We start from the raw sequence: 56,024 nt of genomic DNA on the forward strand, positions 1-56,024 counted from the left end.
CAGCCTGGCCCGCTCCTGGGGCGAGCCCAGATCGGCGGTCACCGTCTGGTGGCGCTCGGAATGGGGCAGCTCCTTGCGCAGGCGCTCCAGGGCGCTGGCCCGGCGTCCGTGCAGCAGCAGGTGCGCCCCCTGGGCCGCCAGCTCCATGGCCAGGGCTTCCCCTATGCCGCCGCTGGCGCCGGTGAGCAGTATGCGTTTCCCTTCAAGCTTCATTGGCAGGATCCCGTGAGCTGATGGAGCATGTCGCCATAGAGGCGGTAGACCACCCTGGCCGAGTGAATGATGGCGGCCTGATCGGCGGCGTCTTCCACCCGGTTCATCAGGGATTCGAAGAACTTGAGGTGCTCCTGATCCAGGGCGCCGTGGGAGCTCAGGTAGCTCATCGCCTGGGGCGGTAGGCCCAGACCGCGCTTGAGCTGGTCCGCCACCGTCAGGGCGATGGCGACGCTGGTGCCTTCCAGCACCTGTACCATGCCGAAGAACCCCATGGGGTTGCCGCGCTGGATCTGGTCGTAGAGGAAGGCCACCATCAGCTCGATGGGAAGACCCGGCTGGCCGTGGCGCACCGCCTCGGCGTCACCGCCGCAGGCGCGGATGTCGTTCAGGATCCACTCCTGGTGGCCGTACTCCTCGTCTATGTACTCCCGGATGGCGCCGCGCACCCACTCATACTCCTGTCCCAGCTTGCCGCCGGTGGCCATCAGCAGCGGCACAGTGTGGCGCACGTGGTAGTAAGCCTGTGCTAGAAAGGCGAGGTAGGTCTCCCGGCTGATGTCGCCGCGGCGGCAGGCCTCGATGATGGGGGCATTGAACAGGTGCTCGCGCTCGGCGGCGGTGGCGTGTTGCAGGGTCTGGTAGAAGCTCATGAGGTCTCTCCTGTGAGGCCTTGGGTCAGGCATTGGTCGATCTGCCGGGAAAAGTGGTGATAAATCTCGTTGCGACGGGGGCGGCCGTTGGCCGTCAGCAGGCCGGGGTGCTGATCCAGCGCCACCGGCAGCCAGTGATGGATGCGGGCGTAATCGGGCAGATGCTGGTTGAGCCGGGCAATCTGCTCGGGTAATTGGGACTGGCTGCCCGGCAGCGGCTGGATCAGGGCGACGTTGGCGGGCTGGCCGTCACCGAAGATCACGATGCGGGCGATGGCCGGGCAGATCTGGGCCTGGGATTCCACCCACTCCGGCGAAAAGTTGCGGCCAAAGGCGGTGATCTGGACGTTCTTCTTGCGCCCCGTGATGTGCAGGTAGCCCTCATCATCCAGGTGACCCAGATCCCCGGTGGCGATGGCCGGGATGGCGGGTGCCTCTTCCCCCAGATAGCCGAGCATGGCGCTGCCGCTCACCATGACTTCGCCGTCGGCGGCGATCGTCACCTGGCAGTGGGGCAGGGGGCGGCCGACGCTGCCCGGACGGTCGGCGTCCGGGCCGTTGAGCGCCACCACAGAGCCGCACTCCGACAGGCCATAGCCCTCATAGACAGGGAGCCCCAGGGCGCGGGCATGGGCGATGAGCTCGGGGGCGACCTTGCCGCCACCCACGGCGACGAAGCGCAGCCCCTTGAGCCGTTCGGCCAGGGCAGGGGTGTTGGCGCACAGCGCCAGCAGCAGGCGCAGCAGCTCGGGCACCAGCACCAGGCTGTGGCTGGGCCAGCGTGCCAGGGCCTGGCCCAGCATGGCCGGGTCCAGGGTGCTGGAGCCGGTGAAGCCGAGCTCGCCGAGGGAGGGGATGCGGCTGCAGGCGCCGGTGAGCAGCGGCACGTACAGACCGGTCAGATTCTCGAGCAGGGTGGCCAGGGGCAGCAGGGTCAGGTGCTGTTCGACCCCGGCCGGTGCGACTCGCAGGGCCAGGGATTCGCAGACCGCCGTCAGCTGGGCAAGGGAGAGGCAGACCCCTTTGGGCTGGCCCGTGGTGCCCGAGGTATAGGTGATCTTGGCGGTGCCAGCCGGCAGCTCGGGCAGGCTGGCGGGGGTACGGCGCCACAGGGGCAGCACCTGTTCATCGGCGGCGCCCGTCATCAGCAAGAGGGGGGCGGCGGCCTGCCAGCCCTCATGCTCGGGGCCCACCAGGGCATCGGCACCGCTGCTCTCCAGCAGCCATGCCTGCTGGGCCGGGCTGAAGAAGTGGGGCACGGGAATGACCACTATGCCGGCCCGGGTGCAGGCGAGATCGATCAGCGCCCAGGGCAGGCCATTGTCGAGCTGCAGGGCCAGGCGGCGAATGCCGGCTTGCTGCAAGCGGTCGGCCAGGCGCTGGATCTGCTGCCACAGGCTCTGGTAATCCAGCTCTCCCTGGCTGCCTTGCAGTGCCGGCTGTCGCGGCGTCAGGCTGGCATGGCGAGCGATGGCGTCGAACAGGCTCATTGGGCACACCTCTTGTCATGGCCGGCATGGTTAAAAAGCATGGGCATGGGCCCCAGCAGGTTGAGCAGCAGGCTGCTCTGGGCGAGCACCTCGCGCCCCTGGTTGATGTCCCCCGCCATCACTTTGGGCTGGCAGCGGTAGTATTCCCCCCAGGCGCTGGCGTCTTCCCCCACCTGATGGGCCTGGGCAGGGGCCAGCTCTACCGGGTTGAGGCGCAGCCGGGCAAAGCTGTTACGCAGTTTGGCGGTGCCGGTGAACACCACGTAGTCGAGGGCGTTGTCACACAAGAGTCGGCACAGGGCCGCGAACATCAGACGGGCATTGCCCGGTTCGCTGCAGGCGAGGTTGCCCACTTCGATGATGCGGCTGCGGGCCGGACGTACCCCGAGGCGGGTTTCGATGGCGGCCTCGATGGGCTGCTCCAGATACTGCTCCAGATAGAGGGGCTGCTCGCCCTCGCCGTTGCAGGCCTGGTTGAGGCCACAGGCGCCGACCAGCACCCCATCGGCCCGGTAGAGCCCGAGCAGGCAGGGAAGGAAATGGGGGATGCGGGCGTTGAATTCGAGGGTGTAGGCGGCCTGGATATAGGCTTGCAGCGCCATGACCTGCTGCGGGGACTGTGCCAGCAGCAATCGGTAGGGGGCTTGGATCTCTATGGTCATGGTTGGCTCCTTCTCTTGGGATGGCTTGAGAGTAAAAGGGCAAACTTAAGAAACCCTTAAGGAGTAAAAAAAGTTGTCAGCAAGGCGACGGGCAGGCAATCTGCGCGGCTGTCACCCAGGAGGATCCCTCATGTCATCAAGCGCCAGCTGCCCCCTCTGCTCGGCTCGCCACAGCTACCCCCTGCCGGTGGCGGGCAAGCGCTATCACCGTTGTCTGGACTGCGAGCTGGTCTGGCTGGATGAGGCGGATCATCTGGACGAGGCGGCCGAGAAGGCGGTCTATGACGGGCACGACAACCGGGTGGACGATCCCCGTTATCGCGGCTTTCTGATGCGCGCCTTCGGCGAGGTGCTCTCCCGGGTGAGCCCTCCTGCCAGCGGCCTCGATTTCGGCTGTGGCCCAGGTCCTGCCCTCATCGCCATGGGGCGGGAATCGGGCTTTGATATGGCGGGTTACGACAAGTTCTATGCCGACCAGCCCGAGCTGCTGACGCGGCAGTATGACTTCATCACCAGCACCGAGGTGATAGAGCACATCGCCACCCCGCGCGCCGTGCTGGACGGGCTCTGGGGCTGCCTCAAACCCGGCGGCGTGCTGGTGCTGCAGACCCAGCGGGTGCTCAGCGACGAGCGCTTCAAGAGCTGGCGCTACCGTCACGATCCGACCCACATCGTCTTCTTTGCCGAGGCCTCGTTCCGCGCCCTGGCTGCCCGCTGGCAGGCGCAGCTCGAGTTTCCCCACGCCGATGTGGCGGTATTGTGTAAACCTTGATGCGGAGCCTCAGAGGAAAAAATCCGCCCCAATAACAAGGGCCAGCCGGTTTGCACCGGCTGGCCCTTGTTATTGGAGTTATCGGGGGGCTCAGGCCGCCAGACGGGTCAGCACCTTCACCAGCAGTTCGATGCGCGGCGCAATACTGGTCAGATCCAGATACTCCTCATCACTGTGGAAACCTGCGCCGATGGGGCCCAGACCATCCAGGGTCGGGATGCCGAGGGAGGCGGTCAGGTTGGCATCCGAGCCGCCACCGACTGCTTGCCAGCTAATTGGCAGCCCCAGTTCGGCGCCACACTCCTCCACCAGCTTCATCAGTGCCTGGGTACCCTCTGAGGGCACCATGGCTGGCTTGTGTGCCTCACGGGTCAGTTGGATGGTGACGCCATCAACATGAGGACGTTCGCCAAGGGTAAGCAGTTGATCGTCGATTTGGTGGTACTCCTGGTTGTCCCAGAAGCGCACATCTACCAGGGCGCTGGCATGGGCTGGCACTATATTGGCGCCATCGCCCCCCTTAACGATGCCAATATTGAGGGTGGTGCCACTTTCGAAGTTGGTCAGTGCGTTGATGGCCAGGATCCAGTGACCCAGTTCGGTGATGGCGCTACGTCCTTTCTGTGGTTCGTTGCCTGCGTGGGCCGCCTTGCCGGTGAAATCAATGCGATAGCGTGCCATCCCCTTGCGGGCCTTGACCAGCGAGCCATCGGCGCGGGCCGCTTCGGCGACCAGCACCTGTTTGGCATCCTTGGCAACGGCGGCGAGCCAGTCGCTGGAGTGAAGTGAGCCAATCTCTTCATCCGGGTTCATGCAGACGCAGATGCTCAGGCTGTCACGCACCTCGCGCGGGAGCGCACGCAGGGCATAGACGATATTGAGCAGGCCAGATTTCATGTCGGAGACACCGGGGCCATAGGCGCGATCACCCTCGACGCTCATCGGGCGGGCGGCGGCAGTACCGAGCGGGAAGACGGTATCCATATGACCGATCAGCATGATGTCGATCTGCTTGGCATCGGGTTGGTTACGAATTTCAAGGCCAATCCCGGCCACACCACAATCAATCTGCTTAATCTGCCAGTCACCCATGGCCTCATATTTAGCCGCCATCAGCTCGGCAATGTTGGCGATGCCCGGCTGATGCAGGGTGCCGCAATCTTGGTTGATCAGGGGGGTTAGTTCGGTCAGGTATTCATCCAGAGAAAAAGTCATCTGTTACTCCATTACAACATGGGAAAGGGTCAGAGAAGGATGTTCATCACCAACATGGCACCGAAGGCGTTAATCACCGAAATGGCGATCATGATCGGGATATAGCGTCCTTCGGTACCGATACAACCGAGGATGCGACCCATGTATTGGACCTGGGATCCCATCAGATAGATGGCAGGGGCCAGAATGGCAATGTGGGTACCGTTCAAAATGCCCTGGTCGAACAGGGTGATGACCACGCCGACCGCGCCCCCCATCGACATCCAGGCACCGATCAGCACTGCTGCGGCTTCACCGGGCAGGCCGAAGATGGCCATGATGGGGGAGAAGATGGCGCCCATGGCATCCAGTGCGCCGGTGATCTGCAGCGCCTTGATGATGACGAAGGCCATCAGCACGTTAGGCACGGTGGAGGTGGTGGCAATGACCCAGCCCTTTTTGGCCCCTTCGACGAAGATGTCGGTGATGATGGGTTTTTTGACGTTAGCCTGGCTCATTTTGTTTGCTCCTGGGTGGTAGCGGTCGGGTTGGTGTTGGTAGGTTTACCTTCGGTCAGGTTGAGATAGACCCGAAACAGGTTTGCCCCGACAAATTTGAAGGCGAACATCACTATGACTGCCAGACCGATGGAGGAGCTGACGGCTGGGCTGCCATCAGCCAGGGTCAGGGTGAAGAGCACAGCACCGGAGGAGAAGAAGTTAACAATGGTAGCGCCAGCGGAGAACTGGAACATGGTGAAGACATCGGTCTCACGCTTGGTGATCAACTTCTCATCCTTGAGCTGACGGGTCATGGCCGCTCCGGCATCGGTACTTTGCAAAGATGCGATCATCGCCAGACCGGTATTACCGGGTATCCCCATCAGCGGGCGCAGCAGTGGGGTCAGCAGCTTACGGGCTGCATCAAGGGCGCCGTAGTGCTCCAGCACATTGATCATGCCAAGGGCAAACATCACGGTGGGGATCAGGGTCAGGGCGAACAGGAAACCGTCACGGGCACCGTTACCCCCCTTGCCACGCATGTCGGTCATGGCGGTCTTGATGCCGTCACCGTTCTCGCTGACGCTCTGTACCATGGTACCGAATGAGCCATTTAATGTGGTGAAATCAAACACTCCATACCACTGGTTGGATTGCAGCAGTCCGGAGAAGAAGACCACGGCAAAAGCCAGGGCCAAATAACTGCCTATGGTCACCGAGCGAGTTTTATCAGTCATGATTTAGTCCCATGTGAATAATTATTTAACCGGGGGCGATTATGAAGGATGTGCTAGTCAATAAATTGACGTTAATCAAAGTGGTTCGCTACAGATGGATGAGGCATCGGAGTTATGTGACAGAGATCGTTATATAAAAGGACGATAATTTTGTTTTTATCGGGTTTGTTGAATGGATAAGCAAAGAGGGGCGATCGCTGCGGAAATAAAAAACCGGGCACTTGGCCCGGTTTGGTCTATCAGTCACGCTGTGATTACTGGAGAACCAGCACCATCAGCAGGCCGACGGTGATGGCAGATACCAGGAAGGCAAAGCCATAGAACACATAGTGGTGCAGCTTGGTGGTGTGGATCCCCAAGTCATGCAGGCCGTGGTAGATACGGTGCATGCCGTGCCAGATCGGCAGGGCTATGATCACCAGCAGGATGCAGGCACCCCACCAGGAGCTGGCGAACTCGAGTGCGCGCTCATAGCTCATGGTCTCCACGTCCATGATGCCCATGGGCACCAGCAGACCTGTGATGAGGACAATCACCGGCAGCAGCATGGCAACCACCATGCCGCCGGCACCAAACAGACCCCAGTAGATGGGTTCGTCAGAACGTCTCATTGATTTCTCCTCAAGCCACGATGATCAGGATCAGCAGGGATACCACCGCCAGCGCCACGTACTGGGCGATGACGATCGGCTTCTCCGGCACCAGGTCTTCACCACGGAAGATGCGCATGGCCTTGGGGGCCAGGGCGAACCAGGTCTTGGCGTGGAACAGGCAGGCGGCCAGCGCGATGACGTGGAACAGGATGGCAACGGGGCTCTGCAGGGATTCCAGCCAGCCGTTGAACGCCTCCTGACCCTGCACCAGCCGCAACAGACCCCACATCAGCACCACGGCGTAGATGGAGACGAAGATACTGGTGCCTTCGCGGATCATGTAACCGGTGTAGAAGGCATTCTTCAGCCACCAGTCTTTCTTCATTTCGCGCACGTAAGGCTTACGTTTGCTCTCTGTGTTGTTCATGGTCTCACTCCTCAATCCGGCTTGAACATGGCGATCATGTAGTCCTTGGCGCTCTCGACCTTGCCAAGCTGGATGGCGGCGGCCGGATCCACACCCTTGGGGCAGACATCGGAGCAGTAACCCACGAAGGTACAACCCCAGACGCCTTCGTCCTGGCTGATGATCTTCATCCGCTCCTTGGACGCGCTGTCGCGGTTGTCGGCGTTGTAGCGATAGGCCAGCGCCAGGGCCGCCGGGCCGGTGAACTTCTTGTTGATGCCATACTGCGGGCAGGCGGCGTAGCACAGACCACAGTTGATGCACATGGAGAACTGGTGATACTTCGCCATGTCGGCCGGGGTCTGGGTGTACTCGCCCTCGCACAGGCTGCGCGGTTCGCTCGGGATGATGTAGGGCTTGATGCTCTCCAGCTTCTCGATGAAATCGGACATGTCGACCACGAGATCGCGTTCGATCGGGAAGTTGTTGAGCGGCTCGATTTTCATCTTGCCCGGCAGGTAGTCCCGCAGGAAGGTCTTGCAACCCAGCTTCGGAATGCCGTTGACCATCATGCCGCAGGAGCCGCAGATCGCCATCCGGCAGGACCAGCGGAAGCTCAGGGTGGAGTCCAGCTGATCCTTGATGTACTGCAGGGCATCCAGCAGGGACATCTCTTTGAGGTAAGGCACCTGGAAGGTCTGCATCCAGGGCTCGTTATCCTGCTCGGGACGGTAGCGCAGGATTTCAATTTCGATCATCTCAGCCATTCTTCTTAGCCTCGTCTTGTTTCTCACCCTCGGAACCGTACACACGCTTCGCCGGTTGGGATTTAGTGATCTTCACATCGGAGTAATCGATGGTCGGGGCCCCTTCCGGTGCATAGAAGGAGAGAGTGTGCTTGAGGAAATTCACGTCATCACGCTCCTCATAACCGTCCAGACGCTGGTGGGAACCACGAGACTCTTTACGGTTGATGGCGGAGTGCGCCATGGCTTCGGCCACGTCCAGCATGTAGCCCAGTTCGATGGCGTACAGCAGATCGGTGTTGAAGACAGAGGACTTGTCGTTGATCTTGATCTTCTTGTAACGGGCTTTGAGCTCGTTGATCTTGTCGATGGTGCCCTGCATCAGCTCTTCGGTACGGTAGATACCGACGCCGGCTTCCATGGACATGCCCAGTTCGTTGCGGATATCCGCCGGGTTTTCGGTCCCGTCGATGTCCATCAGCGAGAGGTGTTGCTTGATCAACTGCTCGGCCTTGGCGGCCAGCGCTTCGGTGTTGCCGTGCTGCTGGGTCGCCGCGAATTCGGCTGCCTGTTCACCGGCCACCTTGCCGAAGACCACGATCTCGGACAGGGAGTTGGAACCCAGACGGTTGGCACCGTGCAGGCCAACGGAGGCACACTCGCCAGCGGCGTAGAGGCCAGGCATGCGGGTGGCGCACTTGCCGTCGGTTTCGATGCCGCCCATGGTGTAGTGGGCAGTCGGACGTACCGGGATCGGCTCCTTGACCGGATCCACACCCACGTAGGCCTTGGCCAGTTCGCAGATGAAGGGCAGACGCTCTTTGAGGTACTTCTCGCCGAGGTGGCGCAGGTCGAGGTGAACCACGTCGCCCATGGGGCCCTGGATCACGCGGCCTTTCTGCTGCTCTTGCCAGAATGCCTGGGAGAGACGATCGCGCGGACCCAGCTCCATGTGCTTGTTCTTCGGCTGGCCGACCGGAGTTTCCGGGCCCAGGCCGTAGTCTTGCAGGTAGCGGTAGCCATCCTTGTTCAGCAGGATGCCACCCTCACCACGACAACCTTCGGTCATCAGTATGCCGGTGCCCGGCAGACCGGTCGGGTGATACTGGACGAACTCCATGTCACGCAGCGGCACGCCGTGACGGTAGGCCAGCGCCATGCCGTCGCCGGTGACTATGCCACCGTTGGTGTTGTAGCGGTAAACGCGACCGGCACCGCCGGTGGCCAGCACCACTGACTTGGCCTGGATGAAACGGGTGATGCCGTTCTGGATGTCGAAGGTCAGTACGCCCTGGACGCGGCCATCGTCCACGATGAGATCCAGACAGAAGTGCTCGTCATAGCGCTTGATGGTCGGGTACTTGATGGAGGTCTGGAACAGGGTATGCAGAATGTGGAAACCGGACTTGTCTGCGGCGAACCAGGTGCGCGGGATCTTCATCCCGCCGAAACGGCGGACGTTGGCCTTGCCATCCGGCTTGCGGCTCCAGGGGCAGCCCCAGTGCTCCAGCTGGATCATCTCGTTGGTGGCATTGTTGACGAAGTACTCGACCACGTCCTGCTCACACAACCAGTCACCACCGGAGACGGTGTCGTTGAAGTGGTTTTCGAGGGAGTCGTCATCACGGACGACGCCTGCGGCGCCACCTTCGGCGGCCACGGTGTGGCTGCGCATCGGATAGACCTTGGAAATCAGGGCGATTTCCAGCTCCGGGTGGGCTTCTGCAATGGCGATTGCGGCACGCAGGCCACCGCCACCGGCACCGATGATGGCAACATCGGTCTTGATAATATCCACATCTGCCTCCTTAGGGATAGATTTGCTGGGCACGATTTTGCTCTATGAAAAAAATTCAGGCTTGATGCAAGTCAAACTGCTTTGTTTTAGTGCTTGGCAACGGTGATTTTTATTACAACCACCCCATTCCTTGGATGAAAATGCCGTCATTATCGCCATCCATCAGTGATCTGGATCAGCCGTACTCGCTACTCTGGTGATTTTAACCCCAAGATTGTACGTAGTTTTCTTTCAAAAAAATGAGAAATGCCTCTCTTTTTAGGTATTACCCATAAAGTTTTTAAGTTTTTTATCAAAAATGTTTAATGATAACTATTATCACGCCTGTGGCGGGTGAAAAGACATCAAAAAAGTAATGCGAATATAGCCGTGGCAGGCATCAGTTGCGTCAGAAGGATACTCGAATGGAGAGGCGGATCACAGCGTGTCCGGTGTCGAAAGGGAATTATAACCATTGAAACGAAAAGGGTTTATATAAAAAAGGGGCCTGGACGGCCCCTTTTCATGGGTTCGATCAGATGCGGAACATGCCGACCTGATTGTTGAGCTCACCTGAAATATTTTTAAGTTGAGCCGAGAGGTTGCGGGAGCTGTCCGCATCCACCGCCAGCTCGTCCGAGACGTCCTTGACCGCCTGGATATTGCGGCTGACCTCGTCGGTCACCGCCCTTTGCTCCTCGGCGGCACTGGAGATCTGGGTCGCCATGTCGGAGATCTGGTTGATGGAGGTGGTGATCTGCTCCAGGGCCTGGGTGGCGTCGTTCGCATCGATCACGCTGTTCTGGGCCAGCAGTTGACCCTCGTGCATGGTGCTGACGGCCCCCTGGGTGTTGCGCTGCAGCGTCTCTATCATGCTGCGGATCTCGACGGTGGAGCTGTGAGTGCGCTGTGACAGCACCCGCACCTCGTCGGCGACTACCGCAAAGCCGCGACCCTGCTCACCGGCCCGGGCGGCCTCGATGGCGGCGTTGAGCGCCAGCAGGTTGGTCTGCTCGGCGATGCCCTGGATGGTGGAGAGTATGGTGTTGATCTCCTGGGCGTTCTTCTCCAGCTCCTGGATGATGCCGGAGGCCTGCTTGACCTGGGTGGCGAGATCCGTGATGGAGCGCTGGTTGCGGGCGATCACCTGCTTGCCGTGCTCGCAACTGCTGGAGGAGCTGCGAGCTGCCTCCGCGGTCTGCTCGGCATTGCTGGCGACCTCGACGGCGGTGGCGGACATCTCGTGTACTGCCGTGGCTATCTGGGAGATCTCGTTCTGCTGGCGTGCCAGACCCTGGTTGGATTTCTCCGCCATGTCGTGGGAGGACCTGGCCTGCTGGTTGAGCTGCCCGGAGGAGTTGGAGATGTCCTGCACCATCACATGGATGCGCTCGATGAAGGTGTTGACGTGCTTGGCGACTGTGCCGACCTCGTCTTCCCGCTCGATCTTGATGCGGCGAGTCAGGTCACCGTTGCCGCGGGAGAGATCCGCGATGGCCTCGCCCAGGGTCTTCAGCGGGGCCAGGGAGCTGTTGATGGCCACATAGGAGAAGCCCGCGACGATGAGGATGGTCAGCAGGCCCTGCAGCAGGGCTGAGGTCACCATGCGGGAGACGGACTGGTAGGCGACCGCCTCGTCCACCACTATGCCGAAATACCAGTTGGTATTCGGGATCTCGGTGAGGTCGAACACGCTGGCCTTGCCGCTGATATCCATCTCGGAGATGGTGTTGTCATGGGCCAGCTCGTTGACCTTGGCGGCGGTCAGATCCGGAGAGAGGGCGGTGGCGGGCTTGAGGGTCAGCGCCTTGTCCGGGTGGGCTATGATGGTGCCGTTGCTGTCCACCAGGATGGCGTAGGTGCCTTCCGAGTTGATGGCCAGCACGTCCCGCACCAGGCCGTCAATGGAGACGTCACCGGCGATGACGCCGTCGGTGTTGCCACGGCTGAAGGGCTCGGCGATGGTGATGATGAGCTGGCCCGTGGTGATGTCGGCATAGGGGGCAGTGATGGCGAGCTTGCCGGCCGTCGTGGCGTCCTTGTACCAGGGGCGCTGGCGCGGATCATAGCCGGCCGGCAGATCGGTGGGCTTGCTCTGGATCATCCGGCCATCCTTGGTGCCCACATAGACCAGGTCGAAGTTGCCCGCGTTCATGGACTGGGCCAGGTGACTGAGGGGCTCATCCTCCTTGGTGAAGGCTTCCTTGGTGGCGGTGACCAGGTTGATGCGGGCATCGAGCCAGCGGGAGATGCCCTTCACGTTGGCGACGGAGCTGTCGTCGATAAAGCTCCAGATCAGCCGCTGGGTTTCGCTGCGCAGCTGGGTGGTGTTGTACCAGACCTGCAGGCCGGTGATGACCAGGATAATGGCCCCGATGGCGAGGACCAGCTTGTTCTTGATGGATAGATTCATGTTTACATCCTTGTGAGCGTCAGTCTGAGATCTGTGTGGTGTTTGTTATTGTTATGAGCCAACTCTGTATCGGCTGAAAGTGGACTTTATGTATCCCGGTGCACAGGAAATTTTCGATCTTTTTTCACCTCCTGATGGGCCGCCAGGCCGCGCCGATACTCAGCTGAATCGATCTGGTCGGTTGGTAAAGATGCCATCGACACCCATGGCTTCGAGGGCATCCCTATCACTCACCTCGTCGACCGTGTAGACCAGGATCTTGAGCCCCCGGCGATGGGCATCCGCCACCAGCCCGGCGTCGACAAAATCCACGTCGCAATTGAGGGACCAGGCTCCCAGCTCTTCGGCGAAACGGGCACCGTGCAGCGGCAGGCTGGCGGTCAGGGCGCCAAGCCGGATCCCTGGCCGCAGTGCCTTGAAGCGCGTGAGCTCGGGATGGTGAAAGGAGGAGACGACCCAGTGGGCCGGGGTGAAGCCAAGCTCCGCCTCGGCCCGCCGGGTCAGGGCCGCCACGGCGTCGGCGGTGTGCGCCCCCTTGAGCTCGATGTGCAGCTCGCAGCGCCCCGCCACCAGGCTCATCACCTGCCACAGGGTCGGGATCCGCTCCCCGTCCCCGGCATCCAGGCTCGCCAGATAGTCCCGGGACTGCTCGGTCAGCACCCCGCGGCCGTCGGTGCAACGCTCCAGCCGCCGGTCGTGGAAGACCCAGAGCTCGCCGTCTGCCCACTGTACGTCGAGCTCGATGGCGCCGGCTCCCTGCGCTAGGGCGAGGCGCATCGCCTTGAGGGTGTTCTCCGGCGCCAGTTTGCTGGCACCGCGATGGGCAATGATCTGCATTCGTTGCTCCTGTTGTCGTCGTGGGGGATGGTGATAACCCCACCCCGGCCCTCCCCTTGTGAAGGGGAGGGAGCCAAACACTCCTCCCCTTCACAAGGGGAGGGAGCCAAACACTCCTCCCCCTGCCAGGGGGGAGGCCGGGAGGGGGGTCGTCAGCCTCGGCTCATCCCCGGCTCATCCGAATGTCGATCTGCTGGTGCGGCAGAGGCATGCCGAGCTGGTTGAGTTTTTCCAGGACCAGTGAGTGGACTTCATGGGTGATCGGCATCCGGTGATCCATGTTGTTGACATAGAGCCGGATCTCGTAGATGAGGGCCGAGTCGGTGAACTCGATCAGGAACACCTCCGGGGTGGGGGTATCCAGCACCAGGGTGGACTCCTGCACGCACTGCTCCAGCAGCTGCTGCACCCGCTTGGGCTCCTGGGTCAGGCCGATGCGGATGCGCAGCTTGACTCGGGTGATGGCGTCGGAGAGGGACCAGTTGATGAACTGCTCGGTGATGAAGGCCTTGTTGGGGACGATGATCTCCTTCCTGTCCCAGTCCACGATAGTGGTGGCGCGGGTCTTGATCTTGGTGACGGTACCGGTCAGATCGCGAATGGTGACGGTGTCACCGAGCCGGATCGGCTTCTCGAACAGGATGATGAGGCCGGAAACGAAGTTCGCGAAGATCTCCTGCAGACCAAAACCCAGGCCCACCGAGAGCGCCGCCACCAGCCACTGGGTCTTGGACCAGTCGATGCCGAGCATGGAGAAGCCGGTGAGGGCGCCGATCAGGATCACCAGATACTTGCTGACCGTGGTCAGGGCGAAGCCGGTGCCGGGGGAGAGGCTCAGGTGCTGGAGCAGGGTGAGCTCCATCAGCCCCGGCAGGTTGCGGGCGGTGACCACCGTCAGGATGAAGGCGAAGGCGGTCAGCATCAGATCCTGCAGGGTGATGGCGGAGAGCTGCTCTATGCCGGCCACCTTGCTGCTCACCTGCCACACCTCGATGCTGCTGAGGAAGCTGAACGCCGAGTTGAGATCCGACCATTGCACCACCACCAGCATGGTGAAGCCCAGCATCAGCAGGGTGCGCACCAGGCCGAGGGACTGGGCGCTGATGGTGTCCAGATCCAGCTCGGGCTCCTCCACCACGTCCGGGATCTCGGAGCTCAAGTCGTCGTCCTCTCGTTCCCGCTGGGCCAGGATCTCGGCCCGCTTGCTCTTGGCGCGATCGAAGGCGAGGCGGCGGCGCTGGATCAGCATCCAGCGATGGGCCAGATAGTAGACCAGCAGGCAGCCGAGCCCCGCCAGCAGGCTCAGCTCCAGCTGGCGCAGCAGGATGCGGGAGGTATAGAAGTAGCCGAACAGGGTACCCAGCACCGCCAGCAGAGGGGCCAGCATCAGGCTGTTCCAGATGAAATGGTGCAGCAGGTGGGGCTTGGTCATGTCGGCCTGGCCCCAGGTGAGGGGCAGCCTCTCCCGGTTGAGGCGGGCAAAGAACAGCAGCAGCCAGAGGGCGCCGACGACGAAGGCGAGGCGGCCGAGGGAGTCGTAGAAGGCGTGCTCCTGATAGCTGTTGGCCATGCCCTGCACGAAGAAGCTCGGGATCAGCACCAGCAGCAGGGTGCGGAACTGGCCCCAGACCCGCTGCACCGGCTCTTTCGGCCAGCGGAAATGGAGGATGAGGATCCCCTTCTCCAGGGTCAGATGGCGGGCTACCAGCAGCGCCAGCAGCAAAAACCAGATCTCGCCAAGGCCGCGGGCCACCGCCACCGCGAAGGGATATTGCCAGGCGCCGTCCAGCAGGCCGCGCATCATCAGCACCATGGCGGGTAGCGGCAGGGCCGCCAGCAGGGAGCGCACCAGCAGCCGGCTGGTGAGGCTGAACTTGTCCTGGGTCACCTTGCCGATGCGCGGGGCTATGTAGTGGCTGTACTGCACCAGGTGGCGCCCCAGCTTGGCCCAGCACCAGGCCAGCACCAGCAGACCGAGCCCCGCCAGGGTCAGGGTCATGGGGTTGTTCTCCACTATGGCCCTGGGCAGTTGCAGCCAGTTGACGGGATCGAGCAGCAGGCTCAGGGCGGTGGGCACGCCGAGCAGGACGGCCGGGGTGAGCGGGCGCACATCCGGCATCCAGAACAGGTGGCTGGCGCTGATCTCGCGGATCTCGTCGATCTTGCTGTTCTGGCGGCTGTAGAGCAGCTTGAGCCGGGTCTGCTCCTGAATCAGGGTGTCGGAGGCGTCGTTGAGCCGGGTCAGCAGTTGCCGTCTGGCCTTGAGCAGGTTGTCGAGCACGGCGCGCTGGGCCCTGTCCAGGGTGATCTCATCCCCGCTCAGCAGGTGGTTGCGGATCTGCACGGGATCCTTCAAGGCATCCTGCTCGGTCTCGTACTGGTACTTCGCCATGCGCGCCTTGACGATGTCGGACTCCAGCTTCTCCAGCGGGAAGTAGGCCGGCAGATCCGCCAGCTTGCTGCGCAGGTTTTCGCCGTAGGCGTTGCTTATCTGCAGCCACTCCAGTTGCTCGCGCACCGAGTTGACCAGATCGTTCAGCCCTGACAGGGAGGTGTCGATGCCGCGCTGCTCGTCCTGTACCCGCTCTATCTGATCTTCCAGGGCGCCGAGTTGCAGGGAGAGCGCCTGGTTCTGCTGTTGCTGCTCCTGCAGCAGGGGCAGATCCGAGGTGAGCTGCCGGCGCAGCCGCTCGCTTTCCGCCAGCGCCTGCTCCGTCTTTTCTCGCCTAAGCTGGTTTTGCTGGGCGAGCAGGCTGTTCTGCCACTCGTCCTCGTCGGTGATGGCGAGGTTGAGCTCCTGCAGCCTGAGCTTGCCGAGATCGTTGCGCTGCTGGGCGGAGAGCTGCTCCAGCTCCAGCATCTGGATCCGGTCGGAGAGGCTCTGCTCCTTGAGGCGGGTGGCCAGTTGCTGGGCCTCCTGCAGCCTGTCCGACTCGTTGCTGAAGCTCAAGCGATCGAGCTGGGAGCGGGTCTGCAACAACTGCTTGCGCAGCTCATCGACCCGCACATGGTACTCCTGGCCCGTGCTCTCCAGCTGGTTGAGGCTGTCGGTCACCGCCTGACGCTCCTTGCGCAGGTTGATCTGGCGGTTGCTGCTCAGGCTGATGGCCTGGCGCAGCGCCTCTTCTTTCAGGGAGGAGAGGGGCGGGCGGGACTGGGGCTGATAGTTGTGCAGGCTCTCCTTGAGGCGGGCCGACTCCTTGGGATAGTCGATGAGGATCTGCTGATAGGCCTTGCCCTGCTCCCGGTAGCGCTGGGCATCCCGGGCATACTGCAGCGCCTGCTGATAGCTCTCTCTCAGTTGCTGGTTCTCGGGGCTGTCGGTCTTGGGGACGCTTTGCAGCAACTCTTCCACCTGGGTGACGGCATCATCGGCCTGGGCAGCGGAGAAGGGGAGCAGGCTGAGACAGAGCATCAGGCAGAGCAGGCGTTGCAACATGGCGCACGTTTCCGTTCATGAGAAGTCGCCTTAGCCTAAAGCAGGGGCCGGGGTGGGTAAAGCCTTCCATATTAATGATTCGCAACATAAATAACGGGTGATCCGGGTCTTGTTTGGCTATTATTCTGGCCGTTCCCCTCCCTTGAGCAATTTATGTCCACTGTCGATCTGGGCACGGCCCCCCTCTCTCGCCTCTTCCTGCGTTACGTCACCCCGACGGTGGCCGCCATGCTGGTCACCGGCATCTATGTCACCATAGACGGCATCTTCGTCGGCCATATCCTGGGTCAGGACGGCCTGGCGGGCATGATGCTGGCCTACCCCATCTGCGCCGTGCTCTATGCGGTGGGGGCGCTGATCGGCATGGGATCCTCGTCGCTCGCCTCGTTCTATCTGGGCAAGGGGGAGCAGGCAAAGGCGCGCCATATCGTCGGCAATGCCCTGGTGATGGTGCTTATCGCCTCCGCGCTGCTCGCCTTTATTGGCATCAATTATGGGGATGCCATGCTGGCCTGGATGGGGGCCGAGGGGGTCATCTTCGACGCCGGGTTCGCCTACCTGCAGTGGTACGCCTGGCTCGGGGTCTTTGCCGTGCTCTCCATGGCGTTCACCGCCCTGCTGCGCAACGACGGGCGGCCCGGCCTCACCACCTGGATTTTGGTGGGGGGCGGCGTGCTCAACGTGCTGCTCGACTACCTGCTGATGGCGGTGATCCCCTTAGGGCTGGCGGGGGCGGCCATCGCCACCATGCTCTCCCAGGCGGTGACCGGGGGCCTGTGCCTGTGGCACTTCTTCACCCCGCGCAGTCAGCTGCGCATTCGCCTGGATACCCTGGTGCCGGACTGGCGCCTGATGGGGGAGACGCTGCGACTCGGGGTGTCGAGTTTCCTGATGTACCTCTATCTGTCTGTGGTGCTGGCGCTGCACAACAAGGCGCTGCTGTCGGTCGGCAGCTCCCTGCACGTGGCCGCCTACGGCGTCATCAGCTATAGCGAGGCCTTCTTCTATCTCATCTTCGAGGGGATCGCCATGGGCATCCAGCCCATCGCCAGCTTCAACGCCGGGGCGGGCAACTGGCAGCGGGTGCTGCGGGTGCGCAACCTGGCGCTGGGGGTGACCCTGGTGGTGGCGCTGTGCGGCATGATACCGCTCTACCTCTGGCCTGAAGGGGTGGTCTATCTCTTTGCCGGCGACAACGCGGCCTTGCTGCCGGTGGCCAGCCTTGGCATCTGGCTCTACTTCTGGGGCCTGCCCATGGAAGGCTTGCTGCTGGTGGGGGCGACCTACTTCCAGGCCATCAACCGGGCCCGCATCGCCTCCCTGCTCACCGGGGGCAAGCTGGTGCTGATTGGCGGCTTCCTGTGGGGCTTCTCCTCCCTGTGGGGAGTGGCCGGGGTCTGGCTGGCGCTGCCCACCTGCAGCACCCTGCTGGTGCTGGTGATGTGGCGGGCCATGGGCAAGGAGGCCGGGCAGCATGCCGCAGCCCCGTGATTAACGCCCCTTCCCCATGAACGACAAAGGCAGCCGAGGCTGCCTTTGTCGTTTCGTGCTGCCCGGATCAGGGCTTGAAGGCGCCGATAAAGATGGCGGGGTCGACGCGTGCATCGTTGAGGCTGACGTTCCAGTGCATGTGGGGACCTGTGGCGCGGCCGGTGGCACCGACCCGGCCGACGATGCCGCCGCGGGGCAGGCTCTGGCCCAGCTTCACGTCGATCTTGGACATGTGGCAGAACATGCTGATGAGCCCCTGGCCATGGTCGACGAACACCGTATTGCCGTTGAAGAAGTAGTTGCCGATGAGGATCACCTTGCCAGCGGCCGGTGCCTTGATGGGGGTGCCGGCGCCGACCGCGAAGTCGAGGCCGGAGTGGGGGTTGCGCTCCTCGCCGTTGAAGAAGCGGCGCAGCCCGAACGGGCTGGAGAGGGGGCCGCTGACCGGCTTGTCGAACAGCAGGTTGCTGGGCTGAGTAGGGCTGAAGGTCTGGTAGGCCTTGTTCTGCTCGGCCAGTTCACGGTTGATGCGCGCCATGTCCTCGGCCAGCGGATTGACCTGGCGGGTGTTTTTGAGCTTGATGTGCTGCTCCCTATAGTGCTTGTTGCCGACGGTGAAGCTCAGGGTGCGGCCATCGCTCACCTGCAGCTGATGGGGGCCCGCCTGACTCTTGAGCGGAATGCCGACGATGGCAATCCAGTGCCGCCCCTCTTCCCGCACCACCAGGACCGGCTTGTCCTGATAGCGCGCGGCGGGCGCCTTGGGCCCATCCCCCAGTGGCACCACGGCCACGCCCCCCGGCACCGGGTGGTTGAGCAGGTGGCTGATGAAGCCGGGTTCAGCATGAAGGGAGGCGCTGCCGAGCAGCAGAAGGAGGAAGAACAGGCGGCGCATGGTGGCTCCATCGAACAAGGCGGTGAGATAAAAGGGGGAAAATGATGCCACATTCTCGCCCGGCTGTCCGTCACCTCGGGCCATGGCACCGGAAAGGGAGTCGTGCGGTGGCGGCGGGATTGAGAATCTTGTGCTATTTACTAATGCATCACTAAAGGTGTCTTTGAATGGCACCTATGGCGGCAGGCAGCAAGGCACTGGCAGGAGAAAAGCAGTCGCCAGCGGCATCCAGGGACAGGTGGAGGTTGTGATGAAGACGAAGGCTCTCTTGATACTCGGACTCAGTATGGGGATGTCGGCACCCGTTGCCGCCTTCAACGGGGTCATTACCATCAATGGCGAGGTGACCGCCGGGACCTGTGCCATCGCCGTCAATGGTGGCACGGCGTCGGCGACCGTGACCCTGCCGACCGTCAGCACCAATGCGCTCGGCAGCATAGGCCAGACCGCGGGGGCGACAGGTTTCAACCTCGCCCTCACCAGCTGCCCGACCACGGGGTCGGTGCGGGCCTACTTCGAAAACATCGGGGTGGAGCAGACCACGGGCAACCTCAGCAACAAGGCCGTCGCCTCGGGCGGCAAGAACCCGGCCCAGAACGTGGAGGTGCAGATCCTCTCGGCCAACAGCACCCCCATCGATCTGAGGACCAACACAGGCAACAACGTGCTGGTCAACTTCAGTGCCACCGGGGGGGCAACCCTCTACTACAGCGCCCAGTACATAGCCACAGGTGCCGTCGGCGCCGGCCTGGTCTCGGCGGATCTCATCTACTCCCTGGACTACCACTGAGCGCTCTGTCATGAAGGCGCTTCGCATCCGTCGGCCCCGCAGGGCGGGGCTGGTCCCCATGCTCTGGTGTGTGCTGCTCCTGCCCTTACAGACCTGGGGTCATGTCCAGATCTCGGGCACCAGGGTCATCTACCCGGCCAACGCCCGTGAGGTCACTCTGGAGCTGACCAACAAGGGGAGCACCCCCTCGCTGGTACAGGTGTGGATAGATGCGGGCGATCGCCGCATCCGGCCCGGCGCCGAGGCGCTCCCCTTTCTGGTAACACCGCCCATCACCCGCATCGAGGCCCAGCGTGGCCAGTCTCTGCGCCTGGCCTATGTGGGGCAGGGGCTGCCCCAGGATCGCGAGTCGGTGTTCTGGCTGAACGTGCTGGAGGTGCCGCCGAGCATGAAGTCGACCCAGGCGGGGCAGAACCTGGTGCAGCTCGCCTTCCGCTCCCGGATCAAGATGTTCTACCGACCATCCGGGCTGACAGGCAATGTCGAGCGCTCCGCCAAGCAGTTGAGCTGGCGCCTGATCCGGCAGGGGGACGGTTATGCACTGCGTGCCAGCAACCCCAGCCTCTATCACGTCAGCATCAGCAATCTGGAGCTGCAGGCGACGGCGTCGTCGCAGCGCTACAGCAACTCAAGTGGCGGCATGGTGGCGCCGGGGGGCAGCTTCGATTTTCCCCTTGAGCCGCTGTCCGGGGTCGTCCATGCCAAGGCCGTGACCTTCTATTGGCTCAACGACTATGGTGCCCGCGAGGTGGGCCAATTCGTCTTCAATTGATCCTGGAAGATGCCGGAGCGGGCCCCAGGGGTCGACGCTCCCGGTGCACAGGTCGGCGCTGAGGGGGAGGTTTGCCGTGACAGCCAGAATGCCCCTCTCTTGCTGCCTTCATGCCACTGCCCTCTGGCACCCCGCTTGCGGTCTCTCCCTGTTGCTCTGGGGCGCCCTTGCCATGGGGGAGGAGCTGGCCGGACAAGCGGTCAGCCCACCCGCTGACATCGAGTTTGACAGCCGCCTGCTCGACAGCCTGGGGGTCAACATCGACCTGGCCCGCTTCTCCCGTGCCGACTTCATCCCCCCCGGGCGCTACCAGCTCGACATCACCCTCAATGGCAAGGAGAGGATAAGCCAGCAGGTGGAGGTGAGAGCGGGGCAGGATCCCGGGACGCCCCTGTTCTGCTTTCATCCGGATCAGCTGACCCAGTGGGGGCTCTTGGTCGACAAGCTGCCCGACCAGGGGGCGGTGCAGCAGCAACTCCGGAGCGACTGCATCGAGGTGGGAGCCCTGGTGCCCGGCGCCAGCTTCACCTTCGATCTGGCCAGTCTGAGCGGGGCACTCAGCCTGCCCCAGGCTTATCTCGGTCAGGCCAGGCGGGACTATGTGGGGCCTGAGCAGTGGGTGCAGGGGATCAATGCGGCCTTCGTCGGCTATAACGCCAACCTCTATTACAGCGAGCAGGGGAGCACAGGGGATCCATTGAGCAGCAGCGTCAACCTCAACACCGGTATCAATCTCGGCGCCTGGCGCCTGCGCCACAACGGCTCCTGGCAGGGCAACCAGGGGGGCGGCTATCAACCCCTCAACAGCTATGCGCAGCGGGATGTCACCTCCCGCAAAGCCCAGCTGACCCTGGGGGAGTACTTCACCCCGGGCGACAGCTTCGACAGCGTGCCCTTCACCGGCGTGCAGCTCGCCAGCGACGACGCCATGCTGCCGGATTTCGAGCGGGGTTTTGCCCCCGTGGTGCGCGGGGTGGCCCAGAGCAATGCCAGGGTCAGCATCCGGCAAGGCAGTTCCCTCATCTATGAGACCCAGGTCGCCCCCGGCGCCTTTGCCATCGACGATCTCTATGCCACCAGCTTTGCCGGTGATCTGGATGTGACCATCACGGAGGCGGATGGCAGCGAGCGCAGCTTCACCCTGCCGTTCTCCTCCGTGGTGCAGATGTTGCGAGACGACACCTCCCGCTTCAGCCTGACCCTGGGACGCTATCGCAATGATGCGGGCCCCGATGGTCCGGATTTTCTGCAAGGCACCTACAGGCGCGGCTTCTCGGATGCCCTGACCCTGTATGGCGGAACCATAGCCGCTGAGGATTACGGCGCCCTGCTGGGGGGCGTGGCCATGGGCTCGGACTACGGCGCCCTGGCCCTGGATGTGACCGGCTCCTGGGCACGGGCGTTGCCCGCCAGAGCGAACGTGCCCGATTCCCTCGCCGGTCAGAGTTATCGCCTCACCTACAGCAAGCAGATGGAGAGGACCCAGACCTACTTCACCCTGGCCGCCTATCGCTTCTCCAGCGAAGGCTATCTCAACCTCAACGACGTGGCGGCGATACAGGTCCAGGCGCTGGACAGGTTGCAGCGGGAGCGCAATCGCTTCCAGCTCAACATCAACCAGCCGGTGGGGGAGTGGGGGGATCTCTACTTCAACGGCATTCGCCGCGACTACTGGGGTGGCCAGGGGGAGAGCAGCAGCTTCCAGCTCGGCTACAACCGGGGGTTTGACTGGGGCAGCCTGACCCTGTCGGCCAGCCACTCCCTGGAGGAGGGGGTGGGGGATCAATACGTGCTGAGCCTCAGCATCCCCATCGGGGACAAGCTGGGGTCGCCGCGTCTTGGCAGCACCCTCTCCTATCAGGAGGGACAGGGCGCCAGCGCCAGACTGGATCTCAACGGAGGGACCCGGGACGGGCGCTTCTATTACGGTGTCTATGGCAATCAGAGTCGGGTGAGTGGCAGCTCGGCCCTGAGCTATGGCGCCAACCTGCAGTATCAGACGGCGGCTACCCAGCTGGGGTTGAGTACCAGCCAGGGGGAGGGCTACGCCCAGTACGTGGCCTCGGCCAAGGGAACCCTGCTGGTCCATGAGGAGGGCTGGGTGCTGGGGCAGACGCAAGGGGAGACGATGGCGCTGGTGGAAGCCAAGGGAGCCCAGGGGGCCAGGGTCAGCCACGGGATCGGCAGCGAGGTGGATGGGGATGGCTATGCCGTGCTGGCCGGGCTCAACCCCTATCGCACCAACATCATAGGCCTGGATCCCGGCGGCTTGCCGCTGGATGTGGAGATAGATGGCAGCGCCCAGATGGTCGCCCCGCGTCGGGGGGCCATCGTCAAGCTGGCATATGAGACCCATGTCGGCCAGCCCTTGCTGCTCAAGGCCGTGCGTCAGGATGGCAGTGCGCCGCCCTTTGGGGCCGAGGTGGTCGATGGCCGCGGCGACGCCGTGGCCGTGGTCGGTCAGGGGGGGCTCATCTTCGTGCGTGGCGAGCAGGGGACCCTCCATGTCCAGTGGGGCAAGGAGGGGGATGAGCGGTGCCGGCTCGATTATCGGGTCCCTCGGCCGGATCCTGCCGTGCCCTATCAGCAGGTCGCCGCCCGCTGCCTCGCTTCGGGAGCAAGTTCATGAGAGACCCCCTTGATTGCCATGGCTGGCGCCGGGCCCTGGAAGGATACACCATGCTGTCATGGCTGGCGTTGGGCTCCCTGCTGTGGTGTTCAAGCAGCGAGGCCGCCCTGAACCTGATGCGTACCCGGGTGATCTATGAGGGGGGCTCTGAGGCCAGCCTGATGGTGCGCAACGACGGCAGCGAGCCCAGCCTGCTGCAGGCCTGGGTCGATGGCGGCAATGAGCAGCAGGGACCGGCCGATGTCTCCACCCCCTTTCTGGTGGTGCCGCCCATGATGCGGCTGGGGTCGCAGAAGGGGCAGGTGCTGCGCATCCTGGGCGCGGATCTGAGCCGGCTTCCCCAAGACAGGGAGTCCCTGTTCTGGCTCAATGTCCTCGGGCTACCCCCCAAGGCGCAGGCCTCGCAGGGGAGCGTGCAGCTGGCGTATCGCACCCGCATCAAGCTGTTCTACCGGCCGTCCGGCCTGGCGGGCTCCCCGGCCGAGGCGGTTAGCCGGCTTGGCTGGCAGGGGCTGGCGGGGGGCGGACTTAGGGTCAGCAATCCTGGCCCCTTTCACATCAGCCTGAGCGAGGTGCTGCTGCGCGCACCGCACCTCGCCTGGCGCGAGGGCGGGGTGCTGCCGCCTTATGGTTCCCTGTCGCTTCCCATGGCGGGCGCCGTGCCGGCGGGGGCCCGCGGGCGGCTGCGCTGGATAGACGACGATGGTAATTATCATGAGCAGGAATTTGTCCTGGGCAGGCATGGAGGAGAGCGGGATGAGTGACGGCGTTGGAAACTCTGGCCTGCCTTCCTTGCTGGCGGCGGTGCTGCTGTTGCTGGGGAGCTTATGGGCGGGCGAAGCACGGGCTGTCAATGGCCAGTGCACCAGTCCCTTCGTGGCGACCGGCGCCATCACCACCGATAGCGGTCTCTATCAGCCCGGGGGGACCAATGCTTCCACCTCCTTCTCGACCACGGGCACGGCCACCTGTGATTGCACCGGCATCTCGGTGGGGCTGCTGATGACCGTCTATTACCAGGGCACCACCAGCCTGCCCACCGTCTCCGATCCTCTGGGGACCCTCATCAAGCTCAACCCCTATTTCGGCCTCAAGATCGAGTTCAATGCGGCGGGGGGATACCAGGCAGTTCCCTTCACGACCACCAGCACTGGGCTGCTGAGCGTCTGTGTCGGCGGGCTGCTGAATGTCTCCCTGCTGGGGGGGATCAACGTGAACGGCGGCCGCTATACCCTGAAACTGCTCAAGGGGGTCACGGGTACCCAGACCTTCAGCGGCACCGTCGCCCATCTCTTCGTGCGCCGAGCCAGTGCACCTGACACCAGCCCGGTCAATGCCTTCAGCACCCTGGCGATGAACATCAGCGTCACCTCGACGCCGACCTGCCAGTTCCCGGCCGGCACCAGCATTCCCATCGATCTCGGCGCCGTGGCGCAGAGTGCCTTCGTCGAGGGAGAGATCCCCAGGGGCTATGCCCCGCGCAGCGTCAATGTGAGCGTGACTTGCAGCCAGATCCCGAGTGACTATGTGGTGCCGCTGCAATACCGCTTCGGGGGGGCGCTCAGCAGCCAGAATCGCTTCGTCACCACCAGCCTGGCCGGGGTCGGGGTGGGCATGGTCGAGCAGGATACGCTGACCCCTATTCCATTTGATACTGCCATCGCGGTACCCTACTCGGCGGCCAGCCACAACACCCAATATCAGGTGAGGCTGTATCCGACCCGGTTGCCGGGTCAGGTGGTGCGCCCCGGTACTTACACGGGCACCATCATGGTCACGGTGAGCGTGCCCTGATGACAGGGTTTTCTGCCCCTATTTTCGACGAGGTCAATGATGAACAGTGACAGCGCCCTGCGCCGCGAACCCAGACGCCACACCATAGGGCAGGGCTGGATCTGGATCCGCACCGGGTTCGACATCTTCAACAGGGGCATGGGCGCCAGCGTGGCCATGATAGTGATCTGGTTCCTGGTGGGCATGTTGCTGGAACAGCTGCCGGCAGGGGGCTTCATCTCCCAACTGCTCTACATGGTGTGGGGCGCCGGCTGGGTGGCGGTGGCCCGCCGGGGCTATGAGGGTCACCCCCTGCAGTTCGCCGACTTCTTCGCCGGTTTTCGTCACCGGCTGACCCCGCTGATGCTGGGGGGGCTGATGGTGCTCGCCCTGTTCATGGGGATACTGCTCATCTGCGCCTTCATGCTGCATCAGTGGGGCCTGACCGGCCTGCTCTCCCAGGATCCGGAGACCCTGACCCTGACCCCCGAACAGGCGCAGGGGTTCCTGCTCTGCCTGTTGCTGGGGCTGGCTTTGCTGGTGCCCGTGCTGATGGCCATCACCTTCGCTCCCGCCCTCATCTTCTTCCACGGTGTGGGGGCCTGGCAGGCGGCCAGGCTCAGCTTCAAGGGCTGTCTGTGCAACATGTGGCCCTTCCTCTGGTGGGGGCTGCTGGGAGCAGTGCTGATTTTCTTTGGCGCGCTTTTGATGCTGGTGGGTCTGCTGGTGGTGTTGCCGGCCATCAACTACTCCATCTACGCCGCCTATCGCGACATCTATGTGGACGAGGAGGCTGCCGACGACGGCGAGTCGCCGGTCAAGGCGTTTGGCTTCGAGGCATAAGCCGACACAGGATGACAGGGGCCGACAGGCCCCTTTTTTCATGGGCCTTCAGCTGGCCTGCCACAGGGGATCGTCCGCCATGCGCGCGATCAGGAAGTCGAGGAAGCTGCGCAGCAGGGGGGACATCTGCTTGCGGGTGCCATAGACGGCATAGACGCCAAGCTGCTTGGGCTGCCACTGGGTCAGCAGGGGCACCAGGGCGCCGCTCTCCAGGTGGGCCTGCACCGAGTAGCGTGGCTGCAGGCTGATCCCCGCCCCATCCAGGGTTGCCGCCAGCAGCAGGTTGGAGATGTTGGCGCTCAGATTGCCGCTGACCGGCACTGACTCGGGGCCATCCGGCCCATTGAACTCCCACAGGCTCTTGCCGAAGTAGGTGTAGGTGAGGCAGTTGTGCAGGGCCAGATCCTGCACCTGCTGCAAAGGCGCATGGCGGGCCAGATAGGCGGGGCTGGCGCAGACGACGGAGTGGCAGGTGCCGAGGCGGCGCGCCACCAGGTTGGGATCCAGATCGTTGGTGATGCGCACCGCAAGATCGATCCGCTCCTCCACCAGGTTGACGGTTCTGTCCAGCAGCAGGATGTCGATGGCCGTACCGGGGTAGCGAGCCAGGTAGTCGTCCGCCGCCTTGACCAGCAGGGCTTCCGAGAGGGAGTAGCTGCTGGTGATGCGCAGTTGCCCCTTGGGGGCCTCGTCACTGCGGATGGCCAGGTGCTCCATCTCTTCCCCCAGCGCCAGCATGGCCCTGGCCCGTTTCAGTGCCTCTTCCCCCGGTCCGGTCAGGCTCAGCCGACGGGTGGTGCGGTGCAGCAGTCTGGCCCCCATCCAGCGCTCCAGCTCGGCCAGATAGCGCGAGACCATGGCGCGGGACATCTCCAGTTTCTCTCCGGCGCCGCTCAGGCTGCCCTGTTCGACCACGCAGACGAAGACCCGCAATGCGGTCAGTCGATCCATGTATGGCTCTCTATATGTTCGATATATGCAACAGTGATGCGCTTTTTACGCTGTATTTGCAACTTAGGCGATCCAATACACTCTGTCCATCAAATGAACCCCCGAATACTTAATGAGGAATAGATGATGAACAACACCCTGATCCGCAACCTGACTCTGGTGACCACCCTGCTGAGTGGCGCCGCACTGGCCGCCCCCCTGAGCGTGACCGTCTACAACCCTGGCGAGAAGGCGATCTTCCCGGTCTCCTCCTCACTGGTGACCGGTGACAAGGAGGCGATCCTGATCGATGCCCAGTTCGACGTGCAAAATGGCCAGGCGCTGGTCGAGATGATCAAGCAGAGCGGCAAGAAGCTGACCACTGTCTATATCAGTGCCGGTGACCCCGACTTCTACTTCGGTCTGGAGCCCGTCATGGCTGCGTTCCCGGATGTCAACGTGCTGGCCGACCAGCATGTGGTTGACCATATCAACCAGACCAAGGATGCCAAGCTGAGCTACTGGAGCCCGATCCTGGGCGAGGGCGCACCGAAGAGTCTGACCGTGCCGCAGGTGATGACGGCCTCCCACCTGACCCTGGATGGCGAGAAGATTGAAATCAAGGAGATGAACACCCCGAATGCCTACCTCTGGGCTCCCTCCATCAAGACGGCGTTTGGTGGCGTGCCGGTATACAGCGGGGTGCACGTCTGGATGGCGGACAGCCAGACCAAGGCGGCCCGCAGCAACTGGGTCAAGGCGCTGGACAACCTGTTGGCTCTGAAACCCGAGCGCGTGGTACCGGGCCACTTCCTGGGCACCGCGCCCAAAGGCACTGCCGCAGTGACCTTTACCCGTGACTACGTCCAGCGTTTCGAGCAGGCGTTGGCCTCCGCCAAGAACAGCGATCAGCTGATCGATGGCCTGAAGAAGGCGTTCCCGTCCCTGCCGGTGGACGATGGCCTGGCCATAGGTGCCAAGGTCAACATGGGCGAGATGAAGTGGTAATGGCCTGAGTCCTTTTCCCTGTGTTTTTTTTGCCGGGCATTCATTGCCCGGTTTTTTATCCAAGATTGAGGCGAGAATGACGATGAGCGAACAACACACCACCCTCCATTATGTCTATGACCCCCTCTGTGGCTGGTGCTATGGCGCGGCCCCCCTGCTCGAGGCCGCGGCCGGGATCCCGGATTTGCAGATCGCGCTGCATGCGGGCGGCCTCTGGCTGGGCCTGCGCCGCCAGCCCATGGGCCAGGCCCTGCGGGACCATGTCCGCCCCCATGACGAGCGGATCCAGGCCCTGACCGGCCAGCCTTTCGGTGGGCGCTACTTCAACGAGCTCTTGCTCAGGGACGGTCTCTTGCTCGACTCCGAGCCTCCCATCCGGGCCATCTTGGCGGTCACCGAACTGGGTGGAGATGGTTTGAGCCTGCTGCATCGCATTCAGCAGTCCCATTACCTTGACGGTCAGTGGGTAGGCGATCAGGCCCATCTTGCGCGGCTGGCGCAGGAGCAGGGCATAGCGCCGGAGGCGTTCGCCCTGGCCTTTGGTCAGGTGGATCTCGCCGGGCATCTGGCCCAAAGCCAGGGCTGGCTGCGTCGGCTCGGCGGGCAGGGGTTCCCGACCCTCGGGCTGATGCGTGGGGGAAGCCTCATCCCGCTGCCCGTCTCCTCATTCTTGGGGGAGCCGCAAGCCTTCGCGAGCCATCTCGCCGCCCTGATGGCGGCCTGATCCGGGCCATGCCCGGGTTGCCGCACCGGCCCTCAGGTCACGGCAATGGGCATGTCGGGTGAGCGGGGCAGGGGAGAGCACTCCCCGTTTCGGGCTTCCCTTGTCCCCCGCACCGTTCTTGGGCATGCTAACGGCCTCTTTGATTGGCAGGATGCAGTACCTATGAACCTTCGCGATCTCGAGTACCTGGTAGCGCTGGAAGAGGAGAAACATTTTCGCAAGGCGGCGGAGCGCTGCTTCGTCAGCCAGCCGACCCTGAGCGGCCAGCTGCGCAAGCTGGAAGATGAGCTGGGGGTGATCCTGATCGAGCGCACCTCCCGCAAGGTGTTGTTTACCCCGGCCGGCGATGCCATGGCCCGGCAGGCCCGCAAGGTGCTCAAAGAGGTGCGCGAGCTCAAGAGCATAGGCCAGCACTTCGCCGAGCCCATGTCCGGCGAGATCCACATCGGCTTCATTCCCACAGTGGGTCCCTATCTCTTGCCCCACATCATTCAGGATCTGCGGGAACACTTCCCCAAGCTGGAGTTCTATCTCTACGAAGAACAGACCCAGGTGCTGCTCAAGCGGCTGGAGGAGGGGGAGCTGGATTGTCTGGTGCTCGCCGAGCTGGAGGGCATGGACGGCTTTGGTTCCATCCCTCTCTATCAAGAGCCCATGTGGCTGGCGGTGCCCCAGCATCATCCTGAAGCCAGTGCCAGGGCGGTGCCGCTTGGCAATCTCAAGGGCAAGAAGTTGCTGATGCTGGCCGACGGTCACTGCCTGCGGGATCAGGCGATGGGCTTCTGCTTTGCCGCCGGCATCGGCGAGGATCAGCGCTTCAAGGGCACCAGTCTCGAGACCCTGCGCAACATGGTGGCGGCCGGCAGCGGCATGACGCTGGTGCCCAGGCTGGCGGTGCCCGCCAACGCCGAGGAGAGGGGCGTCAGCTATCGTCCGGTGATAGACCCGGTGCCGGGGCGTACCATCTCCCTGCTCTATCGCCACTACTCGGTGCGTCGCCCCTGCTTTAATGAACTGGCCTCCCGCATCTCGGCCCTGATGAAGGGACTGCTCGGCTGAGAGCAGATAACAAAACCGGCGCCTTGGCGCCGGTTTTGTTTGTTCGTCTGTTGCTTAGAAGATGTCATCGGTGGAGACGGGGCCATCGCTGCTGGAGCCATCGCCGCCGTAGACCTCATTGCCATCGGAGAGCTGGCTCGCATAGCGGGTCGGTTCAGTCCCCTCCTTGAAGAACTCCTCCATGCTGGCGCCATCGGCACGGTTGGTCAGCAGACCCGTCTCCCGATCGATGCGTACCTGCATGATCCCTTCGGGAACCGGCATCTTGCGCTCGGGCACTTGCTGCAGGGCCGTCTTCATGAAGTCGATCCAGATGGGCTGGGCGGCGCCGCCACCGAATTCGGCCCGGCCGAGACCGCGCTGGTGGTTGTCAAAACCTATCCAGGAGGTGGCCACCAGATTCGGGGTGTAACCGGAGAACCAGGCATCCCTCGATTCGTTGGTGGTCCCCGTCTTGCCCGAGATGTCGTGACGCTTGAGGTCACGGGCCGCGCGCCAGCCGGTACCACGCCAGCCATTGCCACCCCAGATGGCGGTGGTCAGGGTGTCGGTGATCAGGAAGGCGCTCTGGGCACTGATGGTCTGGGGCGCCATGTTGTTGGGCACGACAGGGTCAATCGGACACTGGGCCTTCCAGTCTGGGACTGTATTGGCGTAGGCATCGGCGCTGTCGAGCCCGGCGGCAGCCAGCACACCGCAGTCACGGCAGGCGGCGGCCGGATTGGCCTGATACAGGGGAGTGCCAAAGCTGTCGGTCACTTCGGTGATGAAGTAAGGCGTCACCTGGAAGCCGCCATTGGCCAGTACCGAGTAGCCGCGCACCACTTCCAGCGGGGTGAATTCGGCGGCCCCCAGGGCCAGGGATTCGTTGGCGGAGATGTGCTCGCGGGCGAAGCCGAAGCGGGTCAGTCCCTCGATATAGGTATCCAGCCCGATGGCGCGCATCAGCCGGACCGACATCACGTTCTTGGACTTGGCGAGGCCAAGGCGCAGTGTGGTCGGGCCCTCATAGATGGCCGGCGAGTTCTTGGGCTGCCACATGGGGCCCTTGGCGGGATCCCACTGGTTGATCGGGGCGTCGTTGATGAGGGACGCCAGGGTATAGCCCTGCTCCAGCGCGGTGGCATAGAGGAAGGGCTTGATGTTGGAGCCGACCTGGCGGCGAGCCTGATCGACCCGGTTGAACTTGGAGATCTCGAAGCTGAAACCGCCGACCAGGGCCTCGATGGCACCGTCTTGCGGGTTCATGGCGACCAGGGCGGCGTTGACGTCGGGGATCTGGGAGAGCAGCAGCTCTTCCCCTTTCTCCCGCACCCAGATCTGGGCGCCGACTTTGAGCACGTCCCGTGCCGATTTGGGTGGATAGGTCTGGCGATCGTCGGTGATGAAGGTTCGGGCCCACTTGATGCCGTTCCAGCCGAGTTCGGCCTGCTTGCCATTCTTCAGCACCAGAGTAGCGCTCTTGTCACCGACCTGGGTGACCACGGCGGCCATCAGCGGCTGATAGGTCGGTTGCTTGGCCAGGTGGGCCATGATCTGGTCGTAGTCCCAGGCCGCTTCCCCGGCCTTCCACAGCAGGGCGGTCGGACCGCGATAGCCGTGGCGGGTGTCATAGTCGAAGACGCCGTCCAGCAGCGCCTGGTGGGCGGCACGCTGGCGCTTGGCGGTGACAGTGGTGTAGACGTGCAGCCCCATGGTGTAGGCATCTTCACCAAACTGCTCCACCATCTTCTGGCGCACCATCTCGCTCAGGTAAGGGGCGTTGAGAGTCGTCTCGGCACCGTGATAACGGGCCTTGATCGGCATCCTGGAGGCCTCGTCAAACTGTGCCTGGGTGATCTTGCCGGTCTCCAGCATGCGGCCCAGCACCACGTTGCGGCGTGCAAAGGCACGCTCCGGCGAACGTATGGGGTTCAGCATGGAGGGGGCTTTTGGCAACCCGGCGATGATGGCGATCTCGTCCAGAGTCAGATCCTTGACCTCTTTGCCGAAGTAGACCTGGGCGGCGGCGCCGACCCCGAATGCCCGATAGCCGAGGGGGATCTTGTTGAGATAGAGGGTGAGGATCTCGTCCTTGGAGAGATTCTGCTCGATGCGCCAGGCCAGGAAGACTTCCTTTATCTTGCGCACCAGGGTCTTCTCGTTGCTCAGGAAGAAGTTGCGCGCAACCTGCTGGGTGATGGTACTGGCGCCCTGGCGGGCCTGGCCGGAGACGGCCCAGACGGTGGCGGCCCGGATGATGCCGATGGGGTCTATGCCCGGGTGCTCATAGAAGCGGGCATCTTCGGTGGCGAGCACGGCATCTATCATGGGCTGGGGAATTTCATCCAGCCGCAGGGGGATGCGACGAATCTCGCCGAACTGGGAGATCAACTCACCATCCCGGCTGTACACCTTCATCGGGGTGGCCAGTTTGACATCGCGCAGGGCGCTCACATCCGGCAACTGGGGCTTGATGTAGAAGTAGATGCCGATGAGGCTGGCAACACCCAGCACTGCACCCAGCATCATGACAATAAACAGGCGAACGAGCCATTTCAGCATGGAAGAACTACCAATCGTCTTAAAATTAGCCAACGGGCGCAGAGTATAGCCTTTTTACCCTCGCGGATTCGAGGTTTTCCTGTCCGGGGACATCGACCTCGAGAAGAGGCGGGAGGGTAGCATTCCAGGGCGCAATTACCAAGGGGGCCGCAATCAAGGCCGAAAGGAGAGCAGCGTCAACTTTTGACATAAACTTTATGACATTGATAGATAGAGCATTATATTGAGTTAAGTCATCACCTCGTGATGCGCTGTCCTACAATAAGTCCTAAAACCCAATAACGCATGGATGTGTATATGTTTGGGCTATTAAGTAAGGGATCCCTCCTCTCCTTGGCGGGCATTGATTTTGGCAGTCAAACCATCAAGGCCGTCACCCTCAGCGGACGTCCTGGCAAGGTGCATCTCGAATCGGTTGCCGAGATACTTATGCCCAAGGGCACCCTGGTCGATTATCAACTGCAGGACATTGAACGGGTCAGCCAGTCCCTCAAGTCGCTCAAGCGGCTCATTCAAGGGGATTGTCAGCAGGTGGCCACCGCCGTGACGGGCTCCAATGTCATCACCAAGGTCATTCAGGTTGATGCCAACATCAACGAGAACGAGCTGGAGAACCAGGTTCATCTGGAGGCAGAGCAGCTCATTCCCTTCCCCCTCGATGAGGTCAGCCTGGATTTCGAGATCCTCGGCCTGACGGCCGACGAGAGCCGCCAGGAGGTGCTGCTGAGCGCGGCGCGCACCGAGAGCGTCAACGGCCGGGTCAGTGCGCTGACAGAGGCTGGCATGAATACCATGGTGGTGGACGTGGGGGCCCATGCGCTGGGTCGTGCCGTGCTGGCCTGTCTGCCCGAGCTGCAAACCTGGGACAAGCCGGTCGGTATCGTCGATATAGGCGCCAGTGCCATGACCTTTGCCGCCCTGCTCAGGGGGCAGGTCGTCTATTCCCGCCTGCAGAACTTCGGTGGCGATCAATACAGCCAGGCCCTGGCCTCTTTTTACAGCATGAGTCTGGACGAGGCGGAGCTTGCCAAGGTTCAGGGCAGCTTGCCTGCCGACCATGAGGTGGATGTGTTGTTGCCCCACCTCAGTACCCTGGTGTTGCAGGTCAGGCGCAATGTGCAGCTCTTTTGCAGCTCCTCTGGCAACAAGGAGTTGTCAAAACTGGTGCTGACGGGAGGGGGCAGCCTGCTGCCGGGTCTCGCCGGGCAGCTAGGCAGCGAGCTCAACTGTGAAGTGCTGCATCCCGACCCCTTTGCCCTGTTTGGCAAACCCAGGGGGGAAGGTGGCCTCATCCATGGGGCCAAATACATGGCGGCATTCGGTCTGGCACTGCGGAGCTTCACACCATGTCAAATATAAACCTCCTGCCCTGGCGGCTGGCCAGGGCCCAGCGCCAGAAGAAGCAGTTTGGCATCATGATCGGCCTTTTTCTGGCGGCCACCGCCTCCCTTGCCTTTGCCGTCGACTGGCTGGTGCAGCAGCAGATCGGGTATCAGCAGCAGCGTAACCAGCGTTTGCAGCAGGAGATGGCCACGCTCGATACCCAGCTCGGCGAGATCCGGTTGCTCAAGGAGCGCCGAAAGGAGCTGATCGACAGGATGCAGCTTATCGAGCAGTTGCAGACAAGGCGCAACATACCGGTACGCCTGTTCAACCAGCTACCCGTGCTGGTGCCCAATGGGGTCTATCTCAATACCCTGGCCTTGCAGGCAAACAGAATCGATGTCAACGGCAAGGCCGAAGCCTATGGCCGTGTTGCCAGCATGATGAGGCGCATCGATGGGTCTGGCTGGCTGGGACAGTCTCAGATCAGCACCATCTTCTCGGCAGACGTGGCGCCCGTGGCCCTCAGCCAGTTCTCCATGATGTTCCAGATCGCCGGCGTCGCTCCGGTCGCGACTAAGGGGCAACAATGAACCTGCAACAGCTCAATGACCTGGATCTCAATGACATCGCGCGCTGGCCGAACGTCGCCAAGGGGATCTTCATCCTGTTCTGCTGCGCCCTGCTGGGTGGCGCCATTTACTACTATGTGATTGCCAACTCCCTGACTGCCTTGCGCCAGGAAGCCGCTAAAGAGCAGGAGCTGAAGGCTCAATTCGAGAGCAAGGCCATGCTGGCCGCCAACCTGGAGGCGTACAGGAAGCAGATGGTGCAGCTTGAACATTTGGTGGATACCCAGCTCAAGCAGTTGCCCAACACCCATGAAGTGGCGGGGCTGCTGGATGACATCAGCTTCATTGCCACCGATAACGGGCTCAAATTGAACAGGATCAACTGGGAGGCAGAGGTCAAACATGAATTCTCGACCGAACTGCCCATGCGCATCGAGGTGGTGGGTACCTATCACGAGCTCGGCAAGTTCACGGCAGACATGGCCGCGTTGCCGCGCATCGTGATCCTGGAGTCGTTTCAGCTCAGTCAAGGCAGGGATCAGGGCGAGTTGATAGGCATGTCCATGCAGGCCAAGACCTACAAGTACAACGGTAAAACCCTGGAGCAGACGCCATGAGCATGAGAGTTGTCGGACTCCTCTTGCCGGTGCTGTTGTTGACGGCCTGTGGCGGGCAGGAGGACATGGACGAGTACGTACAGCAAACCAAGGCGAGGCAACCCATCCCGATCGAGCCCTTGCCGGAGATAAAGCCATTCTCCCCCATGGCCTATCAGCGCAGCGATCAACGCAGTCCCTTCATTGAACCGCAACCAGAGACCAGTTCCAGGGTGGATGCCAAGACCAAGCCGGACTGCGCCCAGATAGTGGCCAGTCGGGAGAAGGAGGTGCTGGAGCGCTACTCGCTGGCCAGTCTGAGCATGAAGGGATCCATCGGCAAGCAGGGACAGTTGTGGGCACTGATCAGGACTCCGGACGGGCAAGCCGTGCGTGTTGGGCTCAATCAGTACATGGGACTGGATCAGGGAAGAGTCATCAAGATAACGAATACTCATGTTGACTTGATGGAAACGGTACCGGATGGCAAAGGATGCTGGGTCACCCGAGAAACTCAGCTGGCCATGGCCAATCTCGACGCAAAACTATGATCAGGGATGAGCAGAGATGAGAACAACAATAAGAAGGATGAGGGGTGTGGCGTTGCTGTGGCTGGGCGCATGCACTCAGGTGTGGGCGGTGCCGGCGTTGCAGGAGGTCAAGGTGAATCCGCTGTTGGCCGATCAACTCTTGCTGGAGCTGAGCTTCAGTGAGCCAGTGAGCGGATTTACCGACAGACTGTCGTATGAACCCAATCAGCTCCTGCTGCACGTGCCCGGCGCCATAGGGGCGTTGACGGTCAACCCGCTGCCCATCAAACAGCAGGGGGTGGACAACCTCAAGGTGGAGGGCAAGGGAGAGGGGCTGGATATCAAGATAGCGCTCGATCAACTGACCCCCTATCAGGTCCATCAACAGGGCAACAAATTGCTGGTGTCATTGGGAGAGAAGGCCGGTCAACCGGTGGCTGCGACTGCGGTCTCCCCTGCAGCCAGCCCGTCGGCCCTTGTCAGGAGCCAGCCTGTGACCCAGTCTGCACTGATTGATACCCAGCGGGTCGCCCAGAACCAGTCTCAGTATCAGTCCGCGGCGGTCTCCTCTCCCGTTGCTGCCCCCGTCTCTGTTGCTGCCAGCAAACCTGTGCTGTCCGTCTCGCAGGCGAATACAGGCGGTGCTTATTTCAACTCGGTCAAGGGGGTGGATTTTCGTCGTGGCAAGGAGGGGCAGGGGGAGTTTCTCGTGACTCTGGACAACAGCTCGGCGGCGGTGGATGTGAGCAGCCGCGGCCAGAAGGTGCTCGCCAAGTTCCACGGTACCCGGATCCCGGATGATCAGCTGAATCTTATCAATGTGCAGGATTTTGCGACCCCGGTCTCCCAGGTGGAGGTGTTCCGTCAGGGCAATGACACCCTGTTTGAGCTCTCGGTCAACGGCCAGTTTGATTATCGCTACGACCAGGCCGACAAGATGTTCATCATAGAGGTGAAAAAACGCGTCGCAACCACGACAGCGAAACAATATCAGGGCAAGCCAATCTCGTTGAACTTCCAGGATATTCCTGTTCGGACCGTGCTGCAGATCATCGCCGACTTCAATAACCTCAACCTGGTGACCACGGATTCCGTCTCCGGCAATATCACATTGCGTCTCGATGGGGTGCCCTGGGAGCAGGCGCTCGACATCATCCTCAAGGTCAGAGGGCTCGACAAGCGGCTGGACAACAACATACTGCTGGTGGCTCCGGCGGACGAGATTGCCGCACGAGAGAAACAGCAACTGGAGAGCCGCAACCAGGTGGCCGATCTCGCACCGCTCTACACCGAGTACCTGCAGATCAACTATGCCAAGGCATCCGAAGTGGCGGCCCTGCTCTCCTCCGAGAGTACCAAGCTGCTCTCTCCCAGAGGGGCGGTGAGCGTGGATGAGCGCACCAACGTGCTGGTAGTCAAGGACACGGCGGATGTCATCGGCAACGTCAAGCGGATGTTGGACATCCTCGATATTCCAGTCAAGCAGGTGGTGATCGAGGCGCGCATGGTGACCATAGACGATGGCTTCGACGAGGCATTGGGGGTGCGTTGGGGGGTGACCAAGAATGACGGCCACGGCAACGGCACATCTGGCACCATTGAGGGGAATGATGGTTCAGGAAATGGCAATCTGAATCCGGATGGAAGTATCAATACTAATATGACTCGTCCAGATGTGGCAGATCGTCTCAACGTCAATCTGCCGGTGACCAACGCCGCCGGTACCCTGGCCTTCCAGGTTGCCCGTCTGGCCAATGGCACTCTGCTCGATCTTGAACTGTCGGCGCTGGAGAAGGAGAGCAAGGCCGAGATCATCGCGAGCCCTCGCGTCACCACGGCGAACCAGAAGCCGGCCCTGATCGAGCAGGGGACAGAGATCCCCTATGTGGAGTCCTCGTCCAGCGGGGCGACCTCGGTCACCTTCAAGAAGGCGGTGCTGAGTCTCAAGGTCACGCCACAGATCACCCCGGACAACAGGGTCATCCTGGATTTGACTGTGACTCAGGATACCAAGGGGGAAACCGTCCCGACCGGTACCGGGGATGCGGTCTCCATCAACGCCCAGTCCATCACCACCCAGGTGCTGGTCAACAACGGCGAGACCCTGGTGCTGGGCGGCATCTATCAGCAGACCATCAAGAGCGACGTCAGCAAGGTACCGCTGCTGGGGGATATTCCCGGTCTCGGTTACCTGTTCAAGAAAACCACCAGCGAGAACAAGAAGCGTGAACTGCTGATCTTCGTGACCCCGAGGATAGTCACCGACGCCCTCTGAAAACTTTACATGTGAGGGTAAAACACATATAACCTTACGCCCCGATGAGGCTGGGGCGTAAGGGCTGCGGTTGCCAGTCCTGGTTTCTATTGAGATAATCCCCCTCCTGATCCATCGCAAGATAAGGTTCATAGGTACCCCGGTCGAGTAGTTACCGGGGCCATACAGTTTGTAATTACTAACGAAAAGACATGGCTGAGAAACGCAATATTTTCCTGATAGGTCCCATGGGTGCGGGCAAGAGCACCATAGGTAGACATCTGGCAGAACAACTGCACATGGAGTTTTTCGACTCAGATCATGAGATTGAGCGCCGCAGTGGTGCCGATATCGGCTGGGTGTTCGATGTTGAAGGCGAAGAGGGTTTCCGGATCCGCGAAGAGAAGGTGATCGGTGAACTCGCCGAGCAGCAGGGTATCGTGCTGGCAACGGGCGGCGGCGCCATCAAGAGCCGTGAAACCCGCAACAAACTCTCTGCGCGCGGCATCGTGGTCTACCTCGAAACCACCATTGAAAAGCAACTGGCGCGTACCCAGAGAGACAAGCGTCGCCCCTTGTTGCAAACCGAAGAGCCGCCCCGCGAAGTGCTGGAGCGTCTGGCTCAAGAACGTAACGCCCTGTATGAAGAAGTCGCTGACTTTGTCATCCAGACGGATGATCAAAGTGCAAAAGTTGTAGCTAATCAAATCGTTAAGTTGATTGGTATGTAATCAATAGAGGACGTCCATGGAAAGGTTGAAGGTCGAACTGGGTGAGCGCAGCTACCCGATTGAGATAGCTGCTGGTCTGTTGCAACACCCCGAGGTGCTGGCGCAGACGATCAAGGGCAAGCGGGTCATGATAGTGACCAACACCGTCGTCGCCCCCTTGTATCTTGAGCAGATCATTCAGTTGCTGCCCGGTTTTCAGGTTGAACACCTGATACTGCCGGATGGCGAGGCCTACAAGACCCTGGCCACCTTCGAGCGGATCATGTCTGCTCTGCTGGAAACCAGTCATGGTCGTGACACCACCCTCATCGCCCTGGGGGGCGGCGTGATAGGCGACGTTGTCGGCTTTGCTGCGGCAAGCTATCAACGAGGCATTCCGTTCATTCAGGTGCCTACCACACTGCTTTCCCAGGTTGACTCCTCCGTCGGCGGCAAGACCGCCGTCAACCACCCTCTTGGCAAAAACATGGTGGGCGCCTTCTATCAGCCCAAGCATGTGATCATCGACACCGATTGCCTCAAGACCCTGCCTGCGCGGGAATTTGCCGCCGGCATGGCCGAGGTGATCAAGTACGGCATCATCTGGGATGCGGCCTTCTTCTCCTGGCTCGAAGTCAACATGGCGCTGCTGCAACGCCTTGACGCCGATGCCCTTTCTTACGCCATTCGCCGTTGCTGTGAAATCAAGGCCGACGTGGTCGGTCAGGACGAGACCGAGCATGGCGTGCGCGCGCTGCTGAACCTGGGTCACACCTTCGGCCATGCCATCGAGGCCGAGAAGGGCTATGGCAACTGGCTCCATGGGGAGGCGGTGGCGGCGGGCATGATGCTGGCGGCCGAAACGGCCCTGGCCCGTGGCGACATGACGGCGCAGGAGGTTGCACGAGTCCGCGACTTGTTGCTGGCGGCGGACCTGCCGGTGCTGGCACCGCCTGAGATGGACTTTGCCGCCTTCATTCGCCATATGCGCCGTGACAAGAAGGTGCTGGAAGGCAAGCTGCGGCTGGTGTTGCCAGTCGGGATCGGGCAGGCCCAGGTAGTGGCCGATGTGACGGATGCGCAGTTGATGGCGGTGATCGAGTCTGGTCGTGACCAATAACAAATTGCTGAAATTGCCTTCCCAGCGGCAGCTGGTTGACCGGCTGCTGCATCTGATTGAGTTCAATCACCCCTTTATTTTTCTCTCAGGCAAGCCCGGCAGCGGCCGTGGCACCCTGTGTGAATCCCTGCTTGCCCAGCTGCCTGACCAGGTTCGGGTGGTGAGCCTCATCGGCAGCCCGGCCATGAAGATGGCGGACGTGCGCCAGTTGCTGCTTCAGCAGGTGGTGGCACGCCCCCTGTTCAATGCGCAGGATGCGCTGGCCGACAGCTTCTTTCGCATGCTGGAGGGCAAACCTTCCACCCTGCTGCTCATGATCGAGCGCGCCGACACCCTGCCCGCCGAACTGGTGGGGGAGCTGTGGGCGCTCTGTCGCCATAACGATACCCTTGCCTCTCCCCATAAACTGGCCATCCTGCTCTCGGGCAGTGACGCCTGGTGTCGCGATCAGAAGGGTGCCCTCAAGGGGCGGGCCATGCCCGCGCTCGAGCTGGAAGTCGCGCCACTGAGCGCGCCTGAGCAACGGATCTTCCTGTATGAGAAGGCCAAGGAGCTGAAGATCCCGGCGGCCCTCTTGCCCAAGCCGAAAGTGGAAGAGATCCTGAAGGGGGCGGGGGGACACCCGTCCGCCATCATGCAGTCATTGGAGGATGTCATGACCGACAGAAGGCCCAAGAAACGTCAGGCCGAGTTGCCCGTCAAGAAGATTGCGACCGTGCTGGCCCTGGCGGCCGCCGGTTTGCTGGCCCTGAGCTATCTCCCCCTGTTCGAGGAGGCGGGCAAGGAGCAACCCCAGACCTCGACCCAGGGGATGGCGTTGCCCGACCCCGTCGCGACCGATCCGCTGAGCGTCGGCGCGGCGAGCGGTGCCCAGGGGAGCCAGGCGAGCAGTGGCGCCGATGCCAGCACTTCAGGCAACCAGGTCGCCCGGGATTGGCAGCCCGATGCCAAGACCTTGCCCAAGAAGGTCGAGAGCGAGACGGTCACCACGGAGTCGAGCAATTACGAGGGGCGCCGGGTCGTCATCTCCGACGAAGTGGTTGAGAAACTGATGACACAGCCCAACGTCAGCGGTGCCCTGCCGACGGCCGTGGTAGACGAGCTGGTCGGAGGTAGTTCCCGTGCCGCTCCGACCGGGGCGGCGGCACAGGCACAGAGCACGGCGCCCGTTGCCAAGACGACTGCCACTCCTGCTGCGACTGCGCCCGCCGCGGCGCCGGCACCCAGGGTGGCCCTGACGCCGGTGGCGACCCTCAACAAGAAGGCGAGGAACCACTACAGCATCCAGCTGATGGGGGCGAGCAACACCCAGGCGGTCGACAGCTTCGTGGCCGAGCATGGGCTGGCGGGCAAGGTCTGGGTCTACAAGACCCGCTTCCGTGGCAGCCCCTGGTACGTGGTGGTGCAGGGCGACTATGCCAACAGCACCCAGGCCAAGGCGGCGATCCGCAAGCTCTCCCCCGCCTTGCTCAAGGGACAACCCTGGCCCAAGTCGTTTGCCCAGATACAAAAAGAATTGAAGCAATAGCCAGTCGCCCGGGGAAGGGGGTAGAATCGTCCCCCTTTTTTGGGCATTGCCTTCTTAACACCGGACTTCCATGAAAAAAACACGCGCGTTTTTAAAATGGGCCGGGGGAAAATACTCCCTGGTCGAAGAGATTGCCGAGCGCTTGCCGGCCGGGCGTGTGTTGCTGGAGCCCTTCGTCGGAGCGGGCTCGGTGTTTCTCAACACGGATTACGATGCCTATGTGCTCAACGACATCAATCCGGATCTGATCGGTCTCTACAATCACCTCAAGCTGCAGCCGGACAACTTCATCCGTGAGGCGCGCAAGCTGTTTGTGGCCGAGCACAATCACAAGACCGCCTATTATCGGCTGCGCACCCAGTTCAACCAGACCGAAGCCGGGTTCGAAAGGTCTCAGCTGTTCCTGTTTCTGAATCGCCACGGGTTCAACGGCCTGTGTCGTTACAACAAGAAGGGCGGCTTCAACGTGCCGTTCGGCTCGTACAAGAAGCCCTATTTCCCGGAGAAAGAGCTGTGGGCCTTCGCCGAGAAGGCCCAGAAGGCCACCTTCATCTGCGAGAGTTATGCCGATGCCATGGCCAGGGCGGAGGAGGACTGGGTGATCTACTGTGATCCCCCCTATGCGCCGCTCTCCACCACGGCGAGCTTCACCACCTACTCGGCCGGCGGCTTCACCCTGGATGATCAGGCCCTGCTGGCCAGGCTGGCCCGTCATACCGCCGCCCACAAGGGGGTGCCCGTGCTCATCAGCAACCACGACATCGAGCTGACCCGGGAACTTTACCGCGGGGCCAGGCTCGACGAGATCCTGGTCAAGCGCACCATCAGCCGCAACGGTGGCAGCCGCAACAAGGTGGCCGAGCTACTGGCGCTCTATCCGCCCGGCATCGCCCCAGAGCAGGGCCATTACCCCGGCGAGGCCGAGCTGGTCTCTGTCGGTTGAGTCATGAACGGTCCCTGCGGGGACCGTTGTCGTTTCTGCCCGGGCACGGCGCCTGTCTGGTCGGGCAAGAGCGAAGTCCCCTCGTCTTCTGTAGGTGCGGCTCGTTTTCATTCCGTGTTTGCGGTGAGACTCGCGCTCCGCGTCTTCTGCACCTGCGGTCCGCATTCCCTGTACGTGCGGGTCGTTTTCATCGCCCATTTGCGATAAAATTGCGCCGCTTTTTCTGCCACGCTGCCAATGGATGACGCTGATGAAAGACTTTCTGATTGCCCCCTCTATCCTCTCCGCCGACTTTGCCCGCCTGGGCGAGGATGTGGCCAAGGTGTTGGCCGCCGGGGCCGACGTGGTGCACTTCGACGTGATGGACAACCACTATGTCCCCAACCTGACCATAGGCCCCATGGTCTGCCAGGCCCTGCGTGACTACGGCATCGAGGCCCCCATCGATGTGCACCTGATGGTCAAGCCGGTGGATCGCATCGTGCCCGATTTTGCCAAGGCGGGTGCCAACCTGATCACCTTCCACCCGGAAGCCTCCGATCACGTGGACCGTACCCTGGGTCTCATCAAGGAACAGGGTTGCCAGGCCGGTCTGGTGCTGAACCCGGCCACGCCGCTCACCTGCCTGGAGTACGTGATGGACAAGCTGGACGTGATCCTGCTGATGTCGGTCAACCCGGGCTTTGGTGGTCAGAGCTTCATCCCCGGCACCCTCGACAAGCTGCGTCAGGTGCGTCGCCTGATCGACGAGAGCGGCCGTGACATTCGCCTCGAGATCGACGGTGGCGTCAAGGTGGAGAACATCCGCGAGATCGCCGCCGCCGGGGCTGACATGTTCGTGGCGGGCTCCGCCATCTTCGGCAAGCCGGATTACAAGGCGGTGATCGACCAGATGCGGGCGGAGCTGGCTCATGTCCGTTGAACGCCCCTTCGATCTGGTACTGTTCGATCTGGATGGCACCCTGATTGACAGCGCCTCCCAACTGGCGCTGGCGGTCAACCGCACCCTGACCGATCTGGGGCTGGCCGAGGCCGACGAGGCCGTGGTACGCACCTGGGTCGGCAATGGCGCCGACAAGCTGATCCAGCGTGCGCTGGACTACCGCGAGGCGCCCGAGCTGTTTGCCAAGGCCCGTCCCCTGTTTGACCAGCACTATCAGGCCTGTCTGCTGCAAGGGCTGGCCATGTATGACGGGGTGGAGCAGAGCCTGCGTCGCCTGCAGGCGCTCGGTTACCGGCAGGCCGTGGTGACCAACAAGCCGAGTCACTTCGTGCAACCCATTCTGGATGCCCTCGGAATCGGCGACTGTTTCGCTCTCTGGTTGGGGGGCAACTGCGTGCCCGTCAAGAAGCCGAGCCCGGATCCGCTGCTGCACGCCTGCCACGAGCTTGGGGTCAGCCCGTCCCGCACCCTGATGGTGGGAGACTCCGAAAATGATGTGCTGGCCGCCCAGGCTGCCGGCATGAAGGTGGTGGGGCTCACCTACGGCTACAACTATGGCCGTCCCATCGCAGATTCCCGCCCTGACTGGGTATGCGAGCAGTTTGCAGAGCTCGATGCCCTGTTGGCTGAATAACAAGGATCAACACATTCATGGCTAAACCAATCGTATTGAGCGGGGCCCAACCCTCGGGCCAGCTGACCATAGGCAACTACATGGGAGCCTTGCGTCAGTGGGTCAACATGCAGGATGACTTCGACTGCCTCTACTGCATCGTCGATCTGCACGCCATCACCACCCGCCAGGAGCCTGCCGCCCTGCGCAAGGCGTGCCTGGATGCCGCTGCCCTCTATCTGGCGGTCGGCATAGATCCGGCCAAGAGCACCGTCTTCATCCAGTCCCACGTGCCCCAGCACGCCGAGCTCGGCTGGATCCTGAACTGCTACACCCAGATGGGCGAGCTGTCGCGCATGACCCAGTTCAAGGACAAGTCCGCCCGTTTCGAGAACAACGTCAACGTCGGCCTGTTCGGCTATCCGGTGCTGATGGCGGCGGACATCCTGCTCTATCAGGCCAACCAGGTGCCGGTCGGCAACGACCAGAAGCAGCATCTGGAGCTGACCCGCGACATCTGCACCCGGTTCAACAACCTCTACGGCGAGGTGTTCACCCTGCCTGAGCCCTTCATCCCGACCGACGGTGCCCGGGTGATGAGCCTGCAGGATCCCACCAAGAAGATGTCCAAGTCCGACGACAACGAGGCGAACTTCATCGGCCTGCTGGAAGATCCCAAGCAGATCGTCAAGAAGATCAAGCGGGCGATGACCGACTCCGACGAGCCGGCGGTGGTGCGCTTCGATCCCGAGAACAAGCCGGGGGTCTCCAACCTGCTGACCCTGATGTCCGGGGTGACTGGTCGCTCCATCCCCGAGCTCGAGCAGCACTTCGAGGGCAAGATGTACGGCCACCTCAAGAGCGAGACGGCCGATGCCGTGGTCGCCCTGCTGGAGCCCATCCAGGCCCGCTTCCGCGAGCTGCGTCAGGATGAGACTCATCTGCAGGCAATTTTGGCGGCTGGCGCACAAAAGGCGCGGGAAAGGGCTGAAAAAACCCTGATCAGCGTATATGATGTTGTCGGCTTCGTTCCTCGAGCCTGACATACTGGGAAGGTGTAGTTGTAGAGAGCTGGGTATTTGCCTGGCTTTCTTTGTTTCACCCGACCCCTGGTTCGTCATCTCCTCTTCCAATGTCAAACGCGGGCGCTTGCCCCAAGAGAAAGCATGTCTGTCGAATCAAATACAGTGATTGAAGAACTGAGTGACAAGGGCCACTGGCTGCGCAAGTTCCGCAAGGCCAAGAACCTCAACACCCTGCAGCTGATGGTCTCCAATGCCATCGACAAGCACCACAAGACCCCGGCCATCGCCGCCGCCATCTATCTGGCCGAATGCCAACGCGAGCGCGAGCTGGAGCAGGGGCGTTATCTGGATCGCTGATACCGGCTGCCGTGTTGCACTTGTCCGCATCCGTCGGTGAGTGTTGTTGTTATCTCCTGCCTGATTGACCTTGGGTGCGTCTTGCTCATAAGCCGCCCGGCAGCAAGCCCGCCTGCCCGTTTTCCCTCCCATAGGCACCGCCATGAAATAACCCCAGGTGTCTGGATCACCCGGGGCTGACTCGTTATCCGTGTTCTGTACGCATTCGCTGCCGCGTTCGGAGGGGCGGGATCAGTTGACCAGGCCCATCGCCTGGGGCAACGCCATCGAGATAGCCGGCACATAGGTGACCAGCAGCAGCACCAGGGCGATGACCGCAAAGAAGGGCAGCAGCGGCTTGATGACCCCCTCAATCTTGATCTCTCCTATCTTGCAGCCGGTGAACAGGATCGGCCCTACCGGCGGCGTGATGGTGCCCAGAGAGAGGTTGAAGATCATCATGATGCCGAACTGCACCGGATCCATGCCGAACTGGGTGCAGATGGGCAGGAAGATGGGGGTGAAGATCAGCACCGCCGGGGTGGGATCCATGAAGGTGCCCACCAGCAACAGCACCAGGTTCATGATCAGCAGGATGAGCAGGAAGCTGTCGGTGAAGGAGAGTAGACCCGAGGCGATCAGGGCCGGGATCTTGGTGAACGCCATCACCCAGGACATGATGGAGGAGGCGGCCAGCATCAGGATCACGATGGCGGTCATCTTGGCGGTGGCCAGGAAGATCGCGGGCAGATCGGCAGCCTTGATGTTCCGGTAACAGACACCGAGGATCAGCGAATAGACCACTGCGATGGCGGAGGCTTCGGTCGCGGTGAAGATGCCGCCGAGGATGCCGCCGATGACCACCACTATCATCAGCAGGCTGGGAATGGCATCCAGCAGCAGCTTGAGGCGCAGCCCCTTGAGGGAATCGTGCCTGGCCATGTAACCACGGCGCTTGGCGATGAAGCCTGCCACCAGCATGACCCCCAGCCCCCACAGGATGCCGGGAACGTAGCCGCCCATGAACAGGGCAGTGATGGAGACGCTGCCCGCTACCGTGGCGTAGACGATCAGGGAGTTGCTCGGCGGGATCAGCATGCCGGTCGGGGCCGAGGCGATATTGACCGCGGCGCTGAAGGCGGGATCGTAATTGTCCTTCTTCTGGATGGGGGACATGATGCCGCCGATGGCCGCCGCCGAGGCGACGCCGGAGCCGCTGATGGAGCCAAACAACATGTTGGCCACCACGTTGGTCTGGGCCAGGGGGCCGGGCAGGAAGTTGCTGATAATCTTGGCGCAGTTGATCAGACGGATGGCGATGCCACCGTTGTTCATCAGGTTGCCGGCCAGGATGAAGAAGGGAATGGCCAGCAGGGCAAAGGAGTCCAGACCGACGAAGACCCGCTGGGCCGAGGTCAGGATGGCGCCATCAAACGGCAGGATCAGCGCCATGGCCAGGAAGGAGGAGAGCCCGATACTGATACTGATAGGGGTGCCGATAAACAGCAGGAAAAAGGCACCGATGAACATCACCAGTGCGACAACAACCGCAATATCCATGGTCATACCTTTTGCTTGAAGGAGAGTTGTCTGGCCAACCCGTACTGGTTGTACAGGCAATAGAAGACGGTCAGCACGCCACACAGGGGGATGGCGGCATAAATGACCCCGATGGGGATCTGCAGCGCCGAGTCGAGCTGCCCCATCTGACGGCTCATCCCGATGTAACCACCGACGGTCAGCACCAGCAGAGCAAAGGTGGTGGTGGCCAGTTCGCCGAGCATCTCCATCATGATGCGCACGTTGTGCGACATGCGATCGCGCATGAAGGTGATCGCCATGTGCTCGCGCAGACCAAAGACATAGGCACTGCCGATCAACACCAGCCAGATGAAGAGGTAGCGGGAGAGCACCTCGCTCACGGCACTCGGGCTGTTGAGCAGATAGCGGGTCGCCACCTGGTAGGTGACCAACAGCGTCATCAAGGCGACGATGGCAATACATAAAAATGAAACGGCGACATCCACTTTCTGCTTGAACCCGGTCAGGGAGGCATAGAGACCGCCCTGGATCGGGGGCTCGTGGTGAGCGGGGTGAGGCGCCAATTGTTGAACGGATTTCATGACGGATCCTTTTAAGAGGGGCCACCATGGCAGCCCCTGACAACCGCAGACGTTAGTTGGCCAATGCACGGATCTTGGTGAAGATGTCTTTCTGCTCCGGGGTGATCAGCAGGGCCTCTTGCAGCGGCTTGCAGCGCGCCTGGAAGGGGGTGATATCCACTTCGGTGAAGGTGGCTCCCTGGCTGGTGGCCGTCTGCTTGGCGGTTTCCAGCGCCTGACTGAAGAGATCGAATTCGGTTGCCGTGCTCTCCTTGGCCAGTTTGCGGAAGGTCGCCTGATCGGCGGCATCCATCTTCTCCAGGAAGGACTCGTTGGCCACCAGCAAGTCGGCCACCATCACGTGGCGGGTGTAGGAGAAATGCGGCGCAACTTCATACTGCTTCAGATCTGCGTAGGTGATCTCGTTGTTCTCGGCGCCATCAAGCACCCCTTGCTGGATGGCGGAGTAGACCTCTCCCTGGCCCATGGGCACGCCGGTTCCCCCCATGCAGGTCAGCATCTTGACCATGGTGTCGGACTGCATCACCCGGATCTTCTTCCCTTTCATGTCTTCCGGGGTCTTGATGGGCGCCCCCTTGACGTACATGCTGCGCGCCCCGGCGGTATAGGCGGTCAGCACCTCAAAGCCATTGCCCTTGGTGGAACTGAACAGGGCATCCAGGGTACCGCCGGTGAACACCTTGCGCTGGTGTTCCGGGTTGTCATAGATGTAGGGCATGGCCAGCACGGAGAAATTCTTGTTGAAATTCTCGACCAGGGGATTGGCCACCACGGCCAGCTGGATGGCGCCGGACTGCACCAGCTCCAGCGCCGCGCGTTGATCTCCGAGCAGCTCATTGGGGTGAATTTCCAGCTTGTACTTGCCGCCAGTGGCGGCTTCCAGCTTCTGGCTGAAGTCTTGCAGCGCCTTGAACTGGGGATTGTGCTCGGATTGATTGAACGCCGTCTTCAGGATCACGGGACCAGCAGCCTTGCTGTCTTCACCACATCCAGTCAGAAACAGACCAGCGACGACCACTGTGCCAATCAGAGACAGCTTGGGCAGAGGATTCATTGTACGCATGTGTCACCCCTCTATGGGTTTGGTTATTTTGATGATGCTCATGCTACGCGAATCCGGCGGCTTTTCAGTGATCAAACTCAAGTTAATGAAATGGCGTTCCGTATTTGTGGGAATCAAAAATCAAATTTTATGACGGCAGCTTTTTGTACTGTGCCGTCGTTGATGAAATGGGGCTTGGAACGGGATCTTCCGGTGGGGAAAAAAGGGAGCTGAGCTCCCAAACGGCCACGAGAACAGCAGTAAAAAGCGGGGGTTATGAACATATGCTCTCTCGCCTCCGGGCGGATGCGGTGAGAGGGAAGCCGGAAGGGGGCCCTTACTGAGCAGCCAACCAGTTCTTGCAGATCTTGAAGACGACTTTTTTGATCCGGGCGGGGCTGCCGACCTGGCAGGTGGGTCTGTGCACCTCGCCGGGATAGAAGATGGCGAAGTCGCCGGTATTGAGCAACAGCCGGGTGGTGATCGTCGGGTTGTCCAGGAAGAGGAGGTCCGGCTTGCTCTCCTGATGATCATGAGGGGAGGAGACGGCGGCGCTGAGGGCGATCACCTCCTGCCCGGTCAGCACTATCTGGATATCCAGGTAGCGGTCGTGAAATTCACTCTTGAGACTCGCTTCCTCTGCCGTGGTGGGGCAGGAGACGAGATAGAAGACGGTGTCATCGATAAGATCATGTCTTCCCTCTGCCTGTTGCTGCAGCCTGTGCAAAGAAAGTTCAGGCAGGCTCAGCAGCCGCATCAGCGGAGCCGGCAGCAGGGCAATGTCGAGTTGCTGCAGATTACCAACGATCATGGGTAGGTCCTTTGATTGCACCAGTGGTAGCGCGATGGCGCCCCGGTGGTGGTTGGATGAGGGCCCGAGTGACGGGCCCGTACTGACTTAGAGTGCGGCCATGGCCTCTTTGGCAAGGGCGCCGATCTTGTCCCACTCGCGGTTGTCGACGAGATTGGCAGGCACCATCCAGGTGCCGCCGCAGGCGAACACGGAGGGCAGGGCCAGGTAGTCCTTCACATTGCTCGGGCTGACGCCGCCGGTGGGCATGAAGGAGACCGGATAGACGGCGCTCATGGCCTTGAGCATCCCCAGGCCGCCTGAGGGTTCGGCCGGGAAGAACTTGAGGGTCTTCAGACCCAGCTCCATGGCCTGCTCGACCAGACTGGGGTTGTTGACGCCGGGGATGATGGGAACCCCGCGAGCCTGGCAGTATTGCACGATGCGAGGGTTGAGCCCGGGGCTCACGATGAAGTCCGCACCGGCCTCGATGGCCTGATCGACCTGGGCCGTGGTCAGGACGGTGCCGGCGCCAATGATCATCTCGGGGAAGGTGCTCCGCAGTTGGCGGATGGCCTCAGCCGCCGCTGGGGTGCGGAAGGTGATCTCGGCACTGGGCATGCCGTTTTCCATCAGGGTGCGGCCGAGGGCGACGGCATCGCCGGCATCTTTGATGGCGATGACGGGGATGATCTTCAGGGTGCGGAGTCGTTCAAGCAATGCTGACATGGGAAGCCTCATTGTATGGGTGGTCAGGGGTGATGGGATCTGGCATGGCCGTCAGGGGGATGATGGCGCCACGGTGTTGAATGACGGTGCTCGCCAGCCGATGGGCATAGCGGGCCGAGTCGATGACGGATTGTCCCGCCAGCCGGGTGGCGAGGTAACCCGCGCTGAAGGAGTCACCCGCCGCCGTGGTGTCGACGATCTGCTCCCTGGCGAGGGTCACGGCCATCACCTCGCAGTGGTCATCGGGTTGCACGATGAGGCAGGGCCCGGCGCCGCGTTTGATGACGATCTCGCTCACGCCGAGGGCACTGGTTCGGGCCAGGCACTGGGCCTCGTCGGCATCTCCCCAGAGGGCAACCTCGTCATCCAGGGTCAGGAAGGCGAGATCGGTCAGAGCCAGGATGGCCGCATAGGTCTGGCGGGCCGCCTCCTGACTCTCCCACAGGCGGGGACGGTAGTTGTTGTCAAAGGCTATCCTGGCGCCGGCTGCCCGGCATTCGGCCAGCAGTCGCAGCAGGGTCAACCTGTCATCCGCAGACAAGATGGCGAGGCTGATGCCGCTCAAATAGAGGCAGTCAAACTCCCGTAGCCGCTCGCCGATCCGGTCGGCCTCCGGGGTCTGCAACCAGTAGCGGGCCGCCGCATCGCTGCGCCAGTAGTGGAAGGTGCGCTCCCCCCGATGATCGGTCTCGATGAGGTAGAGGCCGGGCAGTTTGTGGTCGAGGCGTTGCACCAGCTCGGTGTGTACCCCCTCCTGCTGCCACTGCGACAGCATGGCCGCGCTCATGGGGTCCGTGCCCAGGGCGCTCACGTAGTGCACCGAGACGTCCGGGTTGGCCCGCGTCAGGTAGACGGCGGTGTTGAGGGTGTCCCCTCCAAAGTGGCGCACTATGTTGGTCTGGTGCTCTGACAGCTCGATCATGCATTCGCCAATGACGGCGACCTTGATAGACATAACTCCTCCCGCGTCTTCCGCGTTGGTGATGACGCCATTCTATTTAATTAATGAAATAGAAAAAACTATTGAAACATCATTTCATTAAAAGTGTGACAATGGTCTTGTCCTGATGAGGAAGGGTGGGGAGGCATGGGAAGCAGGCAAGTTGCAGAGGGATTATCAGAGCGTGCGTGCTCATTTTTCGGTGGCATTCGCGCCAATGCCTGCGTGAGCGAGGCCACATATCCATCTATTAGCGGATGATTTGACTGGAAAATCGTCTCCGTCACTATGATGGCCAGTTCATTTCAAATACAATGAAACAATCAATCATTTTTTTTGGAAGTGACGCATGTCGACGATAGACAACTCGCCAGAATCGGTGTCATCGGTACTCAAGGTGTTCGGCATACTGCAGGCGCTGGGGGAGCAGAAAGAGATCGGGGTGACCGAGCTGTCCCAGCGGATCATGATGTCCAAGAGCACAGTCTACCGCTTTCTGCAAACCATGAAGACGCTGGGTTATGTCTCCCAGGAGGGGGAAACCGACAAGTATGCCCTCAGTCTCAAGCTGTTTGAACTGGGCGCCAAGGCGCTGGAGCATCAGGATCTGGTGCAGATCGCCGACGAACAGATGTATCGCCTCGGCAAGCAGACCAAGGAGACCCTGCACCTGGGGATGCTGGATGAAGACAGCATCGTCTACCTGCACAAGATCGATTCCGAATACAACCTGCGGATGTATTCCCGCATCGGTCGCCGCCGCCCGCTCTACAGCACAGGTCTTGGCAAGGTGATGATGGCCTGGCTGCCGGAGACCGAGGTGCGTGCCATGCTGGCCGGGGTGACCTTCGAGCGCTTTACTGAGCACACCCTGGCGGATGTCGATGCCCTGCTGGTGGAGCTGGCCCAGGTGCGCGAGCAAGGTTATGCGGAAGACAGGGAAGAGATGGAGCACGGCCTGCGCTGCTTCGCGGTGCCTATCTACAGCCGCATGGGGCGGATCATCGCAGGGCTCTCCCTGTCGCTGCCCCTGGTGCGTTTCCACGAGGAAGACAAGGCTTCTCTGGTGGCTCAGCTGCACGAGGCGGCGGCCAGGATCTCCGAGGGGCTCGGTTTCCACGACTATCCCTTCGGCAACCACGGATAAGACTGGCGCTATCCACCCAGTATCAAAAAGAGCAGGCCTTGGCCTGCTCTTTTGCATTGTGGTACCCGATGAATGGTCTGCCCCGATCTTTGGGCGCTCATTCCCGGATGTCTTGCGGGGCAGCCTTGTAGAGCTTGAAGATGGTGTGGCTGTTGAGAATGAAGAAGATACCCTCCTGCAAGATGCCACCAATGGAGCCTGCCCAGATATTGTGTGTCAGCCAGCAGATGGTACTGCTCAGCATGCACAGACGCAGTGCAATGCCGTTGAGGCGAAACAGCGCAAAGGTGCTGAGGGTGGTGCCCAGCAGGGTCAGCAGTTGCACCGGGTGACTTACCTGGGGGATCACCAGCGACCAGGCCAGGACCAGGAACAGCAGCATGGTCCCTAGTCCGCGGTAGTAACCGGATACCCAGTTGCGTACCGCACACAACAGGCAATTGATGGCGGCAACCGAGGATCCCAGCAGCAGGAAGTGCAGCCCCATCAGGGTGCCATTGAGGGTGAGGTGGGCTCTGAGCTTGCTGTCCTGGCGCTGCATGAACGCCGTGGCACCCACGAGGCAGGCCAACAGGCCGATTGACTGGGCAAACCAGAGACTGTCGAGCAACATAGGGCCCTCCTGTCAGGGGCAACGACAAAAGGCGCCTCGCAGCGCCTTCTCTATCAGGACGGGATCAACGGGCCAGCCAGCCGCCATCGACGGCGATGGTGTAGCCATTGATGTAGTCCGAGGCGGGGGAGGCCAGGAACACCACAGGGCCCATCATGTCGTCCGGCACACCCCAACGACCCGCCGGGATCCGCTCAAGGATGGCGGCATTGCGGTCATCGTCGGCGCGCAGGGCGGCGGTGTTGTTGGTGGCCATATAACCGGGGGCGATGGCGTTCACGTTGATCCCCTTGCTGGCCCATTCGTTGGCCAGCAGGCGGGTGATGCCCATGACGCCGCTCTTGGAGGCGGTGTAGGAGGGTACCCGGATGCCGCCCTGGTAGGAGAGCATGGAGGCGATGTTGACGATCTTGCCGCCCTCACCCTGAGCGATAAACTGCCTAGCCACCGCCTGGGACATGAAGAACACGCTCTTGATATTGATATTCATCACGTCATCCCAGTCTTTCTCACTGAAGTTGATGGCGTCCTCCCGGCGGATGATGCCGGCGTTGTTCACCAGCACATCGACGCGGCCGAAGTGGGAGACTGCCTGATCCACCAGGGCCGGCAGGGTATCGACCTTGCTGACGTCGGCCTTGAGGCTCAGGAAGCGGCGGCCGATGGCTTCGACCTTGGTGATGGTCTCGGTCGGCTCGACTATGTTGATGCCGACGATGTCACAGCCCGCCTCGGCGAGCCCCAGCGCCATGCCCTGGCCCAGACCGGTATCGCAACCGGTGACGATGGCGACCTTACCTTTCAGATCAAATGCATTAAGAATCATGTTGTTACCTCTAAGCCCACGGGAAGGTGTGGTGTCACTTGTCACTGTTAAGCGGCCGCGCAGGCCGCTCGGGATGGGGTGAGCTGGTTAGCGCAGGTCCTGGACCGCAACATGGTCCATGTCGCCGAATACCTGGTTTTCGCCCACCATGCCCCAGATGAAGGTGTAGGCCTGGGTACCGACGCCGGAGTGAATGGACCAGCTCGGGGAGATGACGGCCTGTTCGTTGTGTACCAGCAGGTGACGGGTCTCGTCCGGCTTGCCCATCATGTGGAACACGGCGGCGTCTTCTTTCATGTTGAAGTAGAAGTAGACCTCCATGCGGCGCTCGTGGGTGTGGCAGGGCATGGTGTTCCACAGACTGCCCTCTTCCAGCTGGGTCATGCCCATGACCAGCTGGCAGGTCGGCAGCACGTCAGGTACCAGGTACTTGTAGATGGTGCGGCGGTTGCTGGTGGCGGCATCCCCCAGAGTCGCCGGTGAGGCTTGGGCCTGGGTGACGGTGCGGGTCGGGTAGCTGGTGTGGGCCGGGGCGCTGTTGTAGTAGAACTTGGCAGGCTGCGAGGCATCGACACTGGCAAAGCTCAGGGTGCGGGCACCCTGGCCGACGTAGAGCGCCTCGGCCTTGCCTACTTCATAGGTAGTGCCATCCACCACCACCAGGCCCGGGCCACCGATATTGATGAGGCCAAGCTCGCGCCGCTCCAGGAAATAGGTGACGCCAAAGGCCTTGCCGAGTTCATCGGAGAAAGCCAGCGGCCCATCCACCGGCATGATGCCGCCGAACACGATGCGGTCGATGTGGCTGTAAGTCATGGTCAGCCGGTTCGGGCTGAAGATCTCTTCCACCAGAAACTCACGGCGCAGGCCCTGGGTGTCGAGTTGTTTGGCGTGATCGCTGTGGATGCTTTGACGAGTTTGCATTGTGAACCTCAATTCCGGGCCGCAGGCGGCATGGATGGCGATGTGTCGGGAAATCCTGTCGTTGAAGGCACGATAGCAAAATGAAAAACCTTGATCAAATTAAAATGAAACTGCGTTTTGTGTTTTGTGTGTCAGGTTGCATATTTTTATCATGGCGGGGCTGGGCGGACACTGGTGAGGGGGGGCGCGATGCGTCTGAAGGAGCGCCTTCAACCGTGATGGCCGGGAGACATGGTCAAAGATGACCTGATTTCGGTGCAATCTGGTGGGCATAATAAAGAGGGGAGGGTCAGTCGTGGTCTATGGCGCCGGACTGGCACTCCTGCGGTACTCGGGTGCGGTTTGTGTGGGTGAACGCGCATCTCATCTCTGATTGAGGCCTAATCCGGCCACTGGCATCGGGTCGAAGGCGTTTATTAACCCGGGCAGACATGCCAGAATGCGCGGCCTCTTTGTCGGCCAACGGGCGAGTCCTTGTCGCCCCGATCTCAATCCGTAGGTTTCTGCATGCTGCTACTCATCGACAACTACGACTCCTTTACCTGGAACCTGGTGCAGTATTTCGGCGCCCTGGGCCAGGAGGTGGTGGTCAAGCGCAATGACGAGCTCAGCCTGGACGAGATAACCAGGCTTGCCCCCAGTCATCTGGTGATCTCTCCCGGCCCCTGCACGCCCAATGAGGCGGGCATCTCGCTGGCTGCCATCCGTCGCTTCGCGGGCGAGATCCCCATCCTTGGCGTCTGTCTCGGTCACCAGTCTCTGGCGCAGGCGTTCGGCGCCCGGGTGGTGCGTGCCCGTCAGGTGATGCACGGCAAGACTTCCCTCATCCGCCATCAGGGCGGGGGAGTATTCAAGGATCTCAACAACCCGCTGCGGGTCACCCGCTACCATTCCCTCATCGTGGAACGGGAAACCCTGCCCGACTGCTTCGAGGTGACCGCCTGGAGCGAACACGCCGATGGCTCCTTTGACGAGATCATGGGGCTGCGCCATAAGCAGCTGAATATAGAGGGAGTTCAGTTCCATCCGGAGAGCATTCTGAGCGAGCAGGGCCACCCATTGCTGGCCAATTTTCTAACCAGTTCCTGAATGGTTGTGACTGGCCTCACAGAATCGAGATGAGGCCAAAAATATTTTCCCTGACACTTTATTCACCCCCCTCCCTGTCCAAATTATCTCTTGCCAACACCCCCTGAGCCGTTATGCAATGCGGTTGCCTAAAATCTCACGGGCAATCGAACATTGTTCCCTGTAACTTGCTTTGTTGCAGACTTTTAGCTTTTTTTCTGTGACAATGCCGATGTGTTTACATGGATTTAACTTTTGAGCGGTGGATTATTCTGTCGCCAGATCGAAGGAGAGCAATATGTCAGAGTTGTTGGCAGTGACACGTGAAGTGTTTGATGAAGTGATGGTTCCCAACTATGCGCCCGCCAAGATCATCCCGGTGCGTGGTGAAGGGTCACGTGTCTGGGATCAGGAAGGCCGTGAGTATGTCGATTTTGCCGGCGGGATCGCCGTCAATGGCCTGGGCCATTGCCATCCCAAGCTGGTCGAAGCCCTGAAAACCCAGGGCGAGAAGCTGTGGCACCTCTCCAACGTGATGACCAACGAGCCGGCCCTGCGCCTGGCCAGGAAGCTGGTCGCCGCCACCTTCGCCGACAAGGTCTATTTCTGCAACTCCGGCGCCGAAGCGAACGAAGCCGCCCTCAAGCTGGCCCGTCGTTATGCCATCGAGAAGTTCGGGGCGCACAAGACCCAGATCATCGCCTTCCATCAGGGTTTCCATGGTCGTACCTTCTTCACCGTGAGCGTCGGTGGCCAGGCCGCCTACTCCGATGGTTTCGGTCCCAAGCCCGCCGATATCACCCATGTGACTTACAACGATCTGGCGGAGCTGGCTGCCGTCATCTCCGACAATACCTGCGCCGTGGTGATGGAGCCGCTGCAAGGGGAGGGTGGCATCATCAGTCCCACCGACGAGTTTGCCAAGGGGGTGCGCGAGCTGTGCGACAAGCACAATGCCCTGCTGGTCTATGACGAGGTGCAATCCGGGGTCGGCCGTACCGGCGAGCTGTTTGCCTACATGGGTCTGGGCGTCACGCCTGACATCCTCACCAGCGCCAAGGCGCTGGGCGGCGGCTTCCCCATCGGCGCCATGCTGACCACCAGCGAGATCGCGGCTCACCTGAAAGTGGGCACTCACGGCTCCACCTACGGCGGCAACCCGCTGGCGTGCGCGGTGGCCGAGGCGGTGATCGACGTGGTCAACACCCCGGAAGTGCTGAGCGGCATCAAGCAGCGCGAGCAGCTGTTCCGCGCCGGTCTCGAGGCCATCAACGCCAAGTACCACTGTTTCAGTGAAGTGCGTGGCAAGGGCCTGTTGCTCGGCGCCGTGCTCAACGATGACTTCAAGGGGCGCTCCCGCGACTTCCTGCTGGCCTCCATCGATCAGGGGCTGATGGCACTGGTGGCAGGCACTAACGTGGTGCGTTTCGCACCGTCAC

General features: G+C 61.7%; 53 protein-coding genes (2 of these 53 running past the window's edge). 27 read left to right on the forward strand and 26 right to left on the reverse strand.

Annotated elements, in window-relative coordinates; translation table 11 throughout:
• The 4 genes in view from ACB030_RS08225 to ACB030_RS08240 are tightly spaced (each overlapping or abutting the next) and all read right to left on the reverse strand, a layout consistent with a single transcriptional unit that may run on beyond the window.
• Window positions 1-213, reverse strand: the start of a protein-coding gene (locus tag ACB030_RS08225; protein ID WP_371158942.1) for an SDR family oxidoreductase. It extends 636 nt beyond the left edge of the window; only the first 213 of its 849 coding nucleotides appear in the window; its start codon is at window positions 211-213; the stop codon falls past the left edge of the window.
• Window positions 210-866: a TenA family transcriptional regulator gene (locus tag ACB030_RS08230; protein WP_371158944.1), complete on the reverse strand. Its 657-nt coding sequence runs from the start codon at window positions 864-866 to the stop codon at window positions 210-212. The genes ACB030_RS08225 and ACB030_RS08230 overlap by 4 nt, the downstream gene beginning before the upstream one ends.
• Window positions 863-2,356, reverse strand: coding sequence for an AMP-dependent synthetase/ligase (locus tag ACB030_RS08235; protein WP_371158946.1), 1,494 nt, complete (start codon window positions 2,354-2,356; stop codon window positions 863-865). The genes ACB030_RS08230 and ACB030_RS08235 overlap by 4 nt, the downstream gene beginning before the upstream one ends.
• Window positions 2,353-3,018 carry a thermostable hemolysin gene (locus ACB030_RS08240; protein WP_371158948.1) on the reverse strand — a complete coding sequence of 222 codons (666 nt, stop codon included), beginning with the start codon at window positions 3,016-3,018 and terminating at the stop codon, window positions 2,353-2,355. The genes ACB030_RS08235 and ACB030_RS08240 overlap by 4 nt, the downstream gene beginning before the upstream one ends.
• A 130-nt stretch (window positions 3,019-3,148) precedes the next feature.
• Between ACB030_RS08240 and ACB030_RS08245 the strand changes: the two genes are divergently transcribed.
• The gene (locus tag ACB030_RS08245) at window positions 3,149-3,790 is read left to right on the forward strand and encodes a class I SAM-dependent methyltransferase (RefSeq protein ID WP_371158950.1); all 642 of its coding nucleotides are present in this window, start codon (window positions 3,149-3,151) and stop codon (window positions 3,788-3,790) included.
• Window positions 3,791-3,880: 90 nt separating this feature from the next.
• On the opposite strand, the gene ACB030_RS08250 is transcribed toward ACB030_RS08245, so the two are convergent.
• From ACB030_RS08250 to mscM, 10 genes are all read right to left on the reverse strand, one after another.
• Window positions 3,881-5,005 carry a M20 family metallopeptidase gene (locus ACB030_RS08250; protein ID WP_371158951.1) on the reverse strand — a complete coding sequence of 375 codons (1,125 nt, stop codon included), beginning with the start codon at window positions 5,003-5,005 and terminating at the stop codon, window positions 3,881-3,883.
• A 29-nt stretch (window positions 5,006-5,034) separates the two neighbouring features.
• A complete protein-coding gene (locus tag ACB030_RS08255; protein WP_371158953.1) occupies window positions 5,035-5,502 on the reverse strand; it encodes a YjiG family protein in 468 nt (155 codons plus the stop codon).
• Window positions 5,499-6,221 (reverse strand): nucleoside recognition domain-containing protein, encoded by a 723-nt coding sequence (locus ACB030_RS08260; protein WP_371158955.1) that lies wholly within the window; start codon window positions 6,219-6,221, stop codon window positions 5,499-5,501. Before ACB030_RS08260 ends, ACB030_RS08255 begins: the two co-directional genes overlap by 4 nt.
• Window positions 6,222-6,475: 254 nt before the next feature.
• On the reverse strand, window positions 6,476-6,832 hold the full coding sequence (gene frdD / locus ACB030_RS08265; protein WP_041205216.1) for a fumarate reductase subunit FrdD: 357 nt from the start codon (window positions 6,830-6,832) through the stop codon (window positions 6,476-6,478).
• 10 nt (window positions 6,833-6,842) lie between these two features.
• Window positions 6,843-7,241 carry a fumarate reductase gene (locus ACB030_RS08270; protein ID WP_041205215.1) on the reverse strand — a complete coding sequence of 133 codons (399 nt, stop codon included), beginning with the start codon at window positions 7,239-7,241 and terminating at the stop codon, window positions 6,843-6,845.
• A gap of 11 nt (window positions 7,242-7,252) precedes the next feature.
• Entirely contained in the window at window positions 7,253-7,987 is a 735-nt protein-coding gene (locus ACB030_RS08275) for a succinate dehydrogenase/fumarate reductase iron-sulfur subunit (RefSeq protein WP_042867664.1), read from the reverse strand.
• Window positions 7,980-9,764, reverse strand: coding sequence for a fumarate reductase (quinol) flavoprotein subunit (gene frdA / locus ACB030_RS08280; protein WP_371158959.1), 1,785 nt, complete (start codon window positions 9,762-9,764; stop codon window positions 7,980-7,982). Before frdA ends, ACB030_RS08275 begins: the two co-directional genes overlap by 8 nt.
• Window positions 9,765-10,278: 514 nt before the next feature.
• Window positions 10,279-12,156 (reverse strand): methyl-accepting chemotaxis protein, encoded by a 1,878-nt coding sequence (locus ACB030_RS08285; RefSeq protein ID WP_205642247.1) that lies wholly within the window; start codon window positions 12,154-12,156, stop codon window positions 10,279-10,281.
• A 159-nt stretch (window positions 12,157-12,315) separates the two neighbouring features.
• Window positions 12,316-12,993, reverse strand: a complete 678-nt coding sequence (locus tag ACB030_RS08290) for a glycerophosphodiester phosphodiesterase (RefSeq protein ID WP_371158961.1) — start codon at window positions 12,991-12,993, stop codon at window positions 12,316-12,318.
• Window positions 12,994-13,156: 163 nt separating this feature from the next.
• Window positions 13,157-16,432 (reverse strand): miniconductance mechanosensitive channel MscM, encoded by a 3,276-nt coding sequence (mscM, locus tag ACB030_RS08295; RefSeq protein WP_371158963.1) that lies wholly within the window; start codon window positions 16,430-16,432, stop codon window positions 13,157-13,159.
• A gap of 153 nt (window positions 16,433-16,585) precedes the next feature.
• Here mscM and ACB030_RS08300 point away from each other — a divergent pair, with 153 nt between their 5' ends.
• Window positions 16,586-17,923, forward strand: coding sequence for an MATE family efflux transporter (locus tag ACB030_RS08300; RefSeq protein WP_371158965.1), 1,338 nt, complete (start codon window positions 16,586-16,588; stop codon window positions 17,921-17,923).
• Window positions 17,924-17,990: 67 nt separating this feature from the next.
• Here the strand turns inward: ACB030_RS08300 and ACB030_RS08305 are convergent, their stop codons facing one another.
• Complete coding sequence (locus tag ACB030_RS08305; RefSeq protein WP_371158967.1) at window positions 17,991-18,818, reverse strand: peptidoglycan DD-metalloendopeptidase family protein; 828 nt, start codon at window positions 18,816-18,818, stop codon at window positions 17,991-17,993.
• Window positions 18,819-19,068: 250 nt separating this feature from the next.
• On the opposite strand from ACB030_RS08305, the gene ACB030_RS08310 reads away from it, so the two are divergent.
• From ACB030_RS08310 to ACB030_RS08335, 6 genes are all read left to right on the forward strand, one after another.
• Window positions 19,069-19,608, forward strand: coding sequence for a fimbrial protein (locus ACB030_RS08310; RefSeq protein ID WP_371158969.1), 540 nt, complete (start codon window positions 19,069-19,071; stop codon window positions 19,606-19,608).
• Between the two features lie 10 nt (window positions 19,609-19,618).
• The gene (locus ACB030_RS08315; RefSeq protein WP_371158971.1) at window positions 19,619-20,380 is read left to right on the forward strand and encodes a fimbria/pilus periplasmic chaperone; all 762 of its coding nucleotides are present in this window, start codon (window positions 19,619-19,621) and stop codon (window positions 20,378-20,380) included.
• 76 nt (window positions 20,381-20,456) lie between these two features.
• Entirely contained in the window at window positions 20,457-23,009 is a 2,553-nt protein-coding gene (locus tag ACB030_RS08320) for a fimbria/pilus outer membrane usher protein (protein WP_371158973.1), read from the forward strand.
• Window positions 23,006-23,773, forward strand: a complete 768-nt coding sequence (locus ACB030_RS08325) for a molecular chaperone (protein ID WP_371158975.1) — start codon at window positions 23,006-23,008, stop codon at window positions 23,771-23,773. The genes ACB030_RS08320 and ACB030_RS08325 overlap by 4 nt, the downstream gene beginning before the upstream one ends.
• On the forward strand, window positions 23,766-24,803 hold the full coding sequence (locus tag ACB030_RS08330; RefSeq protein ID WP_371158977.1) for a fimbrial protein: 1,038 nt from the start codon (window positions 23,766-23,768) through the stop codon (window positions 24,801-24,803). Before ACB030_RS08325 ends, ACB030_RS08330 begins: the two co-directional genes overlap by 8 nt.
• A 39-nt stretch (window positions 24,804-24,842) precedes the next feature.
• Window positions 24,843-25,625: a BPSS1780 family membrane protein gene (locus ACB030_RS08335; protein ID WP_205643180.1), complete on the forward strand. Its 783-nt coding sequence runs from the start codon at window positions 24,843-24,845 to the stop codon at window positions 25,623-25,625.
• 48 nt (window positions 25,626-25,673) lie between these two features.
• Here the strand turns inward: ACB030_RS08335 and ACB030_RS08340 are convergent, their stop codons facing one another.
• On the reverse strand, window positions 25,674-26,576 hold the full coding sequence (locus ACB030_RS08340; RefSeq protein ID WP_371158979.1) for a LysR family transcriptional regulator: 903 nt from the start codon (window positions 26,574-26,576) through the stop codon (window positions 25,674-25,676).
• Between the two features lie 126 nt (window positions 26,577-26,702).
• Here ACB030_RS08340 and ACB030_RS08345 point away from each other — a divergent pair, with 126 nt between their 5' ends.
• From ACB030_RS08345 to oxyR, 3 genes are all read left to right on the forward strand, one after another.
• The gene (locus ACB030_RS08345; RefSeq protein ID WP_371159037.1) at window positions 26,703-27,563 is read left to right on the forward strand and encodes a Vmh family MBL fold metallo-hydrolase; all 861 of its coding nucleotides are present in this window, start codon (window positions 26,703-26,705) and stop codon (window positions 27,561-27,563) included.
• Between the two features lie 76 nt (window positions 27,564-27,639).
• A complete protein-coding gene (locus ACB030_RS08350; protein ID WP_371158981.1) occupies window positions 27,640-28,287 on the forward strand; it encodes a DsbA family protein in 648 nt (215 codons plus the stop codon).
• 162 nt (window positions 28,288-28,449) lie between these two features.
• Window positions 28,450-29,346 carry a DNA-binding transcriptional regulator OxyR gene (oxyR, locus tag ACB030_RS08355; protein WP_371158983.1) on the forward strand — a complete coding sequence of 299 codons (897 nt, stop codon included), beginning with the start codon at window positions 28,450-28,452 and terminating at the stop codon, window positions 29,344-29,346.
• Window positions 29,347-29,400: 54 nt separating this feature from the next.
• Here the strand turns inward: oxyR and ACB030_RS08360 are convergent, their stop codons facing one another.
• Window positions 29,401-31,890, reverse strand: a complete 2,490-nt coding sequence (locus tag ACB030_RS08360) for a penicillin-binding protein 1A (protein WP_371158985.1) — start codon at window positions 31,888-31,890, stop codon at window positions 29,401-29,403.
• 297 nt (window positions 31,891-32,187) lie between these two features.
• Here ACB030_RS08360 and tapM point away from each other — a divergent pair, with 297 nt between their 5' ends.
• From tapM to ACB030_RS08425, 13 genes are all read left to right on the forward strand, one after another.
• Entirely contained in the window at window positions 32,188-33,249 is a 1,062-nt protein-coding gene (tapM, locus tag ACB030_RS08365) for a PilM family type IVa pilus assembly protein TapM (protein ID WP_371158987.1), read from the forward strand.
• Window positions 33,237-33,806 (forward strand): PilN family type IV pilus biogenesis protein TapN, encoded by a 570-nt coding sequence (tapN, locus tag ACB030_RS08370; RefSeq protein WP_371158989.1) that lies wholly within the window; start codon window positions 33,237-33,239, stop codon window positions 33,804-33,806. Before tapM ends, tapN begins: the two co-directional genes overlap by 13 nt.
• Complete coding sequence (gene tapO, locus ACB030_RS08375; RefSeq protein WP_371158991.1) at window positions 33,803-34,402, forward strand: PilO family type IV pilus biogenesis protein TapO; 600 nt, start codon at window positions 33,803-33,805, stop codon at window positions 34,400-34,402. The genes tapN and tapO overlap by 4 nt, the downstream gene beginning before the upstream one ends.
• Window positions 34,403-34,404: 2 nt before the next feature.
• Entirely contained in the window at window positions 34,405-34,932 is a 528-nt protein-coding gene (locus tag ACB030_RS08380) for a pilus assembly protein PilP (RefSeq protein WP_371159039.1), read from the forward strand.
• Window positions 34,933-34,948: 16 nt separating this feature from the next.
• The gene (locus tag ACB030_RS08385) at window positions 34,949-37,186 is read left to right on the forward strand and encodes a type IV pilus secretin PilQ (RefSeq protein ID WP_371158993.1); all 2,238 of its coding nucleotides are present in this window, start codon (window positions 34,949-34,951) and stop codon (window positions 37,184-37,186) included.
• Window positions 37,187-37,377: 191 nt separating this feature from the next.
• Window positions 37,378-37,896: a shikimate kinase AroK gene (gene aroK, locus ACB030_RS08390; RefSeq protein ID WP_010673824.1), complete on the forward strand. Its 519-nt coding sequence runs from the start codon at window positions 37,378-37,380 to the stop codon at window positions 37,894-37,896.
• Between the two features lie 16 nt (window positions 37,897-37,912).
• The gene (gene aroB, locus ACB030_RS08395; RefSeq protein ID WP_371158996.1) at window positions 37,913-38,995 is read left to right on the forward strand and encodes a 3-dehydroquinate synthase; all 1,083 of its coding nucleotides are present in this window, start codon (window positions 37,913-37,915) and stop codon (window positions 38,993-38,995) included.
• Window positions 38,985-40,523, forward strand: coding sequence for an SPOR domain-containing protein (locus ACB030_RS08400; RefSeq protein ID WP_371158998.1), 1,539 nt, complete (start codon window positions 38,985-38,987; stop codon window positions 40,521-40,523). The genes aroB and ACB030_RS08400 overlap by 11 nt, the downstream gene beginning before the upstream one ends.
• A 70-nt stretch (window positions 40,524-40,593) precedes the next feature.
• Window positions 40,594-41,466 carry a Dam family site-specific DNA-(adenine-N6)-methyltransferase gene (locus ACB030_RS08405; protein ID WP_371159000.1) on the forward strand — a complete coding sequence of 291 codons (873 nt, stop codon included), beginning with the start codon at window positions 40,594-40,596 and terminating at the stop codon, window positions 41,464-41,466.
• 250 nt (window positions 41,467-41,716) lie between these two features.
• Window positions 41,717-42,388: a ribulose-phosphate 3-epimerase gene (rpe, locus tag ACB030_RS08410; RefSeq protein WP_041205203.1), complete on the forward strand. Its 672-nt coding sequence runs from the start codon at window positions 41,717-41,719 to the stop codon at window positions 42,386-42,388.
• Window positions 42,378-43,043, forward strand: coding sequence for a phosphoglycolate phosphatase (locus tag ACB030_RS08415; RefSeq protein WP_005329960.1), 666 nt, complete (start codon window positions 42,378-42,380; stop codon window positions 43,041-43,043). The genes rpe and ACB030_RS08415 overlap by 11 nt, the downstream gene beginning before the upstream one ends.
• Before the next feature lie 17 nt (window positions 43,044-43,060).
• Window positions 43,061-44,065 carry a tryptophan--tRNA ligase gene (gene trpS, locus ACB030_RS08420; RefSeq protein ID WP_025326158.1) on the forward strand — a complete coding sequence of 335 codons (1,005 nt, stop codon included), beginning with the start codon at window positions 43,061-43,063 and terminating at the stop codon, window positions 44,063-44,065.
• Window positions 44,066-44,188: 123 nt separating this feature from the next.
• Window positions 44,189-44,404, forward strand: a complete 216-nt coding sequence (locus ACB030_RS08425; RefSeq protein ID WP_106887541.1) for a hypothetical protein — start codon at window positions 44,189-44,191, stop codon at window positions 44,402-44,404.
• Window positions 44,405-44,635: 231 nt separating this feature from the next.
• On the opposite strand, the gene ACB030_RS08430 is transcribed toward ACB030_RS08425, so the two are convergent.
• The 6 genes from ACB030_RS08430 to ACB030_RS08455 form a co-directional block, all read right to left on the reverse strand.
• Window positions 44,636-45,943 carry a TRAP transporter large permease gene (locus ACB030_RS08430; RefSeq protein ID WP_371159003.1) on the reverse strand — a complete coding sequence of 436 codons (1,308 nt, stop codon included), beginning with the start codon at window positions 45,941-45,943 and terminating at the stop codon, window positions 44,636-44,638.
• A gap of 2 nt (window positions 45,944-45,945) precedes the next feature.
• The gene (locus tag ACB030_RS08435; RefSeq protein ID WP_289976026.1) at window positions 45,946-46,506 is read right to left on the reverse strand and encodes a TRAP transporter small permease; all 561 of its coding nucleotides are present in this window, start codon (window positions 46,504-46,506) and stop codon (window positions 45,946-45,948) included.
• 52 nt (window positions 46,507-46,558) lie between these two features.
• Window positions 46,559-47,569, reverse strand: a complete 1,011-nt coding sequence (locus ACB030_RS08440; protein WP_371159006.1) for a TRAP transporter substrate-binding protein — start codon at window positions 47,567-47,569, stop codon at window positions 46,559-46,561.
• 316 nt (window positions 47,570-47,885) lie between these two features.
• A complete protein-coding gene (locus ACB030_RS08445) occupies window positions 47,886-48,359 on the reverse strand; it encodes a YhcH/YjgK/YiaL family protein (RefSeq protein ID WP_371159008.1) in 474 nt (157 codons plus the stop codon).
• A gap of 87 nt (window positions 48,360-48,446) precedes the next feature.
• Complete coding sequence (locus ACB030_RS08450) at window positions 48,447-49,067, reverse strand: bifunctional 4-hydroxy-2-oxoglutarate aldolase/2-dehydro-3-deoxy-phosphogluconate aldolase (RefSeq protein WP_371159010.1); 621 nt, start codon at window positions 49,065-49,067, stop codon at window positions 48,447-48,449.
• On the reverse strand, window positions 49,051-50,022 hold the full coding sequence (locus ACB030_RS08455) for a sugar kinase (protein ID WP_371159012.1): 972 nt from the start codon (window positions 50,020-50,022) through the stop codon (window positions 49,051-49,053). Before ACB030_RS08455 ends, ACB030_RS08450 begins: the two co-directional genes overlap by 17 nt.
• A gap of 334 nt (window positions 50,023-50,356) precedes the next feature.
• Between ACB030_RS08455 and kdgR the strand changes: the two genes are divergently transcribed.
• Entirely contained in the window at window positions 50,357-51,154 is a 798-nt protein-coding gene (gene kdgR / locus ACB030_RS08460; protein ID WP_289976031.1) for a DNA-binding transcriptional regulator KdgR, read from the forward strand.
• Between the two features lie 97 nt (window positions 51,155-51,251).
• On the opposite strand, the gene ACB030_RS08465 is transcribed toward kdgR, so the two are convergent.
• The 3 genes from ACB030_RS08465 to kduI form a co-directional block, all read right to left on the reverse strand.
• Window positions 51,252-51,767 (reverse strand): YgjV family protein, encoded by a 516-nt coding sequence (locus tag ACB030_RS08465; protein ID WP_371159014.1) that lies wholly within the window; start codon window positions 51,765-51,767, stop codon window positions 51,252-51,254.
• 64 nt (window positions 51,768-51,831) lie between these two features.
• Window positions 51,832-52,593 carry a 2-dehydro-3-deoxy-D-gluconate 5-dehydrogenase KduD gene (kduD, locus tag ACB030_RS08470; RefSeq protein ID WP_205643337.1) on the reverse strand — a complete coding sequence of 254 codons (762 nt, stop codon included), beginning with the start codon at window positions 52,591-52,593 and terminating at the stop codon, window positions 51,832-51,834.
• An 87-nt stretch (window positions 52,594-52,680) separates the two neighbouring features.
• A complete protein-coding gene (kduI, locus tag ACB030_RS08475) occupies window positions 52,681-53,517 on the reverse strand; it encodes a 5-dehydro-4-deoxy-D-glucuronate isomerase (RefSeq protein WP_371159017.1) in 837 nt (278 codons plus the stop codon).
• 507 nt (window positions 53,518-54,024) lie between these two features.
• Between kduI and ACB030_RS08480 the strand changes: the two genes are divergently transcribed.
• Together ACB030_RS08480 and ACB030_RS08485 are read left to right on the forward strand one after the other, a co-directional pair.
• Complete coding sequence (locus tag ACB030_RS08480; protein ID WP_371159019.1) at window positions 54,025-54,606, forward strand: aminodeoxychorismate synthase component II; 582 nt, start codon at window positions 54,025-54,027, stop codon at window positions 54,604-54,606.
• 277 nt (window positions 54,607-54,883) lie between these two features.
• Window positions 54,884-56,024, forward strand: the 5' portion of a protein-coding gene (locus ACB030_RS08485; protein WP_371159021.1) for an aspartate aminotransferase family protein. The gene runs 77 nt beyond the window's last position; the window shows 1,141 of its 1,218 coding nt (coding positions 1-1,141); it begins with the start codon at window positions 54,884-54,886; its stop codon lies beyond the right edge, outside the window.

Origin of the sequence: Aeromonas sp. S16(2024) (assembly GCF_041403065.1) — a bacterium.
In the GTDB taxonomy this organism is placed as follows: domain Bacteria; phylum Pseudomonadota; class Gammaproteobacteria; order Enterobacterales; family Aeromonadaceae; genus Aeromonas.

What these genes read in the sequence shown, in the direction of transcription:
- ACB030_RS08230 (WP_371158944.1), bottom strand. Translation starts at nt 866, where the DNA reads ATGAGCTTCTACCAGACCCTGCAACACGCCACCGCCGCCGAGCGCGAG.
- ACB030_RS08235 (WP_371158946.1), bottom strand. Translation starts at nt 2,356, where the DNA reads ATGAGCCTGTTCGACGCCATCGCTCGCCATGCCAGCCTGACGCCGCGA.
- ACB030_RS08240 (WP_371158948.1), bottom strand. Translation starts at nt 3,018, where the DNA reads ATGACCATAGAGATCCAAGCCCCCTACCGATTGCTGCTGGCACAGTCC.
- ACB030_RS08245 (WP_371158950.1), top strand. Translation starts at nt 3,149, where the DNA reads ATGTCATCAAGCGCCAGCTGCCCCCTCTGCTCGGCTCGCCACAGCTAC.
- ACB030_RS08250 (WP_371158951.1), bottom strand. Translation starts at nt 5,005, where the DNA reads ATGACTTTTTCTCTGGATGAATACCTGACCGAACTAACCCCCCTGATC.
- ACB030_RS08255 (WP_371158953.1), bottom strand. Translation starts at nt 5,502, where the DNA reads ATGAGCCAGGCTAACGTCAAAAAACCCATCATCACCGACATCTTCGTC.
- ACB030_RS08260 (WP_371158955.1), bottom strand. Translation starts at nt 6,221, where the DNA reads ATGACTGATAAAACTCGCTCGGTGACCATAGGCAGTTATTTGGCCCTG.
- frdD (WP_041205216.1), bottom strand. Translation starts at nt 6,832, where the DNA reads ATGAGACGTTCTGACGAACCCATCTACTGGGGTCTGTTTGGTGCCGGC.
- ACB030_RS08270 (WP_041205215.1), bottom strand. Translation starts at nt 7,241, where the DNA reads ATGAACAACACAGAGAGCAAACGTAAGCCTTACGTGCGCGAAATGAAG.
- ACB030_RS08275 (WP_042867664.1), bottom strand. Translation starts at nt 7,987, where the DNA reads ATGGCTGAGATGATCGAAATTGAAATCCTGCGCTACCGTCCCGAGCAG.
- ACB030_RS08285 (WP_205642247.1), bottom strand. Translation starts at nt 12,156, where the DNA reads ATGAATCTATCCATCAAGAACAAGCTGGTCCTCGCCATCGGGGCCATT.
- ACB030_RS08290 (WP_371158961.1), bottom strand. Translation starts at nt 12,993, where the DNA reads ATGCAGATCATTGCCCATCGCGGTGCCAGCAAACTGGCGCCGGAGAAC.
- mscM (WP_371158963.1), bottom strand. Translation starts at nt 16,432, where the DNA reads ATGTTGCAACGCCTGCTCTGCCTGATGCTCTGTCTCAGCCTGCTCCCC.
- ACB030_RS08300 (WP_371158965.1), top strand. Translation starts at nt 16,586, where the DNA reads ATGTCCACTGTCGATCTGGGCACGGCCCCCCTCTCTCGCCTCTTCCTG.
- ACB030_RS08305 (WP_371158967.1), bottom strand. Translation starts at nt 18,818, where the DNA reads ATGCGCCGCCTGTTCTTCCTCCTTCTGCTGCTCGGCAGCGCCTCCCTT.
- ACB030_RS08310 (WP_371158969.1), top strand. Translation starts at nt 19,069, where the DNA reads ATGAAGACGAAGGCTCTCTTGATACTCGGACTCAGTATGGGGATGTCG.
- ACB030_RS08315 (WP_371158971.1), top strand. Translation starts at nt 19,619, where the DNA reads ATGAAGGCGCTTCGCATCCGTCGGCCCCGCAGGGCGGGGCTGGTCCCC.
- ACB030_RS08325 (WP_371158975.1), top strand. Translation starts at nt 23,006, where the DNA reads ATGAGAGACCCCCTTGATTGCCATGGCTGGCGCCGGGCCCTGGAAGGA.
- ACB030_RS08330 (WP_371158977.1), top strand. Translation starts at nt 23,766, where the DNA reads ATGAGTGACGGCGTTGGAAACTCTGGCCTGCCTTCCTTGCTGGCGGCG.
- ACB030_RS08335 (WP_205643180.1), top strand. Translation starts at nt 24,843, where the DNA reads ATGAACAGTGACAGCGCCCTGCGCCGCGAACCCAGACGCCACACCATA.
- ACB030_RS08340 (WP_371158979.1), bottom strand. Translation starts at nt 26,576, where the DNA reads ATGGATCGACTGACCGCATTGCGGGTCTTCGTCTGCGTGGTCGAACAG.
- ACB030_RS08345 (WP_371159037.1), top strand. Translation starts at nt 26,703, where the DNA reads ATGAACAACACCCTGATCCGCAACCTGACTCTGGTGACCACCCTGCTG.
- ACB030_RS08350 (WP_371158981.1), top strand. Translation starts at nt 27,640, where the DNA reads ATGACGATGAGCGAACAACACACCACCCTCCATTATGTCTATGACCCC.
- oxyR (WP_371158983.1), top strand. Translation starts at nt 28,450, where the DNA reads ATGAACCTTCGCGATCTCGAGTACCTGGTAGCGCTGGAAGAGGAGAAA.
- ACB030_RS08360 (WP_371158985.1), bottom strand. Translation starts at nt 31,890, where the DNA reads ATGCTGAAATGGCTCGTTCGCCTGTTTATTGTCATGATGCTGGGTGCA.
- tapM (WP_371158987.1), top strand. Translation starts at nt 32,188, where the DNA reads ATGTTTGGGCTATTAAGTAAGGGATCCCTCCTCTCCTTGGCGGGCATT.
- tapN (WP_371158989.1), top strand. Translation starts at nt 33,237, where the DNA reads ATGTCAAATATAAACCTCCTGCCCTGGCGGCTGGCCAGGGCCCAGCGC.
- tapO (WP_371158991.1), top strand. Translation starts at nt 33,803, where the DNA reads ATGAACCTGCAACAGCTCAATGACCTGGATCTCAATGACATCGCGCGC.
- ACB030_RS08380 (WP_371159039.1), top strand. Translation starts at nt 34,405, where the DNA reads ATGAGAGTTGTCGGACTCCTCTTGCCGGTGCTGTTGTTGACGGCCTGT.
- ACB030_RS08385 (WP_371158993.1), top strand. Translation starts at nt 34,949, where the DNA reads ATGAGAACAACAATAAGAAGGATGAGGGGTGTGGCGTTGCTGTGGCTG.
- aroK (WP_010673824.1), top strand. Translation starts at nt 37,378, where the DNA reads ATGGCTGAGAAACGCAATATTTTCCTGATAGGTCCCATGGGTGCGGGC.
- aroB (WP_371158996.1), top strand. Translation starts at nt 37,913, where the DNA reads ATGGAAAGGTTGAAGGTCGAACTGGGTGAGCGCAGCTACCCGATTGAG.
- ACB030_RS08405 (WP_371159000.1), top strand. Translation starts at nt 40,594, where the DNA reads ATGAAAAAAACACGCGCGTTTTTAAAATGGGCCGGGGGAAAATACTCC.
- rpe (WP_041205203.1), top strand. Translation starts at nt 41,717, where the DNA reads ATGAAAGACTTTCTGATTGCCCCCTCTATCCTCTCCGCCGACTTTGCC.
- ACB030_RS08415 (WP_005329960.1), top strand. Translation starts at nt 42,378, where the DNA reads ATGTCCGTTGAACGCCCCTTCGATCTGGTACTGTTCGATCTGGATGGC.
- trpS (WP_025326158.1), top strand. Translation starts at nt 43,061, where the DNA reads ATGGCTAAACCAATCGTATTGAGCGGGGCCCAACCCTCGGGCCAGCTG.
- ACB030_RS08425 (WP_106887541.1), top strand. Translation starts at nt 44,189, where the DNA reads ATGTCTGTCGAATCAAATACAGTGATTGAAGAACTGAGTGACAAGGGC.
- ACB030_RS08430 (WP_371159003.1), bottom strand. Translation starts at nt 45,943, where the DNA reads ATGGATATTGCGGTTGTTGTCGCACTGGTGATGTTCATCGGTGCCTTT.
- ACB030_RS08435 (WP_289976026.1), bottom strand. Translation starts at nt 46,506, where the DNA reads ATGAAATCCGTTCAACAATTGGCGCCTCACCCCGCTCACCACGAGCCC.
- ACB030_RS08440 (WP_371159006.1), bottom strand. Translation starts at nt 47,569, where the DNA reads ATGCGTACAATGAATCCTCTGCCCAAGCTGTCTCTGATTGGCACAGTG.
- ACB030_RS08445 (WP_371159008.1), bottom strand. Translation starts at nt 48,359, where the DNA reads ATGATCGTTGGTAATCTGCAGCAACTCGACATTGCCCTGCTGCCGGCT.
- ACB030_RS08450 (WP_371159010.1), bottom strand. Translation starts at nt 49,067, where the DNA reads ATGTCAGCATTGCTTGAACGACTCCGCACCCTGAAGATCATCCCCGTC.
- ACB030_RS08455 (WP_371159012.1), bottom strand. Translation starts at nt 50,022, where the DNA reads ATGTCTATCAAGGTCGCCGTCATTGGCGAATGCATGATCGAGCTGTCA.
- kdgR (WP_289976031.1), top strand. Translation starts at nt 50,357, where the DNA reads ATGTCGACGATAGACAACTCGCCAGAATCGGTGTCATCGGTACTCAAG.
- ACB030_RS08465 (WP_371159014.1), bottom strand. Translation starts at nt 51,767, where the DNA reads ATGTTGCTCGACAGTCTCTGGTTTGCCCAGTCAATCGGCCTGTTGGCC.
- kduD (WP_205643337.1), bottom strand. Translation starts at nt 52,593, where the DNA reads ATGATTCTTAATGCATTTGATCTGAAAGGTAAGGTCGCCATCGTCACC.
- kduI (WP_371159017.1), bottom strand. Translation starts at nt 53,517, where the DNA reads ATGCAAACTCGTCAAAGCATCCACAGCGATCACGCCAAACAACTCGAC.
- ACB030_RS08480 (WP_371159019.1), top strand. Translation starts at nt 54,025, where the DNA reads ATGCTGCTACTCATCGACAACTACGACTCCTTTACCTGGAACCTGGTG.